Origin of the sequence: Streptomyces sp. NPDC058086 (assembly GCF_042885015.1) — a bacterium.
In the GTDB taxonomy this organism is placed as follows: Bacteria; Actinomycetota; Actinomycetes; order Streptomycetales; family Streptomycetaceae; genus Streptomyces.
Map to the genome: position 1 here is coordinate 1 of NZ_JBHVST010000069.1, position 57,671 is coordinate 57,671.

Here is a 57,671-nt window from a genome sequence, read left to right on the forward strand (position 1 = left end):
CGAACCCGGAAGCTAAGCCTCACAGCGCCGATGGTACTGCAGGGGGGACCCTGTGGGAGAGTAGGACGCCGCCGAACTAAATTTAGGGAGAACCCTCGTACCGGGAAAACGGTACGGGGGTTTTCTGCGTTCAGGATCATTTTTTTTGGGGCCTCTCGAATCGAGAGACCCCCTTTTTTGTGCCGGTTTACAGCCGTCCCGCTGCCTTGAGTGCCAGATACGCATCCGCGAGGGCAGGCGCCAGGTTGTCCGGAACCGCGTCGACGACGGTTACTCCGTGCCGCTGAAGTTGTTCGGCCGTGCGATGGCGCTCCGTCTGGGCCTGGGCCGCGGCTGCCGCCTCGTACACCGCCTCGGCGCTTCCCCGGGCCGTAGCCATGTGCGCGATGTGCGGGTCGGCCACTGAAGCCACGAGCACTGTGTGGCGGTGGGTGAGACCGGAGAGTACGGGGAGCAGGCCCTCTTCGATGGGGGCCGCGTCGAGGCTGGTCAGCAACACGATCAGGGAGCGGCGAGGGGCCGTACGCAGGGCCGTGGCGGTGAGGCCGCGGGCGTCCGTTTCGACGAGCTCCGGCTCCAGGGTCGCCATCGCGTTGACCAGGGAAGGGAGGACGTCGCCGGCTGAGCGGCCCTGGACCAGGGCGCGTACCCGGCGGTCGTAGGCGAGGAGGTCCACGCGGTCACCGGCCCGGGAAGCCAGGGCGGCCAGGAGGAGTGCCGCGTCCATGGAGGCGTCGAGGCGCGGGGCGTCGCCCACGCGGCCGGCCGAGGTTCGGCCCGTGTCGAGGACCAGAAGGATGTGGCGGTCGCGCTCGGGACGCCAGGTACGTACGGCGACCGTGGTGTGGCGGGCCGTGGCGCGCCAGTCGATGGAGCGGGTGTCGTCGCCGGGGACGTACTCGCGCAGGCTGTCGAATTCCGTGCCCTCGCCGCGGGTCAGGACGCTGGTGCGGCCGTCGAGTTCGCGTAGGCGGGCCAGTTTGGAGGGGAGGTGCTTGCGGCTGGTGAAGGGTGGCAGGACTCGTACGGTCCAGGGCACCTTGTGGCTGCCCTGGCGGGAGAAGAGACCGAGGGGACCGTACGAGCGGATGGTGACGCGGTCCGCCTGGCGGTCCCCGCGCCGGGTGGGGCGTAGGCGGGTGGTGAGGCGTCGACGCTCGCCGGCGGGGACCGTCAGTCGGTGGCGGGAGGCGGCCACCTCGGTGCCCGGCTCCCAGCTGCTGGGAGGCCAGGCGTCACGGAGGCGGGCGCGCAGGAAGCGGCCGGAAGGGTTGGTGACGGTCAGGGTGACATCGGCGGTTTCGCCGAGGCGTACGGAAGTGTCGCCGGAGCGGGCCAGGCCGAGACGGCGTACGGGTGCGGCCAGGGCGGCGTCGCAGGCGCAGGCCAGGGCCAGGGGAGCGTTCACGGCGAGGATGCCCGCCCAGCTCGGCTCCCAGATGCCGACGGGGAGTGTGCCGAGGGCCGCCAGCAGGGCGGCGCGTCCGGTGAGCGCCATCAGCGGGGGACGGGGACGTGGGCGAGGATCGCGTTGATGACCGAGTCGGCCGTCACGCCTTCCATCTCGGCCTCGGGGCGGAGCTGGATGCGGTGGCGGAGGGTGGGCAGGGCCAGGGCCTTCACGTCGTCGGGGATGACGTAGTCGCGGCCGGTCAGCCAGGCCCAGGCGCGGGCGGTGGCGAGGAGGGCGGTCGCGCCGCGCGGGGAGACGCCGAGGGTGAGGGACGGCGATTCGCGGGTGGCGCGGCAGATGTCGACGACGTAGCCGGTGATTTCGGGGGAGACCGATGTCTTGGCCACGGCGGCGCGGGCGGCTTCCAGGTCGGCCGGGCCTGCCACGGGGCGTACGCCGGCGGCGCGCAGGTCGCGCGGGTTGAAGCCCTCGGCGTGGCGGGTGAGGACGTCGATCTCGTCCTGACGGGAGGGCAGAGGGATCGTCAGTTTCACGAGGAAGCGGTCCAGTTGGGCTTCGGGCAGAGGATACGTTCCCTCGTACTCGACCGGGTTCTGGGTCGCGGCGACCAGGAAGGGCTCCGGGAGCGGGCGGGGGGTGCCGTCGACCGTGACTTGGCGCTCCTCCATCGCTTCGAGGAGGGACGACTGGGTCTTGGGCGGGGTGCGGTTGATCTCGTCGGCCAGCAGGAGGTTCGTGAAGACCGGGCCGGGCTGGAACGAGAACTCGGCGGTGCGGGCGTCGTAGACGAGAGAGCCGGTGATGTCGCTCGGCATCAGGTCGGGAGTGAACTGGATGCGCTTGGTGTCGAGTTCGAGCGCGGATGCGAGCGCGCGGACGAGCAACGTTTTGGCGACTCCGGGGACTCCTTCTAGTAGAACGTGTCCGCGGCAGAGGAGGGCGACGACGAGGCCGGTCACGGCGGGGTCCTGGCCGACCACGGCTTTGGCGATCTCGGCGCGCAGGGCTTCCAGGGAGGAGCGGGCGGCGCCCGGATCCCCGGCGTACCCGGCGTTGTCAGTGGTCGGGTCCATCATGAACGGCGTACCTCTCTTTCGAGGGCGTCGAGTTGGTCGGCGAGGGAGATGAGGGCCGCGTCGTCGCCGGGCGGCGGGCCGAAGAGGAGGGTGTGCAGGGCCTGTCCGTCGCCGTTGAGGCGGGCGGACAGGGCGGGGAGCAGCGCCTCGGGCGCGTGCGCCTGGGCGGGGGACACGCCGATGAGGGGGGCGAGTCGGGTGCGGGTGGTGGAGCGCAGAGCGGCGGCCGCGCGGTCGCGGGCGTTGGCCTTGCGGTAGAGGCGGGCGCGGCCTTCGACGGTTTCGGAGGCGCGGATCGCGACGGGGAGGCGTTCGGGTACGAGGGGGCCGAGTCGGCGTGCCCGCCAGAGGGCGGCCAGGCCTGCCGCGATGAAGAGCTGAAGGGTGCCCCAGAGCCAGCCCGAGGGGAGTAGGTCGAGGAAGGTCTTTCTGCCCGCGTCGGTGGCCGAGGTGTCGGAGAGAGAGGGGAGGTACCAGACCAAGTGGGGGCGGGAACCGAGCAGTTGGAGGGCGAGCGAGGCGTTGCCCTGCTTGTCGAGACGGTTGTTGTAGAGGATGTCGGGGGCGCCGATGACGACGGTGTCGCCGTTCCCGGTGGCCGCCGGGATGCGCAGCAGGGTGGGCAGGCCGTCGCTGGGGTAGCAGACGTCGGCGCCGAGGTCGCTGGTGCTGTAGCGGATGCCGCCGGTGTCGGCGCTGCCCGCGCGGCGGGCGGCGGGCAGGTCGCAGCCGGGGGAGAGCGTCGAGTCGAAGCTGATCGCGGGTTCGGCGGTCACTCCGGGGGCGAGGGTGCCGAGGGAGGGCGAGTCGGGGGCGATCAGGATCGTGCGGCCGCCGGAGTTCTTGGTCGCCGCGCGGAGGCCGGCCTGCTGATGGTCGGTCAGCAGGTCCGGGGCGGCGACGAGGAGAGTGGTGTCGGCGCCGGCCGCAGCACGGGCCTCGTCCAGGGTGGTGACCACGCGCGTGGAGACCCCGCGGTCGCCGAGGAGTTCGGCAGTGGCGCGGCTGCCGTAGGGGTCGGCGGAGCGTGGGTCGAGGCGGCCGTGCTGGGCGCCGGAGTGGATCGCGGCGATCGCGACGGCGGCCGCCAGCAGGATCACGACGGCGAGGACGATGCCTCGAGTGCGGGTCCACACCTGGCGGGCGGTGGGCGAGGCCGAGGTGGACGTGAGGGTGGCCTCGGTCATGAGGCGGCCCCCTGGCGGCTGTTGCGGTCCGTGCTCTGGGCGCTGCTGGTGAGTACGGGTTTGGTGCGCTCGAGGTCGCGGTCGAGTTCGGTGAGGCGGTGGTATGTGTCGGAGCCCGCGGACCGGCCGCCGTATGTGACCTCGTCGAAGTCCCGGGCGGCGGCGCGTAGTCGGTCCGTGTGGGAGGGCAGTGTGCGGCCCGCTTCGGCGGCGGCCTCGTCCGCGGTGCGGCCGGGGCGTGGGTCGAGCAGGGCGCGCTCCTCGAGGGAGCGTACGACGGCGCGCATGCGTTCCTGGACGGCTTGGTTCCAGTGGCCCTGGGCGGCGTGTGCTTCGGCGGCCGCGCGGTGTTCGGCGGCGCTGCGTGGGCGGTCGTCGAAGAGTGCGGCGGAGGAGGTGGGGGTGCGGTGCGGGGTGCCGAGGCGCCACCAGAGGGCGGCCACGACCGCCAGCACCGCCACCACGATGACGACAAGTCCGAGTGTGCCGCCGGGAGTCGCCGTGGAGGCGGCGCTGAACAGTTTGTCGACCCAGTCCCAGAAGGCGTTCAGAGCGCGTTGCACCGGGCTGGGGTCGTTCTCGTGGTACATCCGTTTGGACAGTTCGCGCTTGGCCGCCTCCCGCGCGGGGTCGCGCGGGATCGTCACCGGTGGTTCGTCGTCGCGCGGTAGCGCGAGTACGGCCGTGGCGCCGGTGTGCGGCAGTGCCAGTACCGCTGTGAGAACTCCCCCCGCCGGACTCACCGCATCAGCTCCCCGGAGTGGTGCCGGGGGTGCTGGAGCCGTAGTCCTGGACACCGGCGGCGCGGGCCAGGTCGAGGTCGAGGGCCTCGCGGCGGATGCGCTGGTCGATGTAGAGGAGCACGGTGACGCCCGCGGAGATCGGGAAGGTGATCATGGAGCCGATCACCGAACCGATTCCGCTGACGATGAGGAACGTCCAGCCGGGGCTGCCGCCGCTGCTCAGGAAACCGGCGACGCCGTCGCCGCTCAGGGCGGAGGCGATGAGGGCGAAGGGGATCACGACGATCGACGCCACGATGTTGGCGATGATCGTGGCGAGCAGCTGGATGCCGAAGACTCGCCACCAGGAGCCGCGGACGAGCTTCGCGGAGCGGCTCATCGACTTCAGGACGCCCTGCTTCTCCAGCATCAGGGCGGGCGAGGCGAGCGAGAAGCGGATCATCAGCCAGAGGGCGACGACGCCTGCGCCGAGCCCGCCGAGGACCGCGAGCGCGGCGCCCGCGCTGCTCGAGCCGGCGACGGCGACGAGCAGGCCGGGAAGAGTGCCGACGGTGATGATCGCGACGGCGATGAGCGGAAGCAGGAAGGTCAGGGCGAACAGCTTCGGCAGCCGGGGTCTGGCGTCGCGCCAGGCCTCGGCGGTGGTCACCGGCTTGCCGAGTACCGCGCGGCTGGTCACGGAGGTGAGCAGGGCCGTGGCGACGATGGTGCCGAGCAGGCCGATGAGCACGACGACGCCGGAGCTCAGCAGGGTGTCGCCCAGGGCGCGGCTCAGCTCGCCCGGGGTGGCGCTCGGGTCGTTGAGGACGTCCGTGCTCGCGCTGTCGTCCAGGACCAGGCCCTGGAGCAGGATGACCGCGATCTGTGTGACGACGGCGACGGTGAGCGAGATGCCCAGGACGGTGCGCCAGTAGGTCCGCATCGTGGAGACCGCGCCGTCGAGGATCTCGCCGACGCCGAGCGGGCGCAGGGGGATCACGCCGGGCTTGGCGGCGGGCGGCGGACCGCCCCAGTTGCCACCCCAGCCACCGGGACCTCCTGGGCCTCCGTAGCCACGGCCGGGGCCTCCCCAGCCGCCGTAGCCTCCGCCCTGGCCTCCGTGGCCGCCCGCGCCCGAGGGCTGCTGACCGCCCCAGCCGGGGCCGGGGGGTGGTGGCGGGGCCTGTCCGGGGCCCTGTGGGCTGGGAGCGGACCACTGGCCGGGCGGGGGCTGCTCCTTGGACCACTTCGAGGGCGGCTCCGGCTGGTTCGTGCCACCTTGGTCCGCGGGCTGCTCCGGGGGCTCGGCGGTGCCGGAGTTGTCCGGCTCCTGCCCGTCGGAGGGGGCAGATCCGGGCGAGGCCCAGCCCGGAGTGTCTTTCATCGTCGCTCCTTCACGGTGCCCGTCCGCGGTCGCGGCGGCAGGTTGGCAGCCATCGTGCCACGGTGTGCCCGGCATGGGACCGGCCCCCGTATGGGGTGGACACCTTCAATTGTCTGCCTGCTACGGGGCAGACTGGGCGGATGGCTGATCAGTACGCGCAATTCCGCGAGGACGACGGGCCACTGGAGATACCGGCGATCCGCTGGGACGAGCCGCCCGAAGGGCCGGTGCTGGTCCTTCTCGACCAGACACGGTTGCCGGCCGAGGAAGTTGAGCTGGTGTGCACGGACGCTCCCGCGCTGGTGGAGGCGATCCGCACGCTGGCCGTGCGAGGGGCGCCGTTGCTGGGTATCGCCGGGGCGTACGGAGTCGCGCTCGCCGCCGCGCGCGGCTTCGACGTGGACGATGCCGCCCAGGCGCTGGCGGGCGCCCGGCCCACCGCGGTGAACCTGGCTGTCGGTGTGCGCCGGGCGCAGACGGCGTACCGTGCCGCGCTCTCCGGCGCCGGTGATCAGGGGCAGGCTGCCGAGGCGGCGCTCGAAGCGGCGCGGGCGCTGCACCGGGAGGATGCCGCAGCCAGCGCACGGATGGCCGAGCACGGGTTGGCGCTGCTCGACGAGCTGCTGCCGGGTGGCGGGCACCGGATTCTGACCCATTGCAACACCGGGGCGTTGGTGTCCGGTGGGGAGGGCACGGCCTTCGCGGTGGCCCTCGCGGTGCATCGGGCGGGGCAGCTGCGGAGGCTGTGGGTGGACGAAACGCGTCCGTTGCTGCAAGGTGCTCGCCTGACGGCTTACGAGGCGGCGCGCAACGGAATGGCGTACACCTTGCTCACGGACAACGCGGCGGGATCACTGTTCGCGGCGGGGGAGGTGGACGCGGTGCTCATCGGGGCCGATCGGATCGCTGCCGACGGTTCGGTGGCGAACAAGGTGGGGAGCTATCCGCTCGCCGTGCTGGCCCGGTATCACCATGTGCCGTTCATCGTGGTGGCGCCGGTGACGACGGTGGACCCGGACACCCCGGACGGAGCATCCATCGAGGTCGAGCAGCGCCCCGGTCATGAAGTGACCGAGGTCACAGCACCCCAGGTGCCTGTGGCGGGAGTGGAAGCGGGAGGCGGGATACCGGTGGCACCCCTGGGGACCCAGGCGTACAACCCGGCATTCGATGTGACGCCCCCCGAGTTGGTGACGGCGATCGTGACCGAAGAGGGCGCTGTGTCGCCCGTGACAGCTGAGGCACTCGCTGAGCTGTGTGACAGGTCACGCCAGGTAACGATTTAGTTAATGGGATGATGTCGTTTATGAAGGGACGAGTCCTTGTCGTCGATGACGACACCGCACTGGCCGAGATGCTCGGCATTGTGTTGCGTGGTGAAGGTTTTGAGCCGTCTTTCGTAGCCGACGGCGACAAGGCGCTGGCCGCTTTCCGTGAGACCAAGCCCGATCTGGTGCTCCTGGACCTGATGCTTCCCGGCCGGGACGGTATCGAGGTGTGCCGCCTGATCAGGGCGGAGTCCGGGGTGCCGATCGTGATGCTCACCGCGAAGAGCGACACCGTCGATGTCGTGGTCGGCCTCGAGTCGGGCGCCGACGACTACATCGTGAAGCCGTTCAAGCCAAAGGAGCTGGTGGCGCGGATCAGGGCGCGGCTGCGGCGTTCCGAGGAACCGGCGCCCGAGCAGCTGGCCATCGGCGATCTTGTGATCGATGTGGCCGGTCACTCTGTGAAGCGGGAAGGGCAGTCGATCGCCCTGACGCCGCTGGAGTTCGATCTGCTCGTGGCACTGGCCCGCAAGCCGTGGCAGGTGTTCACGCGGGAGGTGCTCCTCGAACAGGTGTGGGGCTACCGACACGCGGCGGACACCCGCCTTGTCAACGTCCATGTCCAGCGGCTGCGCTCCAAGGTCGAGAAAGACCCGGAGCGGCCGGAGATCGTGGTGACCGTCCGTGGTGTCGGTTACAAGGCCGGACCGAGCTGACATGTCCCAGGACAGTGCCGCTTCGGCGCCCGGTGAGTCGGGGGTCCGTTCGGGGCGGCCTGTCGGCCGGAAGGTGACGGGCTCCCGTTGGGGACGTTTCTTGGAGGGCGGGCTGCTGCAGGGCGGAGTTCAGGGCAGCCCGGTCCTTCGGTTGTTCATGCGCTGGGTGCGCCGTCCGTTGCTGCCCGTGATGCGGCTGTGGCGGCGCAACATCCAGCTCAAGATCGTCGTCACGACGCTGCTGATGTCGCTGGGTGTCGTGCTACTGCTCGGCTTCGTGGTCATCGGGCAGGTGCGCAACGGTCTGCTGGACGCCAAGGTGAAGGCCTCCCAGAGTCAGGCCACGGGTGGTTTCTCGGTGGCCAAGCAGAAGGCGGACGCGGCCGCGACGGCCAACGGCGACGACGGTTCGAGTGCGGACGGCCGTCCGTCCAAGAACGTCAGCCAGTGGATGAACGACCTCGTCGTCTCCCTTTCCAGTGGCGGCCAGGGCGCCTTCGACGTGGTGACGCTCAGCTCCACCGTGGCCGGCAACGGCGGTGCCGGGCGGGGTCCGCGTTCCTCGGGTGACGTCGATCCGACGCTGAGCGTCCCGGAGGCCCTGCGCGCCCGCGTCGACAGCAACACGATGGCGGCCCAGAGCTACACCAGGGTCCTCTACAAGGACGGTACGGAGTCGCAGGCCGCGTTGGTCATCGGCAAGCAGGTCCTCGACCCCAACGGAGACTCGTACCAGCTCTACTACCTCTTCCCGCTGACGCAGGAGGAGAAGTCGCTGAGCCTGGTCAAGGGGACGCTCGCGACGGCCGGTCTGTTCGTCGTGGTGCTTCTGGGGGCCATCGCCTGGCTCGTGGTGCGCCAGGTCGTCACTCCGGTGCGAATGGCGGCGGGGATCGCCGAGCGGCTCTCCGCCGGGCGCCTGCAGGAACGGATGAAGGTCACCGGCGAGGACGACATCGCGCGGCTCGGCGAGGCCTTCAACAAGATGGCGCAGAACCTTCAGCTGAAGATCCAGCAGATGGAGGACCTGTCGCGGATGCAGCGCCGGTTCGTGTCCGACGTGTCGCACGAGCTGCGTACGCCGCTCACGACCGTCCGGATGGCGGCCGACGTCATCCATGACGCGCGCGTGGACTTCGATCCGGTGACCGCTCGGTCGGCCGAGCTGCTCGCCGATCAGCTGGACCGGTTCGAGACGCTGCTCGCGGACCTGCTGGAGATCAGCCGGTTCGACGCGGGCGCGGCGGCGCTGGAGGCCGAGGCGATAGACCTCCGGGAAGTCGTACGGCGTGTCGTCAGCGGGGCCGAGCCGCTCGCCGAGCGCAAGGGCTCGCAGATACGCGTGGTCGGCGACCAGCAGCCGGTGGTCGCCGAGGCGGATGCCCGGCGGGTGGAGCGGGTGCTGCGCAACCTCGTCGTCAACGCCGTGGAGCACGGTGACGGCAAGGAAGTGGTGGTCAAGCTCGCCGTGGCGGGCGGGGCGGTCGCCATCGCGGTGCGCGACTACGGCGTAGGCCTCAAGCCCGGTGAGGCGACCCGGGTCTTCAGCCGCTTCTGGCGTGCCGACCCGGCACGCGCGCGTACCACCGGCGGCACGGGGCTCGGGCTGTCCATCGCCCTGGAAGATGCCCGGCTGCACGGCGGCTGGCTGCAGGCGTGGGGTGAGCCGGGCGGCGGTTCGCAGTTCCGGCTGACGCTGCCGCGGACCGCGGACGAGCCGCTGCGAGGGTCTCCGATACCCCTGGAGCCCATGGACTCGCGGCGTAATCGTGGACTTAATGACGCGGGACTGCCCTCCGGCGGCGGCGACAAGCTCGCCACGGTGCCGATGCAGGCCGCGGGCGGGAAGGCGGCACCGCCGATGCAGCGGACGTCCGTGGTGCCGCGACTGGCCGGGGCGTCGCCCACGGCCGATCCGACGGCGCTGCCGGGCAACGGCGCGCGTGTGGTGCCGAGGCCCTCCGGGGCCGTGCGGCGGCCGGACGACATGCCTGCCGTAGGTGGGGAGCGGACCGTGCAGGAGCGTGGCCGGGACGGCGGCGGGCCTGAAGAACTCGGACAAGGAGAGCCCGAGGAACTCGGGCAAGGGGAGGCATTTCGTGGGCGCTGACCGCGAGGGGAGCGGCCGTCTGCGTCCTGCGCGTGTGGGGGTGTACATCGGCTGCGGCGCATTGCTGCTGACCGGGTGTGCCTCGATGCCGGACAGTGGGGATCTGCGCGGGGTCGAGTCGACGCCGAGGCAGGACTCGCAGGTCCGCGTCTTCGCGCTGCCGCCGCGCGAGAACGCTCCGCCGGCGGAGATAGTGCAGGGCTTCCTGGAGGCACTGACCAGTGACGACGCGCAGTACGAGACGGCTCGCAAGTATCTGACGGCGAGCGCACGCAAGGCGTGGGATCCGTACCGCTCCACGACCGTCCTCGCGGACGGCCCCAACCCCGAGTCGGAGCGCTCGGGCAGCAGGGAGGGCGACGACTCGTACACGCTCTCCGGCAGCAAGGTCGCCACGGTGGACGAACAGCACGCGTACGCGCCGGACGCCGGTTCGTACCGGACGACGGTGCACCTCACGCTGCAGAAGGACACCAAGCAGTGGCGTATCGACGCGCTGCCGCAGGGCGTGGTGATGGGCAACTCCGACTTCCAGCGCAACTACGTGTCCGTCAACAAGTACTACTTCGCCTCCAATGTGCCCTCCGGGTCGGGCGGACTGCTGGGGACCGTCGCCGATCCCGTCTATGTGCGGGACAAGGTGGACCCGATGACGGAGATGGTCCGATCACTCCTGAAGGGGCCCACACGCTGGCTGGATCCGGTGGTGACGTCGAGCTTCCCCTCCGACACGGAGTTGAAGAAGGGCGTCACGTCGTTGTCGCCCGACGACCGCAACAGGGTGACGGTCCCGCTGAACAAGAAGGCCGACCGGGTCGGAGAGACCCAGTGCGACAAGATGGCCACCCAGCTCCTCTTCACGCTCCAGGATCTGACACCCACGGGCGTCGACGAGGTGGAGTTGCAGCGGTCGAACGGTTCGCAGTTGTGCGTGGTCACCAAGAGCCGGGCACAGACCATCGCTTCGCACGGCACGGCCAAGCACCCCGAGTACGAGTACTTCATCGACGGCAAGCAGCGACTCGTAAGGCTGCCCAGCGCCAACAGTGACAAGCAGACCGAGCCGGTGCCCGGTGCGCTGGGAGTGGGCGACAAGAAGCTGCGGTCGGCCGCGGTGTCGCGGAGCGAGGACAGCGCGGCCGGTGTGTCGGCCGACGGGAGTTCGCTGTACGTCGGATCGCTGGTGTCGGGCGCCTCGCTGGGGGACGCGGTGCTGCACAGCCAGGGGGCGAAGGCGGACGACCGGCTGACGACGCCCAGTTGGGACGGACAGGGCGACCTGTGGGTGGCCGACCGCGATCCGAAGAACCCACGGCTGCTCCTGCTGGAGAAGGGCGCGGGTACTCCGCTGGCTGTCACCGCCCCGGGCATCGACGGCCGTGTCCAGGCGGTGCGGGTGGCCGCCGACGGGGTGCGGATCGCGCTGATCGTGCAGAAGGACGGCAAGAGCTCACTGCAGATCGGGCGCATCCAGCGCGACACCAAGACCGGCGGACGGCCCCTCATCTCGATCCTCGAGCTGCGCTCCGTGGCGCCGCAGCTGGAGGAGGTCACCGCCATGTCGTGGGCCGGGGACAGCCGGCTCGTCGTCGTCGGGCGCGAGTCCGGTGGGGTGCAGCAGATGCGCTACGTCCAGGTCGACGGCTCCACCGCGGTGGGTGCCGCGCCCTCCGCGCTGACGGGGGTGAAGGAGGTCGCCGCGTCCGAGGACGAACGGCTGCCGCTGGTGGCGCACTCGGAGGAGGACGGGATCGTGCGGCTGTCGTCCGGGGAGCAGTGGCAGAAGATCGTCAAGGACGGCACGGCACCGGTCTATCCCGGGTAGGGACCTTCTTCCATCCTGGGCAGGGACTCGCCGGGCCTCCCATTTCGGGCAGGCCCGGCTGCCGTACGGGGTGGACCTGACCGTCGTACGGGGTGGACCCGGCCGCCATTGCCCGGTGGGTCCCCCGGACGGGTGACGGCCGTGGAGTTGTCCACAGGCGGTTGTCCACAGGGGTGGCCGGTCGGCTCGCACGTTGGCACAGTGGTGGGCATGCGGGGGTGGTGGCAGGACCTCACCGATCTGGTGCTGCCGGCCGAGTGCGGAGGCTGCGGAAGGCCTCGCACGGTGCTCTGCCCGGAGTGCCGTGCCGCCCTGAGCGGGGCCGCACCGCGCCGGGTGCGCCCGGATCCGGAGCCGCCCGGGCTGCCGGTGGTGCACGCGGCGGCCCCATACGAGGACGAGGTGCGCGCGACGCTCCTCGCTCACAAGGAACGGGGGGCACTGACACTTGCGACACCTTTGGGAACGGCCCTGGCGGGGGCTGTACGGGCAGGGCTGGGGCGTCTGTGCCTCCCCGTCCCGAAGGGACGGCCCACGGCCTCGGACGGGCGCCTGAGGGGCGGCAACGGGCAACTGAGGCCCAGGGGTGGTCACGGAAGCACGCCGCTTTCCGGTACAGGGCCTCTGCTGCTCGTTCCTCTGCCGTCCTCCCGGCAGGCGGTGCGGGCGCGGGGCGATGACCCGGCGCGGCGGATCGCACTCGCGGCGGCGGGGGAGCTGCGGCGCACAGGGACACCGGCCCGGGTGCTGGCCGTGCTGCGGCAGCGGCGCGCCGTGGCCGACCAGTCGGGGCTCAACTCGCGGCAGCGACTGGACAATCTCGCGGGCGCCCTGGAGGTGGCCGCCGGAGGTGTCCGGCTGTTGGCGAGCGGGGGCCGGGTCGTACTCGTGGACGACCTGATGACGACGGGGGCCTCGATGACGGAGGCGGCCCGTGCCGTACGGGCGGCGGTGGCGCGCATCGATCCATACCTGGACGTCGATGCATGCGTCGAGGAAGCGGGGGAAGCAACGGGAGAACGGATGACCGAGGCAACGACAGCGGATACCCATCGGACACAAGCAGCCCGGGGAATGGCGGGTATGAGCGGAGTCGGCGACATGATCTGCGCGGCTGTGGTCGCGGCCCCGCCGGACTCTTTCGAAATAAACCGGAACTGACCGGGAACTTCCATCGTTGCAGGTAATGACCAGGTCAATTCACCTGAACGGAGGTACGTCGCAGTAGAGGGTGACGACATCCGTCCAGGCGAGATATGTTCGGTTGTGAGGCAATGGCGCAGGCCGTACCTCGCCCATCCGAATGTTGTGCTGCGGGTTTCTGAATCACCCGTAGCGGTGGGGTGTAGATCTTGCCCATGGGGGAGGAGGAGGTGAAAGTCACCAAGTCCGAGGTTCCGGCACTCACCGGGGCCTGGTGCAAAAGGGAGACGCTCCGCCAGTGCAGCGGAGCAATCCGGGAACGGAGTTCTGCGTGGACATCGTCGTCAAAGGCCGCAAGACCGAGGTGCCCGAGCGGTTCCGCAAGCACGTGGCCGAGAAGCTGAAGCTGGAGAAGATCCAGAAGCTCGATGGCAAGGTGATCAGCCTCGACGTGGAGGTGTCCAAGGAGCCCAACCCCCGGCAGGCCGACCGTTGCGACCGAGTGGAGATCACGCTCCACTCCCGCGGTCCGGTGATCCGGGCGGAGGCGGCGGCAAGTGACCCGTACGCGGCACTCGACCTGGCGGCGGACAAGCTCGAAGCCCGCCTGCGCAAGCAGCACGACAAGCGCTACACCCGCCGCGGCAACGGCCGGCTCTCGGCCGCCGAGGTTGCCGACCACGTCCCCGGCGCCGCGACGCTCAACGGGAACGGGACCGTCGTCCACGAGGACGACACGGACAGCGTGCCGACGAAGAAGATCGGCTCCCTCGAGGTCATGGGCGAAGGCCCCCTCATCGTTCGCGAGAAGACCCACGTGGCCGCCCCGATGACGCTCGACCAGGCGCTCTACGAGATGGAGCTGGTCGGGCACGACTTCTATCTCTTCGTCGACTCCGAGACGAAGGAACCCAGTGTCGTCTACCGGCGGCACGCATACGACTACGGCGTCATCCACCTCAGCACGGACCCCATGGTCACCCAGGCCGGACCGGACGCGCCGGGCGGTGCGCTCGGCGGCTGACCCGCCCCGATGACGGCTGAGCCGGTGCCCCTGGAGCGCGCGTGCGCCCCCAGGGGCACCGGTGTGCGACCACTTCGCGACCCGCTCTGTCACCGCACTGTCGTCCAGGCATGGAATCATGGCCGAACCGGCCCCAACCGGTGGGTCGTTGCCTCGGATCGGCGATGGCACAGGAACGCAGGCCACGGCCTTCAGGGGGAGGAACGATGGCGGACAGCTTCGGACCGATGCGTGACGGGGATGCCGACGGCGGCGTCGTCGGCATGGGCCCGGACGCGGGCTCTCCACGCAAGGAGCCCATTCGGGTCCTCGTCGTGGACGACCATGCCCTCTTCCGCCGCGGTCTGGAGATCGTGCTCGCGGCCGAGGAGGACATCCAGGTCGTCGGCGAGGCGGGTGACGGGGCGGAGGCGGTCGACAAGGCGGCAGACCTGCTCCCCGACATCGTGCTGATGGATGTACGCATGCCGAAGCGGGGCGGCATCGAGGCGTGCACCTCCATCAAGGAGGTGGCTCCGAGCGCGAAGATCATCATGCTGACGATCAGCGACGAGGAAGCCGATCTCTACGACGCGATCAAGGCGGGCGCGACCGGATATCTCCTCAAGGAGATCTCCACGGACGAGGTGGCCACGGCCATTCGCGCGGTGGCGGACGGGCAGTCGCAGATCAGCCCGTCGATGGCGTCGAAGCTTCTCACCGAGTTCAAGTCGATGATTCAGCGGACGGACGAGCGTCGGCTCGTGCCCGCGCCGCGGCTCACGGATCGCGAGCTGGAGGTTCTCAAGCTCGTCGCGACCGGGATGAACAACCGGGATATCGCCAAGGAGTTGTTCATCTCCGAGAACACCGTGAAGAACCATGTGCGCAACATCCTGGAGAAGCTGCAACTGCACTCCAGGATGGAGGCGGTGGTCTACGCGATGCGGGAGAAGATCCTCGAGATCCGGTGAGTCGGCGCCAGGCCGGTCACTCCGGCCAGTCAGGTCAGGTCAGGCCAGTGCGCGGCTGAGTTCCTTCGCGAGGGGCTCGCGGAGGTCCGGGGCGTCCACCCGTTCCACGCGTACGTTTGTGCAGTCCACCCAGCTCGCTGCCTCCAGCAGGGCCTGGGCCACGGCAGGGACCGCCTTGGCGCCGTCCAGCGTGACCTGTTTGGCGACCAGGGTGCGGCCCTCGCGGGCGGGGTCCACGCGGCCGACGAGCCGGCCCCCGGCGAGGACCGGCATCGCGAAGTAGCCGTACACCCGCTTCGGCTTGGGCGTGTACGCCTCCAGACGGTGGGTGAAGCCGAAGATCCGCTCCGTGCGGGCCCGCTCCCAGATGAGTGAGTCGAACGGGGACAGCAGCGTCGTACGGTGGCGGCCGCGCGGCGGTGTCTCCAGGGCCGCCGGGTCCGCCCACGCGGGCTTGCCCCAGCCCTCCACCGTCACCGGGACCAGGCCCGAGTCCGCGATCACCGCGTCGACCTGATCGCCCTTGAGACGGTGATAGTCGGCGATGTCCGCGCGCGTGCCGACCCCCAGGGACTGGCCGGCCAGGCCGACCAGGCGGCGCAGGCACTCCGTGTCGTCCAGCTCGTCATGGAGCAGGGGCTCGGGGACGGCGCGCTCGGCGAGGTCGTACACCCGCTTCCAGCCTCGGCGCTCCGTGCACACCACCTCGCCGTACATCAGCGCGCGCTCCACGGCCACCTTCGTGCCCGACCAGTCCCACCACTCGCTGGTCTTCTTCGCGCCGCCCAATTCCGTGGCCGTGAGGGAGCCTTCCGTGCGGAGCTGCTTGATGACCTGGTCGTAGGTGCCGTCCGGCAGGTCGTGGTTCCAGTGCGGGCGGGAGCGGTAGGCGCGGCGACGGAAGGCGAAGTGGGGCCATTCCTCCACGGGGAGGATGCAGGCGGCGTGGGACCAGTACTCGAAGGCGTGGGTGTCGGTCCAGTAGGCCTGATCCACGGCTTTGCGGCCTACCGCGCCCAGGCGGGCGTACGGGATGAGTTCGTGGGAGCGGGCCAGGACGGAGATCGTGTCGAGCTGGACCGCGCCGAGGTGTCGCAGGATTCCGCGGACGCCGGCCTTGCGGTCGGGGGCGCCCAGGAAGCCCTGGGCCCGTAGGGCGATGCGGCGGGCTTCTTCGGCGGAGAGGTCGGTGGTGGGACGCGGGAGGCTCGTCATGTTCCACACGGTAGGCGGTGCCACTGACAGTGGACTCGCCCCCGCCGCCCCTACCCGTCCCATCCCAGGGGCTCCGCCCCAGCCCCCGCCAGGGGCTCCGCCCCCGGACCCCCAGCGGGGCTCCGCCCCAGCACCCCAGCGGGGCTCCGCCCCGGACCCCCAGCGGGGCTCTGCCCCAGCACCCCAGCGGGGCTCTGCCCCAGCACCCCAGCGGGGCTCCGCCCCGGACACCCAGCCGGGGGCTGCCCCCTTGCACCCCAGCTGGGGGCTGCCCCTTTGCACCCCCGCCGGGGGCTGCGTCCCTGGACCCCGCCAAGAGCTGCGCCCCCGCACTTCTGGCGGGGCTGCCACTCCTGCACCTTGGCGGGCTGTGTCCTCCGACCTCTGTGGGGCTTCGCCCCCGCACCCCATCTGGACTGTGCCCTCCGACCTCTGTGGGGCTTCGCCCCCGCACCCCATCTGGACTGTGCCCTCCGACCCCTGTGGGGCTTCGCCCCCGCACCCCCGGTGGGGCCGCGGTCCTGGATCCCCGTGGTGAGGTTTCGTCTCCGGACTTCGTCAGGGGCTGTGTTTCCCGGACTGCGCCCGGGACTGTCGCCCCAGATCACTGCAGGTTTAGCCCCGCACCCCGCCGAGGGATGCGCCCCGGCACCCCACTGGGACTGTGCCTCTGGACTCCCGCAGGCTGTCGCCCTCGCATCCAACTGGGGCTGCCCTCCCGGATCACCGCAAGGCTTCGCCCACCCCGGCGGGGCTGCGGGGCGGGCCCCGCCAAGGCTGCGCCCCGGGTCCCCGCGGGGTTGCGCCCCTGGACCCTCCTGGGGCTGTCGTCTCGGACCGCCTCGGGCTGATGGGGTTTGGAGTTGACCTTGGTCTATACCGGAGGGGTGCTTTACGGGGTGGGGGGAGGGGCCGGCAAGTACGGGGCTGTTGATGGCAGGCCCAGGTCTGAGGGGAGTAGGGAACCGATCCAGCAGTCTCGGCGTACGCCCTTGTTGTTGAGGGCGGAGCGGAGGGTGCCTTCCAGGGTGAAGCCGGCGCGTTCGGCGACCGCGCGGGAGCCCTTGTTGCCGACCTCGGCGCGCCATTCCAGACGGTCGACGGCGAGGCTCGTGAAGGCCCAGCGGGCGGCGGTGAGGGTGGCCTCGGTGATGTAGCCGTAGCCGCGGTGCTCCTTGGCCGCCCAGAAGCCCACCTCGCCGACGCCCAGGGAACGCATGCTGATGGAGAGCATGCCCGCCAAGTCCCCCGACAGGAGGAAGGCACCGAAGGTGAACATGGAGCCGTCCGCCCAGCCGTCCGGCACCATCTGGTCCGTGAAGCCCGTCGCGTGCTCGCGGAGATAGGGCGAGGGGATCGTGGTCCAGCGCTGGATGTCGGGGTCCTGGACGGCTTCGTACACCGCGTCGGTGTCGTACGAGTCCACGGCGCGCAGGAGCAGCCGGTCGGTGGTGAGCGTGACGGGGTCCATCGGCCGATTCTGCTAGGGCCGCCGAAAGGGCGCCATTCCTTTGCGGCGAGTGACGATTCGGTTACTTTTCGCAGCGTGGGCACGGCACCTTCCGCAACCCCTGTCCGTTGTCCTAGTGGCTGTCACTGGCAGACCTCCCGACGCGGTGGGGTCCTCGCTTACGATGGCCGTTGCTCAAGCTGTGATTTGAATCTGACATTGAACCCGACCGTCCCAGGCCCGACCGGCAAGGAGACAAACCCCCGTGTCCGTCCTCTCGAAGATCATGCGTGCAGGCGAAGGCAAGATCCTGCGCAAGCTGCACCGCATCGCGGACCAGGTCAACTCCATCGAAGAGGACTTCGTCGACCTCTCCGACGCCGAGCTGCGCGCCCTCACTGATGAGTACAAGCAGCGGTATGCGGATGGGGAGAGCCTGGACGACCTGCTCCCCGAGGCCTTCGCCACCGTGCGTGAGGCCGCCAAGCGCGCCCTCGGTCAGCGTCACTACGACGTGCAGATGATGGGTGGCGCCGCGCTCCACCTCGGCTACGTCGCGGAGATGAAGACCGGCGAGGGCAAGACCCTCGTCGGCACGTTGCCCGCGTATCTGAACGCCCTCTCCGGAGACGGCGTTCACCTGATCACGGTCAACGACTACCTGGCCGAGCGCGACTCCGAGATGATGGGTCGCGTCCACAAGTTCCTGGGTCTGAGCGTCGGCTGCATCCTCGCCAACATGACGCCGGCCCAGCGCCGCGAGCAGTACGCGTGCGACATCACGTACGGCACGAACAACGAGTTCGGCTTCGACTACCTGCGCGACAACATGGCCTGGTCGCAGGACGAACTCGTCCAGCGGGGCCACAACTTCGCGATCGTCGACGAGGTCGACTCCATCCTCGTCGACGAGGCCCGTACGCCGCTCATCATCTCCGGCCCGGCCGACCAGGCCACCAAGTGGTACGGCGACTTCGCCAAGCTGGTCACCCGGCTGAAGAAGGGCGAGGCCGGCAACTCCCTCAAGGGCCTCGAGGAGACCGGGGACTACGAGGTCGACGAGAAGAAGCGCACCGTCGCCATCCATGAGCCCGGCGTCTCCAAGGTCGAGGACTGGCTGGGCATCGACAACCTGTACGAGTCGGTGAACACGCCGCTGGTGGGCTACCTGAACAACGCCATCAAGGCCAAGGAGCTCTTCAAGAAGGACAAGGACTACGTCGTCATCGACGGCGAAGTCATGATCGTCGACGAGCACACCGGCCGTATCCTCGCCGGCCGCCGCTACAACGAGGGCATGCACCAGGCGATCGAGGCGAAGGAAGGGGTGGACATCAAGGACGAGAACCAGACGCTCGCCACGATCACCCTGCAGAACTTCTTCCGCCTCTACAGCAAGCTCTCCGGCATGACCGGTACGGCGATGACCGAGGCCGCCGAGTTCCACCAGATCTACAAGCTCGGCGTCGTCCCGATCCCGACCAACAAGCCGATGGTCCGCAAGGACCAGTCGGACCTGATCTACCGCACCGAGGTCGCCAAGTTCGACGCGGTGGTCGACGACATCGCCGAGAAGCACGAGAAGGGCCAGCCGATCCTCGTCGGTACGACGTCGGTCGAGAAGTCCGAGTACCTTTCGCAGCAGCTCTCGAAGCGGGGCATCCAGCACGAGGTGCTGAACGCGAAGCAGCACGACCGTGAGGCCCCGATCATCGCCCAGGCCGGCCGCCGGGGCGCCGTGACCGTCGCCACGAACATGGCCGGCCGAGGCACGGACATCAAGCTCGGCGGAAACCCGGACGACCTCGCTGAGGCGGAGCTGCGTCAGCGTGGCCTCGACCCCGAGGAGCACATCGAGGAGTGGGCCGCAGCCCTCCCCGCCGCCCTGGAGAAGGCCGAGCAGGCCGTCAAGGCGGAGTTCGAAGAGGTCAAGGAGCTCGGCGGCCTCTATGTGCTGGGCACCGAGCGCCACGAGTCGCGTCGTATCGACAACCAGCTGCGCGGTCGTTCCGGCCGTCAGGGCGACCCGGGCGAGTCCCGCTTCTACCTGTCGCTCGGTGACGACCTGATGCGGCTGTTCAAGGCCCAGATGGTCGAGCGCGTGATGTCGATGGCCAACGTGCCGGACGACGTGCCGATCGAGAACAAGATGGTCACGCGCGCGATCGCCTCCGCCCAGTCGCAGGTCGAGCAGCAGAACTTCGAGACGCGCAAGAACGTTCTGAAGTACGACGAGGTGCTCAACCGGCAGCGCGAGGTCATCTACGGCGAGCGCCGCCGCGTCCTGGAGGGCGAGGACCTCCAGGATCAGATCCAGCACTTCACGGACGACACGATCGACGCCTACATCGCGGCCGAGACCGCCGAGGGCTTCGCCGAGGAGTGGGACGTGGACCGGCTGTGGGGCGCCTTCAAGCAGCTCTACCCGGTGAAGGTCACCGTCGACGAGCTGGAGGAGGCGGCCGGTGACCGTGCCGGTCTGACCGCCGAGTTCATCTCCGAGTCCATCAAGGACGACATCCACGAGCAGTACGCGGCCCGTGAGGAGCAGCTCGGCTCCGAGATCATGCGGGAGCTGGAGCGGCGGGTCGTCCTGTCGGTCCTCGACCGCAAGTGGCGCGAGCACCTCTACGAGATGGACTACCTCCAGGAGGGCATCGGCCTGCGCGCCATGGCGCAGAAGGACCCGCTGGTCGAGTACCAGCGCGAGGGCTTCGACATGTTCTCCGCCATGATGGACGGCATCAAGGAGGAGTCCGTCGGCTATCTGTTCAACCTGGAGGTCCAGGTCGAGCAGCAGGTCGAGGAGGTCCCGGTCGAGGACGCCGCGCCGTCGCTGGAGAAGAAGGAGGACGTCGTGCCCGCGGGTGCGCGTCCCGAGATCCGCGCCAAGGGGCTCGACGCCCCGCAGCGTCCCGACCGGCTGCACTTCTCCGCACCGACCGTGGACGGGGAGGGCGGCATCGTCGAGGGCGACTTCGCCAGCGACGACGACGAGCCCGTGCGTTCCGAGGCGGACGGCCTCACGCGCGCGGAGCGGCGCAAGCAGCAGAAGAGCAACGGGCGGCGCCGCAAGAAGTGACCGATCGGCTCGCGAGAGCTGACGAGAGCTGAGTGGTGGTGAAGGGCCGGGCACCTGTGGGTGTCCGGCCCTTTGCGTTGCTCAGCGCGGGTTCAGGGGCCCGCGGGAGTTTCCAGTGGGGCGTTCCGGGCCCCAGGAGCTGCTCAGTCGTCGTCCGGGCGGGGCATGCGGGGGCCGCCCAGTTCCACCGCCGTGCAGCGCCAGCGCAGGTCGGGGCCCTGTTCCAGGCGGAAGGCCATCGCGCGGAGCCGGTCGCCCGCGCCGATGCGGGCGAAGGCCTCGATCGCGCCGGGCCGTGGCACGTAGTAGCCGATGTCGCGGACGACCGGGCGGGTGCCGCGGGTGCGCAGGGGGCCGCGTTCGGCGAGCCAGGCCAGCTCGTCGTAAGCCCGGCCCGCGGTGTGGCGCAGCATGCAGTGGACGGGGCGTTGGCCGCTGAGCACGGCGAGGAGGCGGTCGGCGAAGAGGTCGGTGGGGCGGGGCTGCGGCGGCGGCGAGGACGGCGGTGACGGCCGCGGGTGGTCGACCGGTGGGGGCAGGAGGAGGGTGCGGGACGCGGCCTCCGCCGGGGGCGCCTGCGGTGGGCTGTCTCCCGGGGCCGGGCGGGGTGCGCCCGCGCCCGGGGTGCGCGGTGGTGTGGTGCCGGGGCGGCGGGTGTCGTGGCGGCCGGGTGGGCGGGTGCCCGGGCGGCGCTTCGTCCTGGTCATCACCTTGTTCATGCGTCGTCCCCGTTCATGCGTCGGCGCCGCTCGCCGCGACCGGTTGATACCGGGCGGTAACTTCGTGTTGGGGATCTTCTACGAGGCGGGAGCGGGCCCCCGCAAGGACGCCCTGCGCGCGCCGCGGCGGCCGGAAGGTTCACCTATCAGAGTGAGCGGGAGGGGTGGGAGGCCTGGCGGGGCAGGGATGCACCGGGTGAATCGCGGGCCGGGGGTGGACGCCGTACGGGGGAGGGACCGGGACCCGAAAGGGGACGCCCGCACGTATCCTGAAGGCCTTCCCGGGAGGCGCGGGACCGCCCTTCCGGGAGCCCTCCGACCCGGGAACCCTCCCGACTACGAAAGCGGCCAGTCATGCGCGTCTACGTCCCCCTGACCCTCTCCGGTCTCGCCGAGGCGTACAAGACGGGGGAGCTGGCGGCGGGACCGGTCGTCGCGTACGCCGTCACGCCCGCGTTGCGCGAGTGGTATCTCTCCGACGACATCGAGGAACTCGAGTACGCGGCGCTGAACCGGGCCGCGCTGGCCTCGCTGCGGCTGCTCGCGGGGGAGCCGGGCGCCGTGCGGCGGCGGGTGGTCGTCGCGGTCGACGTACCCGACCGGGCCGCGGTCGCCGATCCCGACCGGGGGCTCGATCCGGTGGCGCTCGGTGAGGTGCGGGTGTCGGGTCCCGTGGCCCTGTCCAAGGCGGCCGCGGTGCACGTGGACGCCGATGACGCCGGGGAGGATGTCTCGGCCGCCGTGGACGCGCTCGGGGCGGCCGATCACGGGGACGACGACGCGCAGTTCATCGTGGACGGGGCCGAGGACCACGAGTTGTTGTGGTTCGCGACGCAGGAGATTCCCAACCTGGTGGGGCTGGAGGACTGAGCCTGCGCCGAGGGGCGTTGTCAGTGCGGGCGGGTAGTTTCTTGGTATGGGGAAGCAGGGCGCAGCAGCGCACATCGTGTGGGACTGGAACGGGACGCTGTTCCACGACAACGCCGCGATCATCGGGGCGACGAACGCGGCGTTCGCCGAGTTGGGGTTGGAGCCGCTCACGCTGGAGCGGTACCGGGAGCTGTACTGCGTGCCGGTGCCGAAGTTCTACGAGCGGCTGATGGGACGGCTGCCGACCGATGCCGAATGGGTGGTCATGGACGAGACCTTCCATCGGTACTACGCGGAGCACCGCATCACGTGCGAGCTCACCGAGGGCGCGACGACGTTGCTCGCGGACTGGCGGTCGGCGGGGCGCAGCCAGTCGCTGTTGAGCATGTATGTGCATGAGGAACTGGTGCCGCTGGTCAGGGGGTTCGGGATCGAGCCGCACTTCGTGCGGGTGGAGGGGCGGGTCGGGCCCTCCGGCGGCAGCAAGGCCGAGCACATGGTGCGGCACATAGGTTCGCTCGCGGGCGTGGACCCGGGGCGCACGGTGGTGATCGGGGACGCCGCCGACGACGCGGTGGCCGCCCTGCACGTGGGGGCGCGGGCCGTGCTCTACACCGGCGGTTCGCACAGTCGCGCCAGCCTCGAAGGGGTCGGCGTACCCGTGGTGGACAGCCTGGAGGAGGCGGTCGAGGAGGCCGAGCGACTGATGGCGGCGTAGGCCTGTTGTTCGAGCTCGCTGAGCGGGGTGCGCGGCGGCGCCCGGGGTGTGCGGCGCCCCTCGCCGGCGCGGCAGCCGCGTACCCGGCGCAGATCTCGCCGGTGCTGAGCCGCGTACCCGGCTCGCACCTCCCACGTCACCGCCCCCGAGTCGTTCAGTCCACCGGCGCCTTCGTCCTCAGCACCGTGAGGAACTCGCGCATCCAGGCCGGGTGGTCCGGCCAGGCGCGGGCGGAGACGAGGGTGCCGTCGACCACCGCCTCCGCGTCCTGGAAGGTCGCTCCGGCGGCCTGCATGTCCAGTTCCAGCGCCGGGTAGGCGGTGACGCGGCGGCCGCGCAGGGCGTCGGCGGCGGCCGTGAGGAGCGGACCGTGGCAGATCTGGGCCACGGGCTTGTCGGCGTCGAAGAAGGACTTGAGGATCTTGCGGAGTTCGGGGTCGTTGCGGAGGTACTCGGGCGCGCGGCCGCCCGGGATCACCACGGCGGCGTACTGACCGGGGTCGACCTCCGAGAACGCGAGGTCGGCGGGCCAGGTGTAGCCGGGCTTCTCCGTGTACGTGTCGAAGCCGGGTTCGAAGTCGTGGACCACGAAGCGGAGCTGCTTGCGGGTGGGGGCCGCGATATGGACCTCGTAGCCCTCCTCGCGCAGGCGCTGGTAGGGGTACAGGACCTCCAGTGATTCCGCCGCGTCGCCGGTGACCATCAGGATCTTCGGTGTCATGTCGGTGCCGCTCCCTTCGGTGGAGCTTCGGTGGAGCTTCAGCGGGGCCCAGCGGTCCCAGCAGGTCCCAGCGGGGCCCAGCAGGTCCCAGCAGGTCCCAGCAGGTCCCAGCAGGTCCCAGCGGGACTTCAGAGGGGCTACAGCTCTATTCCGCCTCTGCCCCACCGTCCTCGTCAACGTGGTGCCGCAGGAGAGGGTTGCCGGATGACTGCACGTTCCCGTCCCTTTCGTCCCTGTGCATACTGTCAAAGTTCCACCCCCGGTTTTGTACACATACGGCTCATGACGGGCCCCGGGTAGGGAGCGATAGCCTGGTGGCGTGATCAGCGCGATATCTCGCGGGGGCCCAGTTGCCCCTGCCTCGCGCCCGGAGCGCACGGACGACATCCGTGACCGGGCGGCGATCGCTGATCTTCATGGGCGGGACGGAGCGGCGACCGCGGCAAGCACCAGCGGGAACGTGGACGCAAGCGGAATCGTGAGCGTGCTCCGTAGGCCGCGGACACCCCGGGGACGGACGACGCAGAGATCAGCGTCACAGTCGCCGCAGGTGCCGAGAATGGCCGATACCACCCCGCTCATCTCTCCATGCGGCATAGCGTCGGACCAGACCGGACACCCCGCGTCACGGCGTTACGTCGGAGAAGAGACCGTACTTCCTTCTACGTCACGCAACGGCGCGCGACAGGAGCCAGAGGACAATGCAGACCAAGCTGGACGAAGCCAAGGCCGAGCTGCTCGAGAGGGCTGCCCGGGTAGCTGAGAACAGCCCGGTCGGGGGGCACCTACCGACTGGGACGACGAGCGAGGGCACTCCGGACAAGGACACCGTGCTCGCGTTCCTCCAGCGCTACTACCTGCACACCGCCCCGGAGGACCTGACCGACCGCGACCCGGTCGATGTCTTCGGAGCCGCCTTCTCCCACTACCGACTGGCCGAGAACCGCCCCCAGGGCACGGCCAACGTCCGAGTGCACACGCCCACCGTCGAGGAGAACGGCTGGACCTGCAGCCACTCCGTCGTCGAGGTCGTGACCGACGACATGCCCTTCCTCGTCGACTCGGTCACCAACGAGCTGTCCCGGCAGGGCCGCGGCATCCACCTCGTCATCCACCCGCAGTTCGTCGTACGGCGCGATCTGACCGGCGAGCTCATCGAGGTGCTGCCCGGCCGGCCGACCATCGAGGATCTGCCGCACGACGCGCACGTCGAGTCCTGGATCCACGTCGAGATCGACCGTGAGACCGACCGTGCCGACCTGAAGCAGATCACCGCCGATCTGCTGCGTGTCCTGTCCGACGTCCGCGAGGCCGTCGAGGACTGGGAGAAGATGCGCGACGCCGCGCTGCGCATCGCGGAGGAACTGCCCACCGAGCCGACCGCCGACGACCTGCGTGACCTGGAGGTCGAGGAGGCCCGTGAGCTGCTGCGCTGGCTCTCGGACGACCACTTCACCTTCCTGGGGTTCCGCGAGTACGAGCTGCACGACGACGACTCGCTGGCCGCCGTCCCCGGCACCGGACTCGGCATCCTGCGCTCCGACCCGCAGCACGGCGGTGACGACAGTCACCCGGTCAGCCCGTCCTTCGAGCGGCTGCCCGCCGACGCCCGCGCCAAGGCCCGTGAGCACAAGCTGCTCGTCCTCACCAAGGCCAACAGCCGCGCCACCGTGCACCGGCCGTCCTACCTCGACTACATCGGTGTGAAGAAGTTCGACGCCGAGGGCAACGTCGTCGGTGAGCGGCGCTTCCTGGGCCTGTTCTCCTCGGCCGCGTACACCGAGTCCGTGCGCCGCGTCCCCGTGGTCCGCCGCAAGGTCGAGGAGGTCCTCAAGGGCGCGGGCTTCTCGCCCAACAGCCACGACGGCCGCGACCTGCTCCAGATCCTGGAGACCTACCCCCGCGACGAGCTCTTCCAGACGCCCGCCGACGAGCTGCGCTCCATCGTCACCAGCGTCCTCTACCTCCAGGAGCGGCGCCGGCTGCGCCTCTACCTGCGCCAGGACGAGTACGGCCGCTACTACTCGGCCCTCGTCTACCTCCCGCGCGACCGCTACACCACCGGAGTGCGCCTCAGGATCATCGACATCCTGAAGGAGGAGCTGAACGGCACCAGCGTCGACTTCACGGCCTGGAACACCGAGTCGATCCTCTCCCGGCTGCACTTCGTGGTCCGTGTCCCGCAGGGCACCGAGCTGGCGCAGCTCAGCGACGCCGACAAGGACAGGCTCGAGGTACGGCTCGTCGAGGCCGCCCGCTCCTGGGCCGACGGTTTCGCCGAGGCGCTGAACGCCGAGTGCGGCGAGGAGCGCGCGGCCGAGCTGCTGCGCCGCTACGGCAGCGCGTTCCCCGAGGGCTACAAGGCCGACCACACGCCGCGCGCCGCGGTCGCCGACCTGGTCCACCTGGAGAAGCTCACCCGCGACCGGAGTAAGGACTTCGCGCTCAGCCTGTACGAGCCGGTCGGTGCCGGTCCCGGCGAGCGCCGCTTCAAGATCTACCGCACCGGTGAGCAGGTCTCCCTGTCCGCGGTCCTGCCGGCCCTCAACCGCATGGGTGTCGAGGTCACCGACGAGCGCCCGTACGAGCTGCGCTGCTCGGACCGTACGACGGCCTGGATCTACGACTTCGGGCTGCGTCTGCCCAAGTCGCTGAACGGCAACGGCGACTACCTCGGCGACGACGGCCGTGAGCGCTTCCAGGAAGCCTTCGCCGCCACCTGGACCGGCGAGGCCGAGAACGACGGCTTCAACGCCCTCGTGCTGAGCGCCGGGCTGTCCTGGCGGCAGGCGATGGTGCTGCGCGCGTACGCCAAGTACCTGCGCCAGGCGGGCTCCACCTTCAGCCAGGACTACATGGAGGACACCCTCCGAAACAATGTCCACACCACGCGGCTGCTGGTCTCCCTCTTCGAGGCGCGGATGTCGCCGGAGCGCCAGCACGCGGGTGTCGAGCTGACCGACGCGCTGATGGAGGAGCTGGACGCCGCTCTCGACCAGGTGGCCAGCCTGGACGAGGACCGGATCCTGCGCTCCTTCCTCACCCTCATCAAGGCGACCCTGCGCACCAACTTCTTCCAGGAGGCGCTGGGCGGCAAGCCGCACGAGTACGTCTCCATGAAGTTCGACCCGCAGGCCATCCCGGACCTGCCGGCGCCGCGACCGGCGTACGAGATCTGGGTGTACTCGCCGAAGGTGGAGGGCGTGCACCTGCGCTTCGGCAAGGTCGCGCGCGGTGGTCTGCGCTGGTCCGACCGGCGCGAGGACTTCCGGACGGAGATCCTGGGCCTGGTCAAGGCACAGATGGTGAAGAACACCGTCATCGTGCCCGTCGGCGCCAAGGGCGGCTTCGTCGCCAAGCAGCTGCCCGACCCGTCCGTGGACCGCGACGCCTGGCTCGCGGAGGGCATCCGCAGCTACCGGACCTTCATCTCGGCGCTGCTCGACATCACCGACAACCTGGTCGCCGGTGCCGTCGTACCTCCGGTGGACGTGGTCCGGCACGACGGGGAGGACACCTATCTCGTCGTCGCCGCCGACAAGGGCACCGCGACCTTCTCCGACATCGCCAACGAGGTCGCCGAGAGCTACAACTTCTGGCTCGGGGACGCCTTCGCCTCCGGCGGCTCCGCCGGATACGACCACAAGAAGATGGGCATCACCGCGCGCGGTGCCTGGGAGTCCGTGAAGCGGCACTTCCGGGAGCTGGGCGTCAACACCCAGACCGAGGACTTCACCGTCGTCGGCGTCGGTGACATGTCCGGTGACGTGTTCGGCAACGGCATGCTGCTCTCCGAGCACATCCGCGTGGTCGCCGCCTTCGACCACCGGCACATCTTCCTCGACCCGACCCCGGACGCGGAGACCTCGTACGCCGAGCGCCGTCGTCTCTTCGAGCTGCCGCGCTCGTCCTGGGCCGACTACAACACCGAGCTGATCTCGGCCGGTGGCGGAGTCTTCCCGCGGACGGCCAAGGCGATCCCGGTCAACGCGCACGTCCGTGAGGCCCTCGGCATCGAGGCCGGTGTCATGAAGATGACCCCGGCCGACCTGATGAAGGCGATCCTGCAGGCGCCGGTCGACCTGCTGTGGAACGGCGGCATCGGTACGTACGTCAAGTCGTCCGCCGAGTCCCACGCGGACGTCGGCGACAAGGCCAACGACGCCATCCGCGTCGACGGCGCCGACCTGCGCGTCAAGGTCGTCGGCGAGGGCGGCAACCTCGGTCTGACCCAGCTGGGCCGGATCGAGTTCGCGCAGCACGGCGGCAAGATCAACACCGACGCCATCGACAACAGCGCGGGCGTGGACACCTCCGACCACGAGGTGAACATCAAGATCCTGCTCAACGCTGTCGTGAGCAACGGCGATCTGACGGTCAAGCAGCGCAACAAGCTGCTCGCCGAGATGACCGACGAGGTCGGCGCGCTGGTCCTGCGCAACAACTACGCGCAGAACGTGGCGATCGCCAACGCGCTTGCCCAGTCGCCGAGCATGCTCCACGCCCAGCAGCGCTTCCTGCGCTTCCTGGTCAGGGAGGGCCACCTCGACCGGGCGCTGGAGTTCCTGCCCAACGAGCGGCAGATCCGTGAGCGGCTCAACTCCGGGCAGGGCCTGACCGGTCCGGAGACGGCCGTGCTCCTCGCGTACACGAAGATCACCGTCGCCGACGAGCTGCTCGCCACCTCGCTGCCCGACGACCCGCACCTGCAGAAGCTGCTGTTCGCGTACTTCCCCACCGCGCTGCGCGAGAAGTTCCGCGAGCAGATCGAGGCGCACGCGCTGCGCCGCGAGATCGTGACGACCATTCTGGTCAACGACACGGTCAACACCGGTGGTACGAGCTTCCTGCACCGCCTCCGTGAGGAGACGGGCGCGTCCCTGGAGGAGATCGTCCGGGCGCAGACCGCGGCCCGCGCGATCTTCGAGTCGAGCAAGGTGTGGGACGCGGTGGAGGCGCTCGACAATGTCGTCGCCGCCGATGTCCAGACCAGGATCCGGCTGCACTCGCGCCGTCTCGTCGAGCGGGGCACGCGCTGGCTGCTCAACAACCGGCCGCAGCCGCTCCAGCTCGCCGAGAACATCTCCTTCTTCCGCGAGGGGGTCGCGCAGGTCTGGGGCGAGCTGCCCAAGCTGCTGCGCGGTGCGGACCTGGAGTGGTACCAGCAGATCTTCGAGGAGCTGGCGGGCGCCGGCGTCCCCGAGGAGCTCGCCACGCACGTGGCCGGGTTCTCCTCGGCCTTCCCGACGCTGGACATCGTCGCGGTGGCCGACCGCACGGGCAAGAACCCGATGTCCGTCGCCGAGGTCTACTACGACCTCGCCGACCGCCTGAACATCACCCAGCTCATGGACCGCATCATCGAGCTCCCGCGTGCCGACCGCTGGCAGTCCATGGCCCGCGCCTCGATCCGCGAGGACCTGTACGCGGCCCATGCGGCGCTCACCGCGGACGTGCTCGCCGTCGGCAACGGCACCTCGACCCCGGAGCAGCGCTTCAAGGCCTGGGAGGAGAAGAACGCCGCGATCCTGGGCCGCGCCCGCACCACCCTGGAGGAGATCCAGACCTCGGACTCGTTCGACCTGGCGAACCTTTCGGTGGCGATGCGCACGATGCGGACGCTCCTGCGGACGCACTCGTAGATGGCGCCGGTGCACTCGTAGGTCACCTCTGGGTGCGCTTGACTCACTGGTGAGTGCACTTGTTTCACTCGATCGGATGTACGTCGATGGGGGCAGCCCCGGCCGGGATGGCCGGGGCTGCCCCCATTTGTGCAGGTAGGCGCAAGCGTTTCGCCCGCCCTCTTGCCTCGCTCTTGCAGATCTCTCGGGAAAACCGGAACTGGAATTTACCTATTGCTGATAAAAGGGACAATTGTGACTGTGAACCTCTCCGAGGGGCGGGCCCGTGTAGGCCGGCAGGCCCCCGCACCGGCCCAGCCCGCACCTCCCGCCACTCCTCCCGGGGCGATCGAAAGGACCCGGCGGATCGTCCTCGAAGTGGTGAAGTTCGGGGCCGTCGGCGGTAGCGGTATCGCAGTCAACTTCCTGGTCTTCAACCTCCTCCTGCACGGCCTGAAGTGGGCCCCGATGGCCGCCACGGTCATCGCCAGCTGTGTCGCCATGGGCAGCAACTACCTCGGCTTCCGCTTCTTCGCCTACCGTGACCGGGCCTCGCGCACCCGACGCCAGATCGTCCTGTTCTTCGCCTTCAGCGGCATCGGTGTCATCATGGAGAGCGCGCTGTTCTACGTCGGCTACCACGGCCTGGGCATGGACACCCCGCTCGGCTCTAACCTGGCCAAGGCGCTGTCGATCGTGCTGGCCTCGGCGTTCCGTTTCCTGGTGTACCGCACCTGGGTGTTCGAACAGGTGAAACACAGCCGTTAGACAGTCACCCGCAACCCTTTGCTGGCGATCAGCATCTACCTAGGTGATACGCAAATGGACTAGATCGCCTAGGTTGAACCATCAGGAATGTCTAGCATTAATAGGATGAGTGTGGATCACCCCTGCCCGCCAGCAGAAACAGCAGCCGTGCCCGCCGTGTCCGTGGTCGTGATCGTCTACAACGACGCGTCCCGGCTGACCACGGCCGTGCGCTCCGTTCTCGACCAGACCCTGCGTGGTGTCGAGGTCGTGATCGTCGACGACCGCAGTACGGACGGCTCGTACGACGTGGCGCAGCGGCTGGCCGCCGCGCACCCGGACCGCGTCCGGGCCTTCAGGCTGCCCGAGAACAGCGGCGGCTGCGGCGCCCCCCGCAACCACGGCATCCAGCAGGCCCGCGGCGACTACGTCCTCTTCCTCGACAGTGATGACGTCCTGGAGCGCAACGCCTGCCGCAACATGCTGGAGGCCGCCGAGTCCACCGGCGCCGACCTCGTCTCCGGCCTGTGCGTGCGTGTGCACGTCGACTCGCGAGCCGGCAAGGAGGTCAAGTGGTACCCCTGGCTGTACGACCGCACCCGCACCCTGGAGTCCATCTCCGAGCTGCCCGACCTGCTGGTCTTCGACACGCTGTCGACGAACAAGTGCTACCGCAGGCAGTTCCTGCTCGATGAGGGCCTTCAGTTCCCGGTCGGGATCCACTACGAGGACCTGCTGTTCTCCGCGCAGGCCTATGTGGCCGCCCGCCGCATCACGCTCATCCCGAACCGGGTGTACGAGTGGCGGATCGTGGACAAGCCGAAGACGGCCGTGAAGTCCATCAGCAATCGGCGTGACGAGATCGCCAACTTCACGCACCGCATGGAGATCCACCGCAGGGTCGACCAGCTCCTCGCCGATCATGGCCTGCTGGAGCTGAAGTTCGCCAAGGACGTCAAGTGGCTCAAGCACGACCTGGTGCTGCACCTGCGCGAGCTGCCCTTCCGTGACGAGACCTACCGCCAGGAGTTCGCGCAGATCGCGCGCGCCTACCTGGAGTCGATCGACCGCATCGCCTTCGACGAGATCGAGCCGATCCACGCCATCTGCGCGTACCTCCTCCACGAGAGGGACTGGGACAACCTGCTGCCCGCCGTGGACACGCTCAGCAACCGCGACAAGATCTCCTCGCCGCTCGTCGAGCACGAGGGACGCGTGTACTGGTGTGCCGAGCACATCGAGCACGACGCCTTCGCCCGGCACGTCCTGGACGTCACCGAGCTCGGCTACCACACCAAGCCGGTCGAGAAGATGTTCCTGCGCAACGCGCTGACCGGATACGCGGAGGCCGACGGCACCGTCCGGCTGGCCGGGCGCATCACCAACCCGCTCGGTGTGATCCCGCCCGACGCCCGGCTCTCCGCGCAGCTGGAGTTCTACGCCCGCCGTCCGGGCGTGCGCTTCCAGACCTTCCGCTTCCCCGTGGCCACCGTGCGCCACGAGGGCGAGGCCATCGCCTGGGAGGGCTCGGCCGACCTCACCAAGGGCCTGCGCCCGGTCGGCATCGTGGACGCGGTCTGGGATGTACGCCTCCACCTCGCCGTCGCCGGTGAGGGCGAAGGCGCGGGGACGGTCCGCACCACGACCCGGCTCACGGCCTCCGAGCCCGAGCTGGCCCAGGGGCACCTGCCCGTCCGGCCCCGCCTCACCCGGCTGGTCGCCGACCGCATCGAGCCCGAGGTCTCCTCCCGCGGCCACCTCTCCTTCCGGCTCGTCCCGGACAAGAAGGCCATCGAACTCGTCCAGCGCGGTGTGCAGGGCCCGACCGGGCGGCTCGCCAAGACCGGCTACCGCAAGGCCAAGGCGCTGCGCAAGGAACTCGCCTCCGGTGACACCAAGCTCCGCGTCTACCACGACGTGTTCAGCCGCCTGCCGGTCAAGAAGGGCCTCGTCGTCTTCGAGAGCCACCTGGGCCGGCAGTACAGCGACAGCCCCAAGGCCATCTACGAGGAGATGCGCCGCCAGGGCATCGAGTTCGAGGCCGTGTGGGCCTACGCGGACAGTCCCCAGGGCTTCCCGGAGGACGCCACCCTCGTACGCCGCTGGTCGCTGCCGTACCTCAAGGCGCTCGCGCAGGCCGAGTACTGGGTGGACAACCAGAGCTACCCGCTGAAGGTCGCCAAGCGGCCCGAGACGACGTACATCCAGACCTGGCACGGTTCGGCGCTCAAGCGGATGGGCTTCGACGAGCCGGAGTGGAAGCTCAAGTCCCGTGAGGAGCAGGCTGAGCAGCAGAGCACCCTCGACCGCTTCGACCGCTTCCTGATCCGCTCCGAGCACGACGTGCGCACTCTCGCGCGGGCGTTCCGGCTCCAGGAGCGGACGCTGCTGCGGGTGGGCTACCCGCGCAACGACGCGCTCGTCCAGGCCAAGCAGCGCGAGGAGGCCACCGGGCAGCGGGAGCGCGGCGCACTGGCGGCCGAGTTCGGCATCCCGGAGGACAAGCAGATCCTGCTGTACGCGCCGACCTTCCGGCAGCGCGGCGGCAAGCGCCGGTTCGAGCTGCCCTTCGACGTGGAACGCTTCGCCGACACCTTCGGCGACCGCTATGTCCTCCTGGTCCGCTCGCACTACCTCAACCACGTCGTGCTGCCGCCCTCCGTGCGCGGCCGGATCATCGACGTGACGGACTACCACGACATGACCCCCCTGCTGGCGCTCGCCGACGGTCTGATCACCGACTACTCGTCCGTGATGTTCGACTACTCCCTCCTCGACCGCCCGATGTTCTTCTTCACGTACGACTACGACGAGTACGTGCACGAGGGCCGCGGAACCTACTTCGACCTGCTGGAGAGGGCCCCCGGCCCGGTCGTCCGCACCGAGGACGAGCTGCACGCGGTCCTGGACTCGCTGGAGGAGCAGAAGGTGAAGTACGCGGCCCCGCGCGAGCGGTTCGTCGCCGACTTCGGCGAGTTCGACCAGGGCAACGCCGCGCAGAGCATCGTCGACCAGTTCTTCTCCCAGTGGAGGCGCGCGTGACCGCGTACAGCGAGCGGGACGTCTTCTTCGTCTCCAACAGCGTCGACGAGCTCGGCGGGGTGACCAGCTGGTCGCACCAGATGGCCCGGCTGTTCACCGAGCGCGGCCACCGCGTCCACGTCATCGGCATCACCGAGCCAGCGGTCGTCCAGGAGCTCGGCGAACTCCCGTACCCCACCACGACGTTGTACGACGTCCACCCGCCGCGCGTGGGCTCCGCGCGCGGCATCAAGGGGCGGCTCAACGTCACCGAGCGCAGGCTGCGTACTGAACGGGCCACCGGAATGCGCGAGCAGGCCGCCAAGCTGACCCGGCTGTTCCGGGCCGCGCGTCCCGGCGCCGTCGTGATCGTCACGCAGGTGTGGGCGATGGAGTGGGTGGAGCTCGCCGACACCACGGGCCTGACCGTCATCGGCATGAGCCACGAGTCCTTCGCGTACTCGAAGGCGACCTCGCGCTTCGGGCGGGTGCAGAAGCACTACAAGGACGTCGACCGGATGCTCGCGCTCACCCGCGAGGACGCCGACCTGTGGATCCGCCAGGGCCTCGACAACGCGTCCTTCATGCCGAACCCGATCCCCTTCATGCCCGAGGTGCCCTCGTCGCGCACCGAGAACGTCGTCGTCAGCGTCGGCCGGCTCTCGGACCAGAAGGGCATCGACATGCTCCTGGACACCTGGGCAGAGGTGGCGCCCCGCCATCCCGACTGGACCTTGCGGATCTTCGGCTCCGGCGAGGACGAGGAGATCCTCAAGAAGCAGTGCACCGCCCTCGGCCTCGACGACTCCGTCGAGTGGATGGGCCGTACCAGCGACGTGCCCGGCGCCCTGCGCGGCGGCTCCGTCTTCGTCCTGTCCTCCCGCGGCGAGGGCTTCCCCCTCGCCCTCATGGAGGCCATGGCGACCGCCCTGCCGTGTGCCGCCTTCGACTGCGCGCCCGGCGTGCACGAGATCATCCAGGACGGCGAGGACGGTCTCCTCGCGGCCCTGGGCAACACCGGCGAACTGGCCCGCCGCCTCGACACCCTGATGTCCGACAAGGACCTGCGCGACCGCGTGGGCGAGGCGGCTCGCGTCAACATCCAGCGCTACACGACGGACGAGATCGTCCGCAGGTGGGAAGACCTGTTCACCTTCTTGGAGAGGTGAGCGGAGGCGCCCCGAAGGGGCGCGGGGAACTGCGCGACCGGCCACGACGAACTCGCGGCCGGCATCGAGCAGTTCCCCGCACCCCCTGAGTCGCCCCTACTTCCCCGTGAACTTCTCGTACTCCGCGAGCACATCCTCCGTGGGCCCGTCCAGCCGAAGCTCCCCCCGCTCCAGCCAGAGCACGCGGTCGCACGTGTCCCGGATCGACTTGTTGTTGTGGCTCACCAGGAACACGGTGCCCGCGCTCTTGCGCAACTCCCGGATCCGCTCCTCGGAGCGCTTCTGGAAGGAGCGATCCCCCGTGGCGAGGGCCTCGTCGATCATCAGCACGTCGTGGTCCTTGGCCGCCGCGATGGAGAACCGCAGCCGCGCCGCCATCCCGGAGGAGTACGTCCGCATCGGGAGAGTGATGAAGTCGCCCTTCTCGTTGATGCCGGAGAAGTCGACGATCTCCTGGTAACGGTCCCTGACCTGCTCGCGGGACATGCCCATGGCGAGCCCGCCGAGGTAGACGTTCCGCTCACCCGTGAGGTCGCTCATCAGGGCCGCGTTGACGCCGAGCAGCGAGGGCTGGCCGTCGGTGTAGATCTTGCCGTTCTCCACGGGAAGGAGGCCGGCGACCGCCTTGAGCAGGGTGGACTTGCCCGAGCCGTTGGTGCCGATCAGCCCGATGGCCTCGCCGCGGTAGGCGGTGAAGGACACGTCCTTGACGGCGTGCACCTTGCGTACGCCCGCGGCCTTCTCGGTCTGCTTGCGCCGCAGCATGCGGTTGAGCGCGGCGGTGGCGCTGCCCCGCCCCGCGCCGGTGCCGTTGACCCGGTAGACGATGTCCACGTGGTCGGCGACGACGGTGGGGACGAGCGCGTCGGCGCTGCCGGCCGCGCCCTGGGGCCGCGCGTCCTGCGTGAGGGTGTCAGCCATGTCAGCCACGTCCGTACGTCTCCTCGGCCTTCCAGAAGTAGATGAAGCCGCCGACTCCGGCGAGCAGCGCCCAGCCGATCGCCAGCGCCCACACGTGGTGCGGCAGCTGGTGGGCGTGGAAGCTGTCGATCAGCGCGTAGCGCGTCAGGTCGATGTAGACGGCGGCCGGGTTGCTCTCCAGGGCGACCATCGCCCAGTGCGGCATGTGGCTGTGCTTGAGCGTCGAGGCGATGCTCCACATGACACCGGAGACGTACATCCAGGTGCGCAGCACGAACGGCATGAGCTGCGCGATGTCCGGCGTCTTGGCGCCCATGCGCGCCATGACCATCGCCACGCCCACGTTGAAGACGAACTGCAGCGTCAGGATGGGCACGACGAGCAGCCACGACGCGCTCACCGGGATGCCGAAGCAGAGCAGGATGACGACCAGCGCGGCCATCGAGAACAGCAGCTGCTGGAGCTGCTGGATGGCGTACGACACCGGCAGCGCGGCCCGCGGGAAGTGCAGGGCGCGGACCAGGCCGAGGCTGCCGGAGATCGCCCGGGTGCCCGCCATGATCGAGCTCTGTGTGAAGGTCCAGATGAAGACGCCGGTGACCAGGAACGGCACGAAGTCCGGCACGCCGTGCTTGGTGCCGAGCAGCACACCGAAGATGAAGTAGTAGACCGCCGCGTTCAGCAGCGGGTTCGCCACCTGCCAGACCTGGCCGAGCTTCGCCTGGCTGTACTGGGCGGTGAGCTTGGCGGTGGCGAAGGCGGTGATGAAGTGACGCCGTGCCCAGAGCTGGCGGACGTATTCCGGCAGCGTCGGGCGGGCGCCGCTGACGGTGAGGCCGTACCGGGCGGCGAGCGCCGCGGGATCGTCGGTGGGGGCAACCGACGTCGGCGGTGTGTGGAGGACCTGGCTCACATCCGCTGCTTTCGCTCGGGGGGTGGGATGCGCGGGCCGTCCTTGACGTTTCTTAACTGCCGCTTTGCCAGTTTCTTACGTCGGGACGGGACCGTATCGTCGCAACGCGAGACTAGGGCTTCTCGACGTCGGAACGCAACCGTTTCGTCGTAACGCCCTATGCTGGAGGGCATGACGACGAACGCCGACACCACGAGTGCCGCCGCGAATGCGGGGAGTGCTGCCGGGAAGGCCCCGCGTCGTAGGGCTCCGGCGGGGGCGGCCGTGCTGCGCGAGGACGTGACCGAGGCGATCCGGGCCGCCGTTTTCGAGGAGCTCGCGGCCGTCGGCTACGCCCGCATGTCCATCGAGGGCATCGCGCGCCGCGCGGGCGTCGGCAAGACGGCGGTGTACCGGCGATGGCGTTCGAAACTGCACCTGGTGCTCGACCTGGTCTCCGCCATCGCGGTCCAGGGACTGCCCGCCCCCGACACGGGCTCCTTGGAGGGCGACCTGCGCCTGCTGTACGAGGTCACCTCCCGCGCGCTGCGCCACCCCGTGGCGGGCCAGATCATCCCGGACCTCCAGGCGGAGGCGGCCCGCAACCCCGACATCGCGGAAGCCATGCAGAAGGCGCTGCGGGAAGGCCAGCAGGGAGTGGCGAGCGGGATCGTCGCGGCTGCGGCCGCGCGGGGCGAGGTGCGCGAGGGGATCGACCAGGAACTCGCGCTCGACCTCATGTCGGGCCCGCTGTACTGGCGGGCGGTGGTGGTCCGCGGGCCCAAGCTGCCGAAGGGGTACCTGGCGAGCCTGGCCCGGGCTACGGCGGCGGCGCTGCGGGCGCTGTGAGGGCGCCCGTCCGACGGGCGGACTCAGGCACCCGCTGAAAGGGGTCGGGCTCAGGCGCCCGCCGAAGGGGGGCCGGCTCAGGCGGCGTGCTGCCCCTGCTTGCGGCCCTTGAGAAGGGCGCTGCCCGCTCCGAGGGAGACGACTCCCATGCCGACCGCGGTCGCGACGCCCTGCGCGCCGTCGACGACGAACGGGGCGACCGCGGCGACGACGAGGTTGAACAGGAACAGGAACCAGAGGACCGGCTTCGACGACAGGAGCGCCTTCATGAGGATGTTTCCTTCCAACGGGGCCTGGGGCGGCCTGTTTTCCGAGGTCGACGGGGTGTTTCCCGTTGAGATCGACTCTGCCGTCGCCTGATCGCCGCCACGAGGGAGCGCCCTCCCGAACCCCTGGTGTAGTGGGCTACACCTCACCAGGTCACCTGTTCGCCCACGGTGGCTGCCGTTCGCCTAACCTGTGCCCATGCGAGAGACGGTGCGGCAGGCGGCGCGGGCCACGGCCGGCCTCGTCATGTCCGCCGCGCTGGCCTTCGGCACGATCCTCTTCATCACCGTGCTGCTGATCACGGCCACGCTGACGCTCGCGGTCGTCGGCGCCGGGCTGCTGCCCGAGACGGTGCTGCTGATACGGCGGATCGCCGGGGCCAAGCGGAACCTGGTGGCCCAGTGGACGGGCAAGGTGATCCCCGAGGCCTACCAGCCCATCGAGGGCCCGCTGCGGCAACGACTGCGCACGGCGGTCCGCGGCCCCGGCACACTCGGCGACTTCCGCTGGATGATCTGCCACTACGTCTACGGCTTCCTCGGACTGCTCACCGCCCCGCTGTGGCTGCTGGGTCTGCCCGTCGACGGCGTACGGCAGGGGCTGCTGGGCCGTTCCCCGCTCGTCCTGCCGCTGATCGGCCGGCTCGCGGACCTCGACGCCGCCTGGTCCACCGCCCTCCTCAAGCCCTCTCCGGAGGCGCTGCTCGCCGTCCGGATCGAGGAGCTGACCGAGACCCGGGCCGGTGCGATCGCCGCGCACGGCGCCGAACTGCGCCGCATCGAGCGCGACCTGCACGACGGCACGCAGGCCCGGCTGGTCTCCCTGTCGATGCGCATCGGCATCGCCAAGCGGGCCTACGAACGCGACCCGGAGACCGCGCTCAAACTTCTCGAGGACGCGCAGAGCCAGGCCGAGGAGGCGCTGACCGAGCTGCGCCACGTCGTCCGCGGCATCCACCCGCCGATCCTCACCGACCGGGGACTTGCCGGCGCCGTACGGGCGCTCGCCGCGAGCAGCGGGCTGGACGTCACCGTCGTCGTGGACGGCCTGGAGGACGGGGCGCAGAGCGGATCCCGGGCCCCGGCGGCGGTCGAGGCGGCGGCGTACTTCGTGGTCGCCGAGTCGCTGACGAACGCGGCCAAGCACAGCGGATCCGAGCGCGCCGAGGTGCGGCTGGTGCGCAAGCGCGGCGGGCTGAGCGTCCGGGTCGCCGACGAGGGGCAGGGTGGAGCCGGGGGCACCTCCCAGGCTTTCGGCTCTGGGGGAGAGGCGGGCGGCTCCGGGCTGCTCGGCATGCAGCGACGCGTGGCCGCGCTCGACGGGACCCTGCTGATGACCAGCCCCGTCGGGGGGCCGACCGTGATCGAGGTGGAGCTGCCGTGCGTGTGGTGACCGGGACAGTGGAGACGAGGCCGCCGTGCGTGTGGTGATCGCCGAGGACAACGCCCTCCTGCGGGAGGGGATGGTGCTGCTGCTGACCTCCGCCGGGCACGAGGTCGTGGGCGTCGCGGGCAGCGGCCCCGAGGTGCTGCCCGCCCTCCTCAAGCACCGGCCGGACGTCGCCGTGCTCGACGTCCGGATGCCGCCGGGCTTCCGTGACGAGGGCCTGCGCGCGGCCCTGGAGGCACGCAAGGAGATCCCCGGCCTGCCGGTGCTCGTGCTCTCCCAGTACGTCGAGGAGTCGTACGCCGCCGAACTGCTCGGGGGTGGTGCGAGCGGGGTCGGCTATCTGCTCAAGGACCGGGTGGGCCGGGTCGACGAGTTCCTCGACGCGCTCGACCGGGTCGCGACGGGCGGTACGGCTCTCGACCCCGAGGTGGTCACCGAGCTCCTCACCCGCCGTCGTGACGACCCGATCGACACGCTCACGCCCCGCGAGCGCGAGGTCCTGAAGCTGATGGCCGAAGGCCGCGACAACACGACCATCGCGAAGACGCTGGTCGTCACGGAACGCGCCGTCAGCAAGCACATCGGCAACGTCTTCCTGAAGCTGGGCCTGCCGCCGAGCGACAGCGGCCACCGCCGGGTACTCGCGGTACTGGCATACCTCAACAGGGACTCGTAAACCGCACCGGGCACCGGAAACCGCACCGGGCACCGGAATCCTGCCCATCCTGTGGACGGCTCCTGAGGGCGGGGCATGGGGTCAGTGTGGTGTGGGGGTGTCCGGGGCGCAGCCGCGGAGGGTGTGGGCGATGACGTGCTCCAGGTCCCTGTCCAGGGTTTCGCTGGGCAGGGTGACGCTGACCGCGAGCCGCGCGAAGCCGTTGAGGGTGCTGAAGATCGGGATGGCGATGGTCTCCAGGGGGCCTTCGCGGACCTCGCCCCTGCGCTGGGCCTCCGTGATGAGTTCCGCGACCAGGCCCCCCATGCTCTGGGAGGCCTTGACCAGGGCCTCGGACGCCTCCGGGTCGTGCTTGACGGCGAACATGAGGTCGAGGAGTTCCGCGTTGGCGGTGGCGAAGCCCACGTAGGTGCGGGCCAGGGCGCCGAGCCGGTCGGCGAAGGACTCGCCCGCGGTCTCCTGCGATGCGGTCAGGGTGGCCAGAAGCCGTTCGAAACCGGCCAGGGCCAGCGCGTCCAGCAGGGCCTGCTTGTCCTTGAAGTGCCGGCTCGGGGCCGCGTGACTGACGCCCAGGTCGCGGGCCAGTTCGCGCAGGGACAGGGCGCCGGGGCCCCTCTCCTGGAGTGTTTCCTCGGCGCGGGTCAGCAATGCGGCGCGCAGGTCTCCATGGTGGTAGCGGCGAGGGCGGGTCTGCATGCCCGACAGTCTATCCGGTATGTAACCGGCGACTACATTGTTGGCGCTGTCAGCTTTGTTGGCATCGTCATCATTGTTGTCGTTGACATCATTGTTGTCGGCGTCTACATTCGGGGCATGGCTACCAAGCACTCGGCTGACCAGAACAGCAAGTGGAACGCGGGCGGCATCGGTGACCAGCGCGGCCGCACGGCCGTGGTCACCGGCGCCAACAGCGGGCTCGGCATCGCCACCGTCGACGCCCTCGCCCGGGCCGGCGCCCATGTCGTCCTCGCGGTACGGGACCCGGAGCGCGGCGAGGCCGCCGCCCGCACCGTCAACGGAAGCGTCGAGGTGCGCCGACTGGACCTCGCGGACCTCGCGTCCGTGCGCGAGTTCGCCGCGTCCTGGCGGGGCGAACTCGATCTGCTGATCAACAACGCGGGCGTCATGAACATCCCCGAGGCCACCACGAAGGACGGCTTCGAGATGCAGTTCGGGACCAACCACCTGGGGCACTTCGCCCTGACGAACCTGCTGCTGCCGCACCTCACCGACCGGGTGGTCACCGTGTCCTCGGGGGCACACAAGGTGCCCGGCACCCCCCGCATCCACTTCGAGAACCTGAACCTGACCGGTGAGTACTCGCCCGTCGCCGCCTACAGCCAGTCCAAGCTCGCCAACCTGCTGTTCACCCTGGAACTCCAGAGCCGGCTGGCCGCCGCGGGGTCGTCCGTACGGGCCCTCGCCGCGCACCCCGGCTGGGCCGCCACCGGCCTCCAGGGCCGGGACGCCAGCGTGCTGCGGCGCACGCTGATGGCGGTGGGCAACCGGTTCATCGCTCAGGACAACAAGGCCGGGGCCCTGCCCACGCTGTACGCCGCGACGCAGGACCTGCCCGGCGCCAGCTATGTGGGACCCGATGGCTCGGCGAGATGCGCGGCGCGCCGACACTGGTCGGGCGCTCGGCCGCGGCCAGCGACCCGGTGTCCGCGGTCCGCCTGTGGGCGGCCTCCGAGGAACTGACCGGCGTCACCTTCCCCTGGCTGGAATCCGAGCAGAGCCAGGGCCGGACCCCGCAGACCGTCTCGGTCTAGGTCCTGACCGCCGGGCAAGACCTGGACCGACGGGACCTGGACCGACGGGACCCGGGCCGACGGGACCCGGGCCGACGGGACCCGGGCCGACGGGACCCGGGCCGACGGGACCCGGGCCGACGGGACCCGGGCCGACGGGCCCTACGAGCGCGCCGCGCCGGGGTGCAGCCGTACCCACCCCGCCCATGCCGACGTGATCATGTCCTGGACGTCGTACTTCGCCTTCCAGTCCAGTTCCACCGCGATGCGGTCGGCGGAGGCGACGACGCGCGCCGGGTCGCCGGGGCGGCGTGGTGTGGTCACCGCGGGACGGTCGTAGCCGGTGATCGCGTTGATCCGGTCGATCATCTCGCGGACCGAAACGCCTTCTCCGCGACCGATGTTGAGGGTCAGGTCACGCCCGGGCGAGGCCTCCAGGGCGCGGGCCGCGGCCACGTGCGCCTCCGCCAGGTCCACCACGTGGATGTAGTCCCGTACACACGTCCCGTCGGGCGTCGGGTAGTCGTCACCGAAGATGCGCGGCGGCGCGTCCTCGGTGAGCTTCTCGAAGACCATGGGGACGAGGTTGAAGACACCGACGTCGGCGAGTTCGGGGGTCGCCGCCCCCGCCACGTTGAAGTAGCGCAGCGACGCCGTGGACAGGCCCGTGGCGCGGCCCGTCGCACGGACCAGCCACTCGCCCGCCAGCTTCGTCTCGCCGTACGGGCTCATGGGTGCGCAGGGGGTCTCCTCCGTCACCAGGTTGACGTCCGGCATGCCGTAGACCGCGGCGGAGGAGGAGAACACGAAGGAGCCGACGGACGCCGCCGTCACCGCCTCCAGGAGAACCCGCAGGCCCTCGACGTTCTCGCGGTAGTAGTGCAGCGGGAGGTCGACGGACTCACCGACCTGCTTCTTCGCCGCGAGGTGGACCACGCCGGTGATCGCGTGTTCCTCGATCGTGCGGGCCAGCAGCTCGGCGTCCAGCGTCGAGCCGACCACCAGCGGCACGTCGGCGGGAACCCGCTCGGCGATGCCCGTGGACAGGTCGTCGTAGACCACGGCCTGCTCGCCCGCGTCCCGCATCGCGCGCACCACGTGCGCCCCGATGTAGCCGGCGCCGCCGGTGATCAGCCAGGTCATGAACGGTCGTCCCCTCGGGAGTGAGATCGGTGTGAGAGCGGTGTGAATCGGTGCGAGACCGGCGCTGTGAGATGTGAGAGCAGCGCCGGTGAGATCGCCGAGACGCTCGCGTATCAGTGAAGCAGGCGCTTGAGCCGACGGCGCAGCACGTCGGTCATTCCTTTCCATCCGGGCGCCAGGCGCAGCGCCAGCGCCCCCGCGTGGGTGCGGTACGGCTGCACCAGCAGGACGCCGTAGCGCAGGTTCGGGACCGCGCGGCGGCGCAGCAGGCCCCCGCCGCCGACCGCGTGCGCGGTGACGTCCCGGCTCGAACCGTCACGGTAGTGAACCCGCAGCCGCAGGTCCCAGGTGCCCGAGCCCAGGGCCGACAGGTCCACCGGCAGCTCGCCCGACCAGGTGTCCCGGTCCGCGTCCTGCGCCAGCTCGACCGGCAGGCTCAGCCCGATCCGCCCCTCGTCCCGGTGCACGAACTCCACGTCCGCCGAGGCCGGACCGGCCTCCGCGAGCCGTCCGTACAGGTCGTGCAGACGCAGCCGCAGCCGTGCCGCACGCGCCTGGGGACGCAGTTCCGCGTCGACCGCGGCGGGCAGCACGTGCGCGGGGCGTTCCAGGTAGTGGTCCAGCGTGACCTGGGGGAGGTCGTTCGACCAGACGGGCGTGCCGTCGGCGTCGCGGGCGTACGGCGGGCGCAACCGGGCCGGGCGGGCGGCGAGTTCCTTGAGGCGGGGCAGGTCGCGGGGCTCTTCGGAGGCGAGCACGACACGGGCGATCAGCCGGCCCGGGGCGGTCGGGTTGACGGTGAAGTCGCCGGCGTCGAACGTCGACAGGTACGTGCGCGTGAGCTCCCACCAGGCCCGCTGGTAGTCGGCGTCGCGCAGCTCCAACTCACGGGCGTACATGCGCAGTTCATGGTCGAGGAATTTGGCGTTGGCGGCCCGGGCGAGCTGCTTCTCACCGGCGCCGAGCAGGATCTCGTACGCCGTGTGGTGCGCCTTGGTGCGGGAGCGCCAGTTCTCGATGTCCGCGCGGTCTAGCGAGATCGACAACTGCTGGGCGCCGCGCCGCACATGCCACACGTACACCGTGTCGGGGATCAGTGCGATGCGCGGTCCGGCGGCCAGCACGCGCGCGGTGAACACGAAGTCCTCGTAGGGGTGACGGCCCTCGGGGAAACGGATCGCGTGTTCACGAAGGAAGTCGGTTCGGTACAGCTTGTTGACGCACAGCGTGTCGTGGACCAGACGGGGCCGCTGCGCCGGGTGGGGGATCAGCGCGGGCTTCGCGTACAGGTCGCGCTCCCAGGGGACCTCGCGGCCCGAGGGAAGTTCTCGGCGTACGCACAGACCCGCCGCGACCTCCGTGCGCTGTGCCCGCGCCGCTTCGAGCAGCGCGTCCACGGCGCCCGGCGGCAGCACGTCGTCGCTGTCCAGGAACATCACGTACGGGGCGGTGGCCGCGTCGATGCCGTCGTTGCGGGGGCTGCCGCAGCCGCCGCTGTTCTCGGAGCGGCGTATGACCTTCACGCGCGGCTCATCGGCGGCGAGGCGGTCGAGGAGGTCGGCGCTGCCGTCGGTCGAGCGGTCGTCGACGGCGAGCACCTCCCGGACGGCCGGGCCCTGAGCGAGTGCCGAACGCACCGCGTCCGTCACATGGTCGGCGTCGTTGTAACCGATGACGACGACACAGACCTGCGAGTGGTGAGGTTTCATAGGATCCACGGGCCGAGATCGTAGGGCTTGACAGTAATTTTCCGTTAAGAGGTACTTAGTGGCCGGTCCGGAAGACGACAGGAATCGGGTGGGGGTTCCTTTCCTGCGCGTCGTTTTTCGGCCCATCCACCACGAGCACGGGAAGTCCGGAGTGCCAGAGCCGGGTGAAGGACAGCACCGCCGCGGCCGTCAGCAGACCGTTGCGGATGAGCATGAGCAAACAGCCCGTCCATGTGCTGTCGATGACCTCCCCGTACAGGGCAGGGTAGGCCACGGAGCTGACCGCCGTCGCCACGACGACGAGCGCAGCCACCGGGCGCTGTGTGGTGTGCCGCGAGGTCAGGCACACGGCGGCCAGACCGAGCAGCCACACCATGTACTGGGGACTGATCACCCGGCTCGTCACCGTGAACATCAGTACGGCGGCGAACGCGGCGTCGTACGGGGTCGCCGCAGTCCAGTGCCGTGCGCGCACCCGCCACAGCAGCAGGAGTGCGAAGGAGACGGCCGTCAGGGCGAGCGAGAGGGTCGCGACGGTCTGGACGTAGGGGCCCACGAACTCCATCGCGCCGTATTGGTAGCGCACGCGGCCCGGCCAGCCCGCGTGGCGTGCGAAGCCGAGCACCGTGCCGCCGAGCGACTCGATCTGCACGCCCCGGCCGCCCTGCTGGCGCAGGAAGTCGAAGGGGTCGCTGAAGGCCGTCGCGAGGACGGCGAGCAGGGTGACCGCCGTGAGCGCCGCCGCCGTCAAGGCCTCCCGGGTCGTACGGCCCCGGGGCGTGCCGATGAGAGCGAGGGCGGGCCAGACCTTCACCAGGGCGCCGAGCGCGGCGAACGCGCCGCCCGTGCGCGGGGAGCGCTTCAGCGTCAGCAGGGAGACGACGGCGAGCGCCGTGACCTGTACGTCGTAGCGGGCGAGCGGGATGTGCAGCAGCAAGGGCAGGCCCAGCGTCCACAGTGCCGCGCCGCGCAGGCTGCGGCCGGGTCTGCTGCCCGCGCGCGCCAGGGCCAGCACGATCACGGCGTCCGCGACGAGCGTCAGGGCCACGAAGGCGTGCAGGTACGTCAGGCCCGGCAGCAGCCCGGGCGAGAGCAGTACGGGGCCCGCGCCCGGCGGGTACTGCCACAGCCGGTCGCCCGCCGGATAGGCGCCGTGCGACAGGGTCTCGTACCAGCGGAAGTAGAGGTGACTCACCTCGCGGGAGACCCCGCCGCCGCCCAGCACGGAGAGGCCGTCGTGCGCGAGCAGCCACAGCATCAGGGCGCGGGTCGCCACCCAGGCGGCGGCGAGGGGGAACAGGCGGGATCGGCCTCGGGGGCTCAGGTATGCGCTCATCAAGGCCGGATCGTAAGCTCTCGGATGCCTCAAGGGGGCCGGTATGCCATCAAGAGCTAACGAAGGTTAGTTAATAGTAAGAATCTGGACATGGGGGGTAAGGGTGTTGATGAAACGGTCCGGCGTCGGCCGTCGGGAGGCTTGGGAGGTCTCGGCCGAGCCCGTGGCGCGGGTTGTCGCCGTGGTGCTGCCCGTGGTCGTCATGCTCACGCTCGGGCTCTGGAGGCTCGACCGCGGGGGCATGTGGCGCGACGAGGCGGCCACCTATCAGGTCGCGAGGCGCTCGGTTCCGCAGATCTGGCATCTGTTGCACCACGTCGACGCGGTGCACGGTCTGTACTACCTCTTCATGCATCTCGTCCTCGTCCCCGCCCCCAGCGAGGTCGCTCTGCGCCTGCCCTCGGTCGTCGGCGCCGCCGCGACCGCGGGTCTCGTCGCCGCCCTCGGGATCCGCCTGTGCAACCCTCGCGTCGGCCTCTGGGCGGGACTGCTGTACGCGGTCACCCCCCTGGCCGGGCACTTCGCCCAGGAGGGCCGCTCGTACGCCCTGGTCGCGGCCGGGGCGACGGCGGCGACCCTGCTCCTCGTGAGGGCCCTCAGCGGGGACAGGGGCTGGTGGGCGTACGGCGTGACCGTCGCCGTCACCTGCCTGCTGCACGAGTTCGCCGTACTTCTCCTGCTCGCGCACGGCACGACCCTGGCGCTGACGCGGATGCCGTGGCGGGTGTGGTGGCGATGGGGTGTCGCGGCGGGGGCCACACTGCTCGTCCTGTCGCCGCTCGTGCTCGTCTCCCACCGGCAATCGGCGCAGGTGGCATGGCTGGCGGTGCCGAACCGCAAGAGCGTGGACGACCTGATGCACGCGTTCCTCAGCCAGGCCCAACTGGTGTTCGTACCCTACGTGTTCCTGATCGCACTCGCCCTGTGGCGCCCGTTCCCGCGGCGCGGCGAGGTGAACCTCGTGTCGGTCGCCCTGCCGCTGCTGCTGGTCCCGCCGGCGGTCCTGATCGCGGTCTCCCGCTTCCGGCCGCTGTACGACGAGCGGTATGTGCTGTACGCGCTGGCGGGGGCGCCGCTGCTGGCGGCGGCGGGGGCGGAGCGGCTGACCGGATGGGTGTCGCGGCTGCCGAGCGCCGCGGCTCCCCGCCTCGTCGCCCTAGCCGGTGTCCTCGCCATCTCCCTCGTCCTCGCCGTCCAGTTCCCCCTGCTCCGCAAGGACCGCGACCCCGCCCGCCGTCCCGACAACCTGGCCGCCGTCTCCGCCGCCGCCGGTCGTGAACTGCGGCCCGGCGATCCGGTGTTGTACCTGCCGTCGCTCACACGTCGCTCGGCGCTGGCCTATCCGGCGGGCTTCCGCGGGGTGCGCGACGTCGCCCTGAAGACGTCCGCCACAGCGTCCGGGACGCTGTACGGGACGGAGGTGGGCCCGCGCGAACTGCGCAGCCGGCTCGACCGGCTCGACCGGGTGTGGCTGATCTGCGAACCGTTCGTGTTCCGGCCGCACTGGCATCCGGACACCTCGGTCGCGACCGAGGACACCAAACGCGCCGTACTCGCCGGGGAATTCACCCTGCGCGAGCAGATCGTCCGCAGGGGCGTCACCCTTCGCCTGTACGTACGCCACCGCTAGGCCCTGTCGTCACATTCCCGTCTGCCCCGCGACGCCATGCACGCGCCCCCAAGTTCTCGGCTTCGCTCGAACAGGGAGGGACCCCCTTCACCACACCAGGCACAGACCCAAGTACGTCCAGTACGAGGGCCTGTGCCCGGCACGCCGAGAGCACGCTCCCCCAAGCTCTCGACTCCGCTAGAGCAGGGGGGACCCCCATGACGCCGCAGGACCCGCCCTCCGGGCGGACGACGGGAATGTGACGACAGGACCTAGGCCCTGTCCGGCGGATCGGACCCTAGGAGACGTCCGCGCCGGCCGCGTCCAGGGTCGCGGGGTCGAGTGCCGCCGCGTCCAGCGCCGCCGTGAGCCGGTCGAGCCGCGCTTGCAGCTCCCGGATCTCCTCGAGGTTCGCGCCCGTCGCCGCGGCGATCCGGCGCGGCACGAGCAGCGCACGCTCGCGCAGGGCCGTGCCCTCGTCCGTGAGGTGGACGTGCACGGAGCGCTCGTCCACCGCGCTGCGCTCCCGCCGCACCAGACCGGCCGTCTCCAGCCGCTTGAGCAGCGGGGACAGCGTCCCGGAGTCGAGCCGCAGATGTTCGCCGACCTTCTTCACGGGCAGCTCGCCGTGTTCCCACAGCACCAGCATCACCAGGTACTGGGGGTAGGTGAGCCCGAGGTCCTTGAGGATCACCCGGTAGACGCCCCCGAAGGCGCGCGAGGCGGCGTTCAGGGAGAAGCAGATCTGCTGGTCGAGACGGAGGTAGTCCCCGTCGGACGGGGCCTGGGGGCTCGGGGTCGGCATGGCGGTCATGACTCCAGGATAGCTCTTGCCCGCCATTAAGTTGTGCGCAATTGAATTGCGTGCTCTAATTGAGGCCGTGAGGCGGTCGGACCGGCCGCCCCGGCAAGAACTTGACTTGAGAGGGATGGTCTCCATGGACGCGCTCTACACCGCTGTCGCCACCGCCACCCACGGCCGCGAGGGCCGCGCCGTCAGCTCCGACGGCAAGCTCGACCTCCAGCTGGCCATCCCGGTGGAGATGGGCGGCAGTGGCCAGGGCACCAACCCCGAGCAGCTGTTCGCCGCCGGCTACGCCGCCTGTTTCGCCAGCGCCCTCGGCCTCGTCGGCCGCGCCGCGAAGGTCGACGTCAGCGAGGCCGCGGTGACCGGTGAGGTCGGCATCGGCAAGCAGGGCGAGGGCTTCGGCCTGGCCGTCACGCTCCGCGTCGAGCTCCCCGACTCCGTGGACGAGGCCACCGGCCGAAAGCTGGTCGAGCAGGCCCACCAGGTCTGCCCCTACTCCAACGCCACCCGCGGCAACATCCCGGTCGAGCTCGTCATCGAGTAGTTCGGGCGAGTTCCGTTGAGGTCGTGAAACGCGCCCTGCGCCCCGTGCCCCTTCAGGGGTGCGGGGAACTGCGCGTTCGCCCCTTACTGCCCGCAGTCTCCGAACACCCCTTCACGCACGCCCCCACCCGAGCCAGCACCTCGCCGGTCTGAGAACTCCAGGCCACCACCGTCGCCTCCTCCGGCACCCGACGCTCCCGGGTCAGCAACAGCCACCGCACGTGATACCGCCGCACCACCGCGGAGCGCCCGGCGCGCGTCGACGCGGGGTCGAGATAGCCCCGGACGGCCGTGAGCCGCCGTACCCGCTCCCGTTCGTCCAGTCCCGCGTCCGGCCACACGGGCGCGGCCAGGTTCGGGCCGTAGCCCGGGATCAGACGGGCGGCGTAGTACCCGTCGGCGATCACCACCTCGCCGGGCTTGATGTGCCGCGCCGCCCAGTCGTACGAGGGCCAGCGCGGCGGCTGGTCGAAACTCACCGGATCGAGTGAACGCGGTACGACGGCACCGGCCTGCACCGTGAGGAAACCGACGCAGGCGCCGACGGCCGCCACCACGCCCAGCGCCCGCCGCCACACCGGCCATGGCCGCGCCGCCGCCAGTTCGATCGCGAGCGCGAACTGCGGTGCCACGAGCGCGAGTCCCAGGATCCGGCCGTAGGTGTAGTGCCCGCTGACCCAGCCGTACGCCACCGCCAGGCAGTCCAGCGCGAACATCAGCACCAGTGGGTCCCGCCAGGAGCGCCGCGCGCGCAGCCACAGTGCCGGTACCCCGATCAGCGCCAGCCAGAAGTGCCCGGGCACCCCCGCGTACAGCCGCCGGTGCATCGCGTCCATGCTGTGGTCCCCGGGCAGAGTGAGGACGTCGAAGTACGGCCAGAGGTGGGCTGTCAGCAGCGCCGCCGCCCCCGTGATCGCCCACCGGGCCGCCACGGCGGCGCGCCATCCCCGCTGCCACCCGGCCACGAACGCCACCGCCCCGAGCGCCGCCGCCGACGCGGTGATCGGATGGACGAGCAGGATCAGCCCGTAGAGGACGCCGAGCCCCTTGTACCCGGACAGGCTCCGCAGCCCGCTCGGGCCGACGTACCGGACCGGGCCGCCGATCCCTCCCGCGAGCGTGCCCGTGAGCGCCCAGGCCCAGAAGGTGAGTCCGATGGCGAACGTCGACGGATAGCCGAGGTTCCCCGTCATCGACATCAGCCCGAGGTAGCCGCTCGACCAGGCCTGCTCGGTACCCCACAGCAGCACCATCGCGAGCAGCGCGCACACCGGGGCCCAGGGGCGGCGGGGCGCCAGGACGCGGACGAAGCGGCCGATCCCCGTCAGCAGCACCAGCAGGTTCAGCGGCACCGAGAGCCGGACCACCTCCCAGCCCGCGAGGCCCGTCAGCCGGGCGAAGGCGCCCTGCGCCACGGTGTACGGCGAGTAGAAGGGGCTGCCCTCGCCCGGCAGGTCCGCCGTCGGATGGGCCGGATGCAGGAGGTTCGCCCTGAGGCGCTCGACGACCGCCGCGTGCTGGCCGAAGTCGCAGCACATCGGCACCCGCCAGGAGGCGAGGCACAGCACCAGCCAGAACAGTCCGCCGAAGACCTGATAGGGCGTGGGGTGCCAGGGGGCGCCGTGCAGCGCGGTCGCGCTGCGGGCGGTCCGCCGGACGAGGAGATCGCCCTCGGTCTGAGCTGTTCGGGTCATTTGTCGTATATGCCCACCGAAGCCAACGGCTTTGCCGAACTTCACCTCATCGAGCGACTCCGGCGTCCATCCCGGCGTCCATCCCTGCGTCCCTTGCGGTGTTGAGCCCCGCGTCCGCCCGAAGAGGGCCCGGCACCGTGTCGAGACCCCGCACCCGCGGCCGTACGACCTGTTCCAGCAGCAGCGGAAGTCCCACCACCGGCAGCACCCACGCCAGCACGATCAGCCGGTCGCCGTAGATGTTGATGTCGGGGTGTGCGGCCTGGTTGAGGACGCCGGTGAGCGCGCCCGCGACCAGGAACACCCCGAAGGCCGGACGCTGCCGCAGCGCGCCCCAGGCCCCGGCCAGCAGGGCCGTCAGGAAGAACGGCTCCCAGAGCGCGCGGCGCAGCCACTCCACCCAGAAGTTGACCTCCAGGTCCAGGAACTCCGGCCATGGGCGGCTGCGGTCGGGCCGGGAGAAGTGGGCCGTGAGCAGGTCCTGGAGGGACTCCGACTCGGACGGGTAGCCCAGCACCTTCGCCGCGAGCAGGGTGACGGCCACCCCGCAGGCCGCCACCACCCCCACCTCTCGCAGCGGCCGCGCGAGCCTGCGCAGCGGTTGCCGGACCCCTCCGCGCCGGATGCCGAGCACCGCACAGGCGCCCGCCAGGCACAGCCCGAGGAACAGGGCCTGCGAGTGCTTGACGGCGAAGAGCGCGGCCAGGGACCCGCCGACCAGCGCGGTCGCGGCCCGCGTCCGGCCCTCCAGAGCGAGTGCGCAGCCCCACAGCGCGGCCAGTGTCAGGGTCAGCAGCAGGCCCTCCGTCATGGGCCGCATGGCGGTCGTGCCGCACGGCAGGACGTAGAAGAGGGCCTGTCCGGTCAGCGCCGCGACGGCGGGGGCGCGCAGGGTGCGCAGCACCAGGAAGGCGAGTACGCCCCCGGTGACCGTGATGAGGACACTCGACGTCCACAGGCCCCACTTCACACCGAGGACGGTGATGAACGGGACCAGGAAGACCGGGTAGCCGGGGCGCGCCTCGAAGATCCGCATGAACCGCGGCGGTATGAACGGCACGGTGTGGCCCGCCGTCTGACCGGCGCTCAGCCGTTTCGAAACCCACCCCCACTGGTCGCGTCGGCACTCCTCGACGACCTGCCCGGCCGGGCTCGGCTCGCGGAAGTGGACGACGTTGACGCTCTGGTCGCGGCGCGCGATGGACGCCCGGCCGGCGCAGGCGTAGTCGATGGTGGCCGCGGCCGCCTCGTGCTTGCTCGTGCCGCGCAGACTCAAGGCGTACGAGAGGTAGTTCTTGGTGTCGGGGGTGTCGCGGCCGGTGACGTTCGCGAGCTGGAGCAGGGCGAACACGGCGGCCAGGACGACCACCCAGAACCGGGGCGGTCGCGGCTTCGCGAACGGGCCGAGGACGGTCATGAGGGCGCTCACGACGACGTGAGGACGTCGCGTCCCGCCTGCGCGGGCACCACCGCCACCGACACCGGGTGCTCGACGCGCTCGCCGAGCATCAGCGTCCGTACCACCCGCTCGGCCGCCCGCCCGTCGTCGAACGCGCAGAACCGCGCCCGGAACCCGGCCCGCAGCCGTGCCGACTCCTCGTCCCGCCAGGACCCGGACGCGAACATCCACGCCAACTCCCGGTAGGAGCCGGCCACATGGCCCGGCGCGTCGGCCGTGATGTCGAAATACGCGCCCCGGCTCGCGGCGTACGCCCCCCAGTCGTCCGCGTGGATCACGATCGGCCGGTCCAGGTTGGCGTAGTCGAACATCAGGGCCGAGTAGTCCGTGACCAGCACGTCGGAGGCGAGCATGAGGTCCTCGACGTGCGGCTCGTCGGTCGCGTCGAGCACGACCCCGCGCCGGTGCAGCTCGGACAGGCCCATCCCGCGCGAGGGGCCGTCCGTGAGCGAGGGGTGCAGCCGTACGAGGAGGGTGTGGCCCTCGCCGAGGTCGTCGGCGAACCTGGCGAGGTCGATCCGGTCGACGAGCCCGCCGCGGACGTAGTCGCGGCGCGTCGGTGCGTACAGCACCACCTGGTGGCCGGCCGGGATGCCGAGGCGGGCGCGGACGGCCGCACCGTCCTCGGGCCGGGCCCGTACGAGGACGTCGTTGCGGGGGCTGCCGGTGCGCAGCGAGGTGAAGTGGCAGGGATAGGCGCGGTCCCAGACCAGTTCGGAGTGGCGGTTGGCGACCAGGCTGTAGTCCCAGCGGTCGGCGCGGCGCAGCATCTGCGGCACGTCGAAGCCGTGCCGGGCGCCGGGCTTGTCGCGCAGGTCGGCTCCCATGTACTTCAGCGGGGTGCCCTGGTGGGTGTGCACATGGACGCTGCCCGCGCGCTTGACCAGGGTGCCGGGCCAGTTGACGTTGTTGATCAGATAGGTGGCGCGGGCGGTGACCCGGCGGTAGCCGAGCGAGTCCGGCAGGACGTACTCGACGCCGGGCGGCAGCAGCGGCACCTGGTCCTCGCGCACCACCCACACCCCCCGCACGTGCGGGGCGAGTTCGCGCGCCGCGTGATGGATCGCGCCCGGGTCGCCGAGCACCCCGCGGTGCGAGAACGCCGAGTACACCGCGAGGTCCGGGTCCAACGGCCGGTGCTCGTACGCCGCGGACCAGCCGCTCTTGACCCGGGTGGCCGCCGCCCTGCGCACCTGGAGCCTGCGCCGCCCGAGTTCCGCGCCGAGCCGGCCGGACTGGCGCCGGGCGAGGTAGGTCACGTAACCGCCCTGAAGGACGCGCAGTTCGGGTGGCACCGGGCCACCGCCGTTGTGCTTGCGTAAGAGGGCGGCCGTACGCCGGAAGAACTCGCCCTTGTCGGACGCGGGCAGCCGGTCCGGCTTGGCGAGGATGTCCAGACAGTGCTCGCCCATCTTGCGGTGCAGGAACGGGCGCCAGCTCGACAGCTGCGGGCGGGAGTCGACGAAGGCGAAGACCCGCTCGTACTGGTCGTGGATGTCGAAGTGCTTGCGGCTGGTGGTGGACAGGATGTTGCCCTGGCGGCGCTGCCGGTAGTTCAGGCAGATCCGGTCCAGGGTGGCGATCCGCTCCGCGCTGAGCAGGACCGGGAAGGTCCAGGGGGTGTCCTCGTAGTAGCCGGGCGGGAAGGTGAAGCCCTCCCGCTCGACGAACGCGCGGCGGTAGACCTTGTTCCACACGACCATCAACAGGTCGAGGATCTCCGGGTGTTCGGCGGCCGTGAAGCAGCCGTCGCCGCCCTCGGCCAGCACCTGCGCGAGGACGTTGCGGCGCGTACCGCCCCACCAGTAGGTGCGCGCGTAGTCGAAGACCAGCACATCGGGGTCGGCCGTCTCGTCGAGGCGGTCGGCCATGGCGCGCAGGGCGCCCGGCGTGAGGGTGTCGTCGCTGTCGAGGAAGAAGAGGAAGTCCCCCGTCGCATACGGCATTCCGGCGTTGCGGGCGCGGCCGAGGCCCACGTTCCGCGGCAGGTGCAGCACCCGCAGGCGCGGTTCGCGGGCCGCGTACTCGTCGAGGATCGCGCCGCAGCCGTCCGGCGAGCAGTCGTCGACCGCGATCACCTCGATGTCGGTGTACGACTGGTCCAGGACCGAGTCGAGGCACTCGCGCAGAAAGCCCTGCACCTTGAAGACGGGGACGATGACGCTGAAGCGGGGCACGTCAGCTCCTTACGAGGGTGGACGCGGCGGGGGCCGGAAGGCGCTCGGCGAGGGGGATCACCGGGGGGATCGCCTCGGGCGGCCGGCCCAGCAGCACCCTGCGGACGACCCGCTCGGCCGCCTGCCCGTCGTCGAACTGGCAGAAGCGCTCACGGAACGCGGCCCGCAGGGCCCGCGAGGAGTCGTCCGCGTAGGAGCGGTCACGGAAGGCCCCCGCGAGCTCCCCCGGGGTGCGCACCACCGGGCCCGGCGGTGCCTCCATCAGGTCGAAGTAGACGCCCCGCGTCTCCCGGTAGACCTCCCAGTCGTCCGCGTACACGACGATCGGGCGGTCGAGGTTGGCGTAGTCGAACATGATCGACGAGTAGTCCGTGATCAGCGTGTCGGCGGCCAGACAGACGTCCTCCGAGGACCGGTGCCGGGTCACGTCGATGATCCGGCCGCTGCTTGTGCCCCTGCCCTCGTCGTAGAAGTAGTGGGCGCGCAGGAGCACGACGAACTCGTCGCCGATCTCCTCGCAGAAGGCCTCCAGGTCGAGCCGGGACTCGAAGCCGGTGCTGTAGTCGCGGTGTGTGGGCGCGTAGAGGAGGGCGGTCCTGCCCTCGGGGACGCCCAGCCGGGCGCGGACGCGGGCCACGTCCTCGGCGGTCGACGTGTAGTAGACGTCGTTGCGCGGATAGCCGTACTCCAGGGCCTCGTACGTGCCGGGGAAGGCCCGCTCCCACATCTGGGTGGAGTGCCGGTTGGAGGAGAGGTTGTAGTCCCAGCGGTCCATCCGGGCCAGCAGCTTGGCGAAGCTGCCGGTCGCGGCGGCCACGATCGGATACGTCGACTGGTCGACGCCCATCGTCTTCAGTGGCGTGCCGTGCTGGGTCTGCAGGTGCACGCTGCCGGGCCGCTTGACGACACCGTCCGCGAAGTTCGCGTTGTTGACCAGGTACTTGGCACGGGCCAGCACCTCCCAGGCGCGCGGGCTGCCGATCACCGCGTACTCCAGACCGTCCGGGACCTGGTCCACCGCGTCGGCCTCGACCAGGAACACCGAGCGCAGATGCGGGGCGAGTTCGAGGGCCTTGACGTGGATCGCGGCCGGGCTGCAGGCGTAACCGCGGCCCCAGTAGGCGCAGTACACGACGAGGTTCTCGTCGAGGGGGAGGCGCAGTTGCGCGGCGTACCGCGCGCGGGCGCTCAGCCGTCGGGGACACGGCAGCTTCCCCCAGGCTCTCGACTTCGCTCGACCAGGGGGGACCGCCATCCTCGCCCTCGTCATCCGCCGGCTGACACCGCGCAGCGCGCGGAACGCGCTGTACGCCCCGGCCGCCAGGAGCCGGTACTGCACTCCGATGCGGCCCGGCGGCGGCCGGAACCCGGCGGGCCGGTGGCGCCGGTAGAGGCGGCCCGCACGCCGGAAGAAGGCCCGGCGCCGGTGCAGCGGAAGCCGCTTCGGATGGGCGGCCGACTTCAGCACCGCCGCGAAGAGGTCACCGAACAGCGCCCGCGACCGCTCCACGGACAGCTCCTCCTCGGCCGCCCGGCTCAGCACCAGGTCGACCTGGTCGAGGAGCTGGAACTGGTGCTCGCCGGGCGTGTTCAAGCGGCTGCCCTGCCGCCGCAGCCGGTGCCGTACGACGACCTGGCGCAGCACCGCCACCCGCCCGGCGACGACCGTCACCAGGCCGCCCCAGCCGAGATCCGTGAAGTGCCCCGGGGGAAAGGCGAGGCGCCACTCCCGCAGGAACGCCCGGCGGTAGGCCGCGCTCCACGCGGGAAGGCCCGCCCCGGTCAGCCGCGGTGCCCGGTCCGGGGTGAACACCCCCTCCGGGGTCTTCGGGAGCGGCGGTGTGCTGGTCTCGACGTCCCACCAGTGGACGCGTTCGTGCCCGAAGTAGAGGACGTCCACCTCCTCGGGCCACTCCTGGAGTCTGTGGTCCAGGGCGGCCAGCGCGCCCGGCACCAGGACGTCGTCGCCGTCGAGGAAGAGCAGATACGTGCCGCCCGCCGCCCCGGTCCCGGTGTTGCGTGCCCCGCTCAGTCCGTCCGCGGGCGGCGAGTGGACCGGGGCGACCCGGGAGTCCCGCGCGGCGTACCCGGCGGCGACCTCGCCCGCCGGGGAGTCCGGCCCGTCGCAGACCGGGATCAGCTCGAAGTCGCCGAAGGACTGGTCGAGGACCGAGTCCAGTGCGAGGGCCAGCCGCCCGGCGACTCCATGAGTGGGGACGATGATGCTGAAGCGGGGCATTCTGCTCTTTCTCTGCTTACTTCTCTGGTTGTTTCTCGGGCTACTGCTGGGGTGCCGGTGGGTGTCAGCGCCCGGGCCGCCCGGCGGGGCGCCAGGTGACGGGTCTCGTCGGTGTGGGCCGGGAGGGGCTGGAGGGCATGCCTGCTCCGGTTCAGAGGGTCTCGGCGACGGTGACGGGGGTGGCGGGCGCGGGCACGGTGGCCAGGGGAGTCCGGGTGCGGGCGGCGGCCGACGGGACCGGGTGGCGCTGCGCGGGCGGCAGCACCCGCGGCCGCCCGGCGCTTTGGCCCAGCACGACATGGCGTACGACCCGTTCGGCGGCGCGCCCGTCCTCGTACGGGCAGAACCGCTCGCGGAACGCGGTCCGCAGCTGGGTCGAGCGGGAGCCGCGCCAGTGGCCGGTCGCGAAGATGTCGATCAGCTCGTCCTCGCTGCGCGCGACCGCTCCAGGCGGGAAGTCCCGCAGGTCGAAGTAGGTGCCCCGGGAGGCCTGGTACGCCTCCCAGTCGTCCGCGTGGATCACGATCGGCCGGTCCAGGACCGCGTAGTCGAACATCAGGGAGGAGTAGTCGGTGACCAGCGCGTCCGAGGCCAGGCAGAGGTTCTCGATGCTCGGGTGGTCGGAGACGTCGATGAGCCGGGCCCCGGAACGGTTGCTCAGCGCCGCGGCGTACGAGTGGTGGGCGCGGGTCAGGACGACGAACCGGGGGCCGAGCCGGCGCAGGACGCGCTCCAGGTCGAGGGCGAGGCGCTGGGTGCGGCGGTAGTCGCGGTAGGTCGGCGCGTACAGGACGGCGACCGTGCCCTCGGGGATGCCGAGGGACTGGCGCAGCCGGGTGACGTCCGTCGAGGTCGCCCGCTGGAACACGTCGTTGCGGGGGAGGCCGTACTCCAGTGTCGTGTACGCGGCGGGGAAGACGCGCTCCCAGATCAGGGTGGAGTGGCGGTTGCCCGACAGGCAGTAGTCCCACTTGTCTGCGCTGCGCAGCAGCTCGGCGAAGTCGGTGTCACGTGCGGCCGCCGGGCGGTCCTGGAGGTCGAGGCCCATGTACTTGAGCGGGGTGCCGTGCTGGGTCTGGATCATGATCTGGCCGGGGCGCTTGACCAGCCGGCGGTCGAAGTTGACGTTGTTGACGAGGTACTTGGAGCGGGCGAGCGCCGTCCAGTACGCCGTCGTACCGGGCCGCAGGCGGCGCGTCGAGGCCGGGATCGTGTGGTGGTGCTCGGGGTGCGCGATCCACGCCGTACGGATGTGCGGGGCGAGCTCGCGGAACGCGGACTCCAGGGCGCCCGGGTTGCAGCCGTGGCCGCGCCCCCAGTAGCTGGAGAAGACCGCTCGGTCGGCGCGCAGCGGCAGGCGGAGCTGGACGCGGTAGTGGAACTGGAGGGCGCCGCCGCGGACCTTGCGCAGCAGTCCCTTGACGCCGCGCAGGGCCTTCTTGTGGGTACTCGTGGCCAGGCCGAGCAGGCGGTACGTGCGGTGGTTGCCGAGCCGGACCAGGGCGTGCCGCAGGCGGGTGCGGGGGCGGACGGGGGCGCCCGGGGCGCGGTAACGGCGGTAGTGGGTGCGGGCCTTGCGCAGGAACTCGGCGCGGGTGCCGCGCGGCAGCCGGCCCCGCTTGGTGAACACCGTGGAGAGGTGGTCGACCATGCGGCGGAACAGGACCGGACGCCAGCGTGCCAGCTCCGGGTGCGCGTCGAGATGCGCGAAGACACGGTCGTACTGCTCGAAGATGTCGAAGTGCCCCCGGCTGCTGGTGCTGAGGATGTTGCCCTGTCGGCGCTGGCGGTAGTGCACACAGACCCGGTCGAGGGTGGCGATCGTCTCGGCGGAGATCAGCGCCGGGTAGGTCCAGGGGGTGTCCTCGTAGTAGCCGGGCGGGAAGGACAGGCCCTCGCGCTCGACGAACTCCCTTCGGTACGCCTTGTTCCACACCACCATCAGGACCCTGAGCAGCCCCGGCCGGTCGTCGAGCCGGAAGGGCGCGGGGCCTCGCTCGCTGAGCTGCTCCGCGAAGTGGTTGCGGACGATGTCCCCGTTCCAGTAGGTGCGC

41 protein-coding genes, 1 rRNA gene and 1 pseudogene (1 of these 43 running past the window's edge) are annotated in these 57,671 nt (G+C 70.5%); 21 read left to right on the forward strand and 22 right to left on the reverse strand.

The window, feature by feature from the left end:
- Positions 1–77: ribosomal RNA gene (rrf, locus tag ACFVWD_RS38325) — 5S ribosomal RNA — on the forward strand; the annotation flags it as partial.
- 110 nt (positions 78–187) lie between these two features.
- Here the strand turns inward: rrf and ACFVWD_RS38330 are convergent.
- The 5 genes from ACFVWD_RS38330 to ACFVWD_RS38350 are packed head-to-tail and all read right to left on the reverse strand — an operon-like array spanning position 188 to position 5,783.
- Positions 188–1,498, reverse strand: a complete 1,311-nt coding sequence (locus ACFVWD_RS38330; protein ID WP_389602628.1) for a DUF58 domain-containing protein — start codon at positions 1,496–1,498, stop codon at positions 188–190.
- A complete protein-coding gene (locus ACFVWD_RS38335) occupies positions 1,498–2,487 on the reverse strand; it encodes an AAA family ATPase (RefSeq protein ID WP_389602663.1) in 990 nt (329 codons plus the stop codon). Before ACFVWD_RS38335 ends, ACFVWD_RS38330 begins: the two co-directional genes overlap by 1 nt.
- Positions 2,487–3,677: a DUF4350 domain-containing protein gene (locus ACFVWD_RS38340; RefSeq protein ID WP_389602629.1), complete on the reverse strand. Its 1,191-nt coding sequence runs from the start codon at positions 3,675–3,677 to the stop codon at positions 2,487–2,489. The genes ACFVWD_RS38335 and ACFVWD_RS38340 overlap by 1 nt, the downstream gene beginning before the upstream one ends.
- Complete coding sequence (locus tag ACFVWD_RS38345; protein ID WP_389602630.1) at positions 3,674–4,420, reverse strand: DUF4129 domain-containing protein; 747 nt, start codon at positions 4,418–4,420, stop codon at positions 3,674–3,676. Before ACFVWD_RS38345 ends, ACFVWD_RS38340 begins: the two co-directional genes overlap by 4 nt.
- Before the next feature lie 4 nt (positions 4,421–4,424).
- Complete coding sequence (locus ACFVWD_RS38350; RefSeq protein WP_389602631.1) at positions 4,425–5,783, reverse strand: glycerophosphoryl diester phosphodiesterase membrane domain-containing protein; 1,359 nt, start codon at positions 5,781–5,783, stop codon at positions 4,425–4,427.
- Between the two features lie 140 nt (positions 5,784–5,923).
- On the opposite strand from ACFVWD_RS38350, the gene mtnA reads away from it, so the two are divergent.
- The 7 genes from mtnA (at position 5,924) to ACFVWD_RS38385 (ending at position 14,822) form a co-directional block, all read left to right on the forward strand.
- Positions 5,924–7,069 (forward strand): S-methyl-5-thioribose-1-phosphate isomerase, encoded by a 1,146-nt coding sequence (gene mtnA, locus ACFVWD_RS38355; RefSeq protein WP_389602632.1) that lies wholly within the window; start codon positions 5,924–5,926, stop codon positions 7,067–7,069.
- Between the two features lie 8 nt (positions 7,070–7,077).
- Entirely contained in the window at positions 7,078–7,767 is a 690-nt protein-coding gene (gene mtrA / locus ACFVWD_RS38360) for a two-component system response regulator MtrA (protein WP_150136091.1), read from the forward strand.
- A gap of 1 nt (position 7,768) precedes the next feature.
- Positions 7,769–9,877, forward strand: coding sequence for an MtrAB system histidine kinase MtrB (gene mtrB, locus ACFVWD_RS38365; protein WP_389602633.1), 2,109 nt, complete (start codon positions 7,769–7,771; stop codon positions 9,875–9,877).
- Positions 9,867–11,702, forward strand: coding sequence for an LpqB family beta-propeller domain-containing protein (locus ACFVWD_RS38370; RefSeq protein WP_389602634.1), 1,836 nt, complete (start codon positions 9,867–9,869; stop codon positions 11,700–11,702). Before mtrB ends, ACFVWD_RS38370 begins: the two co-directional genes overlap by 11 nt.
- 210 nt (positions 11,703–11,912) lie before the next feature.
- The gene (locus ACFVWD_RS38375; RefSeq protein ID WP_389602635.1) at positions 11,913–12,863 is read left to right on the forward strand and encodes a ComF family protein; all 951 of its coding nucleotides are present in this window, start codon (positions 11,913–11,915) and stop codon (positions 12,861–12,863) included.
- A gap of 313 nt (positions 12,864–13,176) precedes the next feature.
- Positions 13,177–13,869, forward strand: coding sequence for a ribosome hibernation-promoting factor, HPF/YfiA family (gene hpf, locus ACFVWD_RS38380; RefSeq protein WP_373306561.1), 693 nt, complete (start codon positions 13,177–13,179; stop codon positions 13,867–13,869).
- Between the two features lie 206 nt (positions 13,870–14,075).
- A complete protein-coding gene (locus ACFVWD_RS38385; RefSeq protein ID WP_067380003.1) occupies positions 14,076–14,822 on the forward strand; it encodes a response regulator transcription factor in 747 nt (248 codons plus the stop codon).
- A 39-nt stretch (positions 14,823–14,861) separates the two neighbouring features.
- Here ACFVWD_RS38385 and ACFVWD_RS38390 read toward each other — a convergent pair whose 3' ends face one another.
- Both ACFVWD_RS38390 and ACFVWD_RS38395 read right to left on the reverse strand, forming a co-directional pair.
- Positions 14,862–16,037, reverse strand: a complete 1,176-nt coding sequence (locus tag ACFVWD_RS38390) for a winged helix-turn-helix domain-containing protein (protein WP_389602636.1) — start codon at positions 16,035–16,037, stop codon at positions 14,862–14,864.
- Between the two features lie 892 nt (positions 16,038–16,929).
- Positions 16,930–17,508 carry a GNAT family N-acetyltransferase gene (locus ACFVWD_RS38395; protein ID WP_389602637.1) on the reverse strand — a complete coding sequence of 193 codons (579 nt, stop codon included), beginning with the start codon at positions 17,506–17,508 and terminating at the stop codon, positions 16,930–16,932.
- 244 nt (positions 17,509–17,752) lie between these two features.
- Between ACFVWD_RS38395 and secA the strand changes: the two genes are divergently transcribed.
- Positions 17,753–20,569 (forward strand): preprotein translocase subunit SecA, encoded by a 2,817-nt coding sequence (gene secA / locus ACFVWD_RS38400; protein ID WP_389602638.1) that lies wholly within the window; start codon positions 17,753–17,755, stop codon positions 20,567–20,569.
- Positions 20,570–20,712: 143 nt separating this feature from the next.
- Here the strand turns inward: secA and ACFVWD_RS38405 are convergent, their stop codons facing one another.
- Positions 20,713–21,288 carry an Rv3235 family protein gene (locus tag ACFVWD_RS38405; RefSeq protein WP_389602639.1) on the reverse strand — a complete coding sequence of 192 codons (576 nt, stop codon included), beginning with the start codon at positions 21,286–21,288 and terminating at the stop codon, positions 20,713–20,715.
- A 354-nt stretch (positions 21,289–21,642) separates the two neighbouring features.
- Between ACFVWD_RS38405 and ACFVWD_RS38410 the strand changes: the two genes are divergently transcribed.
- The gene (locus ACFVWD_RS38410) at positions 21,643–22,158 is read left to right on the forward strand and encodes a DUF6912 family protein (protein ID WP_054229599.1); all 516 of its coding nucleotides are present in this window, start codon (positions 21,643–21,645) and stop codon (positions 22,156–22,158) included.
- Between the two features lie 46 nt (positions 22,159–22,204).
- A complete protein-coding gene (locus ACFVWD_RS38415) occupies positions 22,205–22,876 on the forward strand; it encodes an HAD family hydrolase (protein WP_389602640.1) in 672 nt (223 codons plus the stop codon).
- A gap of 154 nt (positions 22,877–23,030) precedes the next feature.
- On the opposite strand, the gene ACFVWD_RS38420 is transcribed toward ACFVWD_RS38415, so the two are convergent.
- Positions 23,031–23,597 (reverse strand): DJ-1/PfpI family protein, encoded by a 567-nt coding sequence (locus ACFVWD_RS38420; protein WP_168492169.1) that lies wholly within the window; start codon positions 23,595–23,597, stop codon positions 23,031–23,033.
- A gap of 701 nt (positions 23,598–24,298) precedes the next feature.
- Here ACFVWD_RS38420 and ACFVWD_RS38425 point away from each other — a divergent pair.
- From ACFVWD_RS38425 to ACFVWD_RS38440, 4 genes are all read left to right on the forward strand, one after another.
- Positions 24,299–29,239: an NAD-glutamate dehydrogenase gene (locus tag ACFVWD_RS38425; RefSeq protein WP_389602641.1), complete on the forward strand. Its 4,941-nt coding sequence runs from the start codon at positions 24,299–24,301 to the stop codon at positions 29,237–29,239.
- 240 nt (positions 29,240–29,479) lie between these two features.
- Positions 29,480–29,986 carry a GtrA family protein gene (locus tag ACFVWD_RS38430; protein WP_389602642.1) on the forward strand — a complete coding sequence of 169 codons (507 nt, stop codon included), beginning with the start codon at positions 29,480–29,482 and terminating at the stop codon, positions 29,984–29,986.
- A 105-nt stretch (positions 29,987–30,091) separates the two neighbouring features.
- Positions 30,092–33,007: a CDP-glycerol glycerophosphotransferase family protein gene (locus ACFVWD_RS38435; RefSeq protein ID WP_389602643.1), complete on the forward strand. Its 2,916-nt coding sequence runs from the start codon at positions 30,092–30,094 to the stop codon at positions 33,005–33,007.
- Positions 33,004–34,155: a glycosyltransferase gene (locus ACFVWD_RS38440; RefSeq protein WP_389602644.1), complete on the forward strand. Its 1,152-nt coding sequence runs from the start codon at positions 33,004–33,006 to the stop codon at positions 34,153–34,155. The genes ACFVWD_RS38435 and ACFVWD_RS38440 overlap by 4 nt, the downstream gene beginning before the upstream one ends.
- A gap of 96 nt (positions 34,156–34,251) precedes the next feature.
- On the opposite strand, the gene ACFVWD_RS38445 is transcribed toward ACFVWD_RS38440, so the two are convergent.
- Together ACFVWD_RS38445 and ACFVWD_RS38450 are read right to left on the reverse strand one after the other, a co-directional pair.
- Positions 34,252–35,076 carry an ABC transporter ATP-binding protein gene (locus tag ACFVWD_RS38445; protein WP_389602664.1) on the reverse strand — a complete coding sequence of 275 codons (825 nt, stop codon included), beginning with the start codon at positions 35,074–35,076 and terminating at the stop codon, positions 34,252–34,254.
- Between the two features lies 1 nt (position 35,077).
- Entirely contained in the window at positions 35,078–35,989 is a 912-nt protein-coding gene (locus ACFVWD_RS38450; protein ID WP_389602645.1) for an ABC transporter permease, read from the reverse strand.
- A 171-nt stretch (positions 35,990–36,160) separates the two neighbouring features.
- On the opposite strand from ACFVWD_RS38450, the gene ACFVWD_RS38455 reads away from it, so the two are divergent.
- Entirely contained in the window at positions 36,161–36,817 is a 657-nt protein-coding gene (locus ACFVWD_RS38455) for a TetR/AcrR family transcriptional regulator (protein WP_389602646.1), read from the forward strand.
- Positions 36,818–36,894: 77 nt separating this feature from the next.
- Here ACFVWD_RS38455 and ACFVWD_RS38460 read toward each other — a convergent pair whose 3' ends face one another.
- A complete protein-coding gene (locus tag ACFVWD_RS38460; RefSeq protein WP_389602647.1) occupies positions 36,895–37,086 on the reverse strand; it encodes a hypothetical protein in 192 nt (63 codons plus the stop codon).
- 196 nt (positions 37,087–37,282) lie between these two features.
- On the opposite strand from ACFVWD_RS38460, the gene ACFVWD_RS38465 reads away from it, so the two are divergent.
- Positions 37,283–38,476, forward strand: a complete 1,194-nt coding sequence (locus ACFVWD_RS38465) for a histidine kinase (protein WP_389602648.1) — start codon at positions 37,283–37,285, stop codon at positions 38,474–38,476.
- A 25-nt stretch (positions 38,477–38,501) separates the two neighbouring features.
- Complete coding sequence (locus ACFVWD_RS38470) at positions 38,502–39,149, forward strand: response regulator (RefSeq protein WP_389602649.1); 648 nt, start codon at positions 38,502–38,504, stop codon at positions 39,147–39,149.
- Positions 39,150–39,230: 81 nt separating this feature from the next.
- Here ACFVWD_RS38470 and ACFVWD_RS38475 read toward each other — a convergent pair whose 3' ends face one another.
- Complete coding sequence (locus ACFVWD_RS38475; RefSeq protein ID WP_389602650.1) at positions 39,231–39,845, reverse strand: TetR/AcrR family transcriptional regulator; 615 nt, start codon at positions 39,843–39,845, stop codon at positions 39,231–39,233.
- Positions 39,846–39,962: 117 nt separating this feature from the next.
- On the opposite strand from ACFVWD_RS38475, the pseudogene ACFVWD_RS38480 reads away from it, so the two are divergent.
- Positions 39,963–40,921 (forward strand): annotated as a pseudogene (locus ACFVWD_RS38480) (oxidoreductase).
- 141 nt (positions 40,922–41,062) lie between these two features.
- On the opposite strand, the gene galE reads toward ACFVWD_RS38480, so the two are convergent.
- The 3 genes from galE to ACFVWD_RS38495 all read right to left on the reverse strand — a co-directional run bounded on the left by galE (position 41,063) and on the right by ACFVWD_RS38495 (position 45,088).
- Positions 41,063–42,043: a UDP-glucose 4-epimerase GalE gene (galE, locus tag ACFVWD_RS38485; protein ID WP_389602651.1), complete on the reverse strand. Its 981-nt coding sequence runs from the start codon at positions 42,041–42,043 to the stop codon at positions 41,063–41,065.
- A 113-nt stretch (positions 42,044–42,156) separates the two neighbouring features.
- Positions 42,157–43,752, reverse strand: a complete 1,596-nt coding sequence (locus tag ACFVWD_RS38490) for a glycosyltransferase (RefSeq protein WP_389602665.1) — start codon at positions 43,750–43,752, stop codon at positions 42,157–42,159.
- A gap of 55 nt (positions 43,753–43,807) precedes the next feature.
- Complete coding sequence (locus ACFVWD_RS38495) at positions 43,808–45,088, reverse strand: glycosyltransferase 87 family protein (RefSeq protein WP_389602652.1); 1,281 nt, start codon at positions 45,086–45,088, stop codon at positions 43,808–43,810.
- Positions 45,089–45,197: 109 nt separating this feature from the next.
- Between ACFVWD_RS38495 and ACFVWD_RS38500 the strand changes: the two genes are divergently transcribed.
- Positions 45,198–46,718, forward strand: coding sequence for a glycosyltransferase family 39 protein (locus ACFVWD_RS38500; protein WP_389602653.1), 1,521 nt, complete (start codon positions 45,198–45,200; stop codon positions 46,716–46,718).
- A 277-nt stretch (positions 46,719–46,995) separates the two neighbouring features.
- On the opposite strand, the gene ACFVWD_RS38505 is transcribed toward ACFVWD_RS38500, so the two are convergent.
- A complete protein-coding gene (locus tag ACFVWD_RS38505; protein WP_389602654.1) occupies positions 46,996–47,511 on the reverse strand; it encodes a MarR family winged helix-turn-helix transcriptional regulator in 516 nt (171 codons plus the stop codon).
- 124 nt (positions 47,512–47,635) lie between these two features.
- Between ACFVWD_RS38505 and ACFVWD_RS38510 the strand changes: the two genes are divergently transcribed.
- The gene (locus tag ACFVWD_RS38510; protein WP_054229732.1) at positions 47,636–48,049 is read left to right on the forward strand and encodes an organic hydroperoxide resistance protein; all 414 of its coding nucleotides are present in this window, start codon (positions 47,636–47,638) and stop codon (positions 48,047–48,049) included.
- A 52-nt stretch (positions 48,050–48,101) separates the two neighbouring features.
- Here ACFVWD_RS38510 and ACFVWD_RS38515 read toward each other — a convergent pair whose 3' ends face one another.
- The 5 genes from ACFVWD_RS38515 to ACFVWD_RS38535 all read right to left on the reverse strand — a co-directional run.
- Positions 48,102–49,742, reverse strand: a complete 1,641-nt coding sequence (locus tag ACFVWD_RS38515; RefSeq protein WP_389602655.1) for a hypothetical protein — start codon at positions 49,740–49,742, stop codon at positions 48,102–48,104.
- A gap of 46 nt (positions 49,743–49,788) precedes the next feature.
- A complete protein-coding gene (locus ACFVWD_RS38520) occupies positions 49,789–51,159 on the reverse strand; it encodes a hypothetical protein (protein WP_389602666.1) in 1,371 nt (456 codons plus the stop codon).
- An 8-nt stretch (positions 51,160–51,167) separates the two neighbouring features.
- The gene (locus tag ACFVWD_RS38525; RefSeq protein WP_389602656.1) at positions 51,168–53,378 is read right to left on the reverse strand and encodes a CDP-glycerol glycerophosphotransferase family protein; all 2,211 of its coding nucleotides are present in this window, start codon (positions 53,376–53,378) and stop codon (positions 51,168–51,170) included.
- A gap of 1 nt (position 53,379) precedes the next feature.
- Positions 53,380–55,617 (reverse strand): CDP-glycerol glycerophosphotransferase family protein, encoded by a 2,238-nt coding sequence (locus ACFVWD_RS38530; RefSeq protein ID WP_389602657.1) that lies wholly within the window; start codon positions 55,615–55,617, stop codon positions 53,380–53,382.
- 151 nt (positions 55,618–55,768) lie between these two features.
- Positions 55,769–57,671, reverse strand: partial view of a CDP-glycerol glycerophosphotransferase family protein gene (locus ACFVWD_RS38535; protein ID WP_389602658.1) — the 3' portion only. Its footprint extends 362 nt past the window's final position; the window shows 1,903 of its 2,265 coding nt (coding positions 363–2,265); its start codon lies beyond the right edge, outside the window; its stop codon occupies positions 55,769–55,771.

Bases quoted from the DNA above. Each gene is read 5' to 3' on its own strand.
- ACFVWD_RS38330 (WP_389602628.1), bottom strand. From the start codon at position 1,498: ATGGCGCTCACCGGACGCGCCGCCCTGCTGGCGGCCCTCGGCACACTC.
- ACFVWD_RS38435 (WP_389602643.1), top strand. From the start codon at position 30,092: ATGAGTGTGGATCACCCCTGCCCGCCAGCAGAAACAGCAGCCGTGCCC.
- ACFVWD_RS38475 (WP_389602650.1), bottom strand. From the start codon at position 39,845: ATGCAGACCCGCCCTCGCCGCTACCACCATGGAGACCTGCGCGCCGCA.
- ACFVWD_RS38460 (WP_389602647.1), bottom strand. From the start codon at position 37,086: ATGAAGGCGCTCCTGTCGTCGAAGCCGGTCCTCTGGTTCCTGTTCCTG.
- ACFVWD_RS38390 (WP_389602636.1), bottom strand. From the start codon at position 16,037: ATGACGAGCCTCCCGCGTCCCACCACCGACCTCTCCGCCGAAGAAGCC.
- mtnA (WP_389602632.1), top strand. From the start codon at position 5,924: ATGGCTGATCAGTACGCGCAATTCCGCGAGGACGACGGGCCACTGGAG.
- galE (WP_389602651.1), bottom strand. From the start codon at position 42,043: ATGACCTGGCTGATCACCGGCGGCGCCGGCTACATCGGGGCGCACGTG.
- ACFVWD_RS38510 (WP_054229732.1), top strand. From the start codon at position 47,636: ATGGACGCGCTCTACACCGCTGTCGCCACCGCCACCCACGGCCGCGAG.
- ACFVWD_RS38530 (WP_389602657.1), bottom strand. From the start codon at position 55,617: ATGCCCCGCTTCAGCATCATCGTCCCCACTCATGGAGTCGCCGGGCGG.
- ACFVWD_RS38420 (WP_168492169.1), bottom strand. From the start codon at position 23,597: ATGACACCGAAGATCCTGATGGTCACCGGCGACGCGGCGGAATCACTG.
- ACFVWD_RS38425 (WP_389602641.1), top strand. From the start codon at position 24,299: ATGCAGACCAAGCTGGACGAAGCCAAGGCCGAGCTGCTCGAGAGGGCT.
- mtrB (WP_389602633.1), top strand. From the start codon at position 7,769: ATGTCCCAGGACAGTGCCGCTTCGGCGCCCGGTGAGTCGGGGGTCCGT.
- ACFVWD_RS38395 (WP_389602637.1), bottom strand. From the start codon at position 17,508: ATGGACCCCGTCACGCTCACCACCGACCGGCTGCTCCTGCGCGCCGTG.
- ACFVWD_RS38515 (WP_389602655.1), bottom strand. From the start codon at position 49,742: ATGACCCGAACAGCTCAGACCGAGGGCGATCTCCTCGTCCGGCGGACC.
- ACFVWD_RS38340 (WP_389602629.1), bottom strand. From the start codon at position 3,677: ATGACCGAGGCCACCCTCACGTCCACCTCGGCCTCGCCCACCGCCCGC.
- ACFVWD_RS38350 (WP_389602631.1), bottom strand. From the start codon at position 5,783: ATGAAAGACACTCCGGGCTGGGCCTCGCCCGGATCTGCCCCCTCCGAC.
- ACFVWD_RS38520 (WP_389602666.1), bottom strand. From the start codon at position 51,159: ATGACCGTCCTCGGCCCGTTCGCGAAGCCGCGACCGCCCCGGTTCTGG.
- ACFVWD_RS38410 (WP_054229599.1), top strand. From the start codon at position 21,643: ATGCGCGTCTACGTCCCCCTGACCCTCTCCGGTCTCGCCGAGGCGTAC.
- ACFVWD_RS38405 (WP_389602639.1), bottom strand. From the start codon at position 21,288: ATGAACAAGGTGATGACCAGGACGAAGCGCCGCCCGGGCACCCGCCCA.
- ACFVWD_RS38375 (WP_389602635.1), top strand. From the start codon at position 11,913: ATGCGGGGGTGGTGGCAGGACCTCACCGATCTGGTGCTGCCGGCCGAG.
- ACFVWD_RS38335 (WP_389602663.1), bottom strand. From the start codon at position 2,487: ATGGACCCGACCACTGACAACGCCGGGTACGCCGGGGATCCGGGCGCC.
- ACFVWD_RS38385 (WP_067380003.1), top strand. From the start codon at position 14,076: ATGGCGGACAGCTTCGGACCGATGCGTGACGGGGATGCCGACGGCGGC.
- ACFVWD_RS38490 (WP_389602665.1), bottom strand. From the start codon at position 43,752: ATGAAACCTCACCACTCGCAGGTCTGTGTCGTCGTCATCGGTTACAAC.
- ACFVWD_RS38500 (WP_389602653.1), top strand. From the start codon at position 45,198: ATGAAACGGTCCGGCGTCGGCCGTCGGGAGGCTTGGGAGGTCTCGGCC.
- ACFVWD_RS38465 (WP_389602648.1), top strand. From the start codon at position 37,283: ATGCGAGAGACGGTGCGGCAGGCGGCGCGGGCCACGGCCGGCCTCGTC.
- ACFVWD_RS38505 (WP_389602654.1), bottom strand. From the start codon at position 47,511: ATGACCGCCATGCCGACCCCGAGCCCCCAGGCCCCGTCCGACGGGGAC.
- ACFVWD_RS38495 (WP_389602652.1), bottom strand. From the start codon at position 45,088: ATGAGCGCATACCTGAGCCCCCGAGGCCGATCCCGCCTGTTCCCCCTC.
- ACFVWD_RS38445 (WP_389602664.1), bottom strand. From the start codon at position 35,076: ATGGCTGACACCCTCACGCAGGACGCGCGGCCCCAGGGCGCGGCCGGC.
- mtrA (WP_150136091.1), top strand. From the start codon at position 7,078: ATGATGTCGTTTATGAAGGGACGAGTCCTTGTCGTCGATGACGACACC.
- ACFVWD_RS38415 (WP_389602640.1), top strand. From the start codon at position 22,205: ATGGGGAAGCAGGGCGCAGCAGCGCACATCGTGTGGGACTGGAACGGG.
- ACFVWD_RS38455 (WP_389602646.1), top strand. From the start codon at position 36,161: ATGACGACGAACGCCGACACCACGAGTGCCGCCGCGAATGCGGGGAGT.